The organism is Flavobacterium limnosediminis JC2902 (genome assembly GCF_000498535.1).
Lineage (GTDB): Bacteria > Bacteroidota > Bacteroidia > Flavobacteriales > Flavobacteriaceae > Flavobacterium > Flavobacterium limnosediminis.
Genome location: NZ_AVGG01000001.1, coordinates 288,099 through 345,769, shown reverse-complemented (window position 1 = coordinate 345,769; position 57,671 = coordinate 288,099). Strand labels below are relative to the sequence as shown.

Genomic DNA, 57,671 nt, shown 5'->3' with positions numbered 1-57,671 from the left:
CGAATTTGACGGCGGTTCAAAGTTTAGCGCTACCGTTTTGAATGACACGCAAAAAAGGAATCTGTTTGTGCTGGGGAAAGTATGGGGTTTTGTAAAATACCACCATCCGGCGATAGCCAAAGGAACCATCAGCTGGGATTATGAACTGTTCCGAATATTACCGAAAATAAACGAAGAAAATTTCGATAATGAAGTAGTACAATGGATCAATAAATTAGGAACGTTCAAAACCCGTGAACAGAAACTTCCCGATACGGCCGATACGAAACTACTGCCCAACAATCAATGGCTGACAGACACTAATTTATTGTCCGCCGAATTGACAACGTTGCTGCAAAAAATAAACAAAGCCGACCGAAGCAGTACCAATTACTATTTGGCTTTTCACAATGGGGTGAACAATCCCGATTTTAAGAACGAAAAAACGTATGCTTCCATGAGCTATGATGACAGTGGTGTAAAACTACTGGCGTTATTCCGATACTGGAATATGATTGAATACTTTTTTCCAAACCGACATTTAATGGACGAAAACTGGGATGCGGTTTTAAAAGATTTTATTCCGAGAATGACCACTTCAAAGGATCAGAAAGAATATACGTTAGCGTTGTTGGAGTTAATCGGAAAAGTACAGGATACACATGCCAACATTTGGCGCCAGAATACTGTGCTGACTGCATTTTTTGGTGAAAATGTTGTTCCGATCAGCCTGAATTTTGTGGAAAATAAGGCGGTTGTCGTGAAATTGCAGTCGGAGTTTAAAGACAATTCCGTTAAGGTGGGTGACATCGTAACTGAAATCAACGGCGTGAAAGTCGACGACTGGATTAAGGAAAACATAAAGTATTTCCCGGCCTCCAATTATTCGACACAGTTACGCGATATTGCAGGAAAACTGTTGCGAACCAATCAGAAAAATTTAGAAATTACGATAGATACCGGAGCAGAAATCAAAAAAGTAACGCTTGCCACGATTCCGAATAAATATTTTAGAGAAGATCCTGCTTCGCACAAAGTGCTTAATGATAATATCGGTTATATTTATCCGGGTAGTTTGAAAGAAGGCGAAATCGATGAGATTATGCCGAAATTTATGGACAAGAAAGGATTAATTATCGATTTGCGATGCTATCCGTCAGATTTTATAGTTTTCAGTTTGTCTAAATATCTTTTGAATGAGAAAAAAGAGTTTGTGAAATTTACGGAAGGCAGCAGTAAAACACCTGGATTGTTTACGTACAGAAGCGGCAGTTCTATAGGTGGCAGTAACAGTGATGCTTTTAAGGGGAAAGTGGTGATTTTAGTTAATGAAGTAACACAAAGTAACGCCGAATATACCGCAATGGCGTTACGAACCGCGCCCAATTCCGTTGTTTTGGGAAGCACTACGGCCGGTGCTGACGGAAATGTTTCGGCGATCTATTTACCGGGAAGTATTTTTACCTTTATCTCAGGAATCGGGGTTTTAACACCGAATGGTTCCGAAACACAACGCGTTGGGATTCTTCCGGATGTTAAAGCCTTGCCGACTGTCAAAGGCATCCGCGAAGGTAAAGACGAAGTGCTGGACAGAGCTATTACAGTGATTAACAACTAACTTTTTTAAATCGTCCGCTATCAGAAAATTAAACAACCTTATCGCTTTTTACCGGAGCACTTTACCGGTGAATTTGGCTATCTCACTACTTCCTATACTGTTTTTACGGTTTTATGAAGTAATTTTTCTATTCATTAGTTTCGGATTTGGAATTAGTCTTCTGTTTAAGGAATTAAAAAATAAAGAAGAATATTTGTTCTATCATAATAACGGACTGTCCAAAAAACAGTTGTTGTTTTATACTGTTATACTGAATCTTGTTTTTGGGGTGATACTATTTATACTTTGCTCTTTTTTGATATGAGGCATATTCTGGAAATTGACAGTGTTCAGAAATACTATCAGCATAAATTAGTAGTTTCCGATGTGTATCTCAAATGCGAAACCGGTGACATAATAGGATTGCTGGGACGAAACGGTTCCGGGAAATCGACCTTGCTAAAAATCATTTTCGGAATTGTTCCTGCGGATTACAAGTTCGTCCGCATTGACGGAAAACTGAAGCTAAAAACCTCCGAATTATTAAAAGAAATCGGTTATCTGTCTCAGGATAATTTTATTCCGAAGCATTTTTCGGTTTCCAAAGCCATCCGTTTGTCGATTCATAAAGAGAAAATGGATTCGTTTTGTAACGACGAAATGATTCGGTCAATTTTGGATAAGAAAATCAGTCACTTGTCGGGAGGCGAATTAAGGTATCTGGAAATCAAACTGATCTTGTTCAATGCGTCAAAATTCGTTTTACTCGATGAACCTTATAATGGATTAGCGCCGGTAATGGTGGAAAAAGTGAATCGGCTAATCAGAGAAAATGCTGAACACAAAGGTATTATCATTACCGATCATAATTACCGGAACGTCATCGAGGTGTCATCAAACTTAATCCTGATGACGGCCGGAAAAACTCATCATCTCAAAGATAAAAACGAGTTGATCGACAGGGGTTATTTGAAAGTAGGGATGATTTAAGGCTATTAAACAGAGAAGCACAAAGAAACCGCCGAGAAGCGCAAAGTTTTGAAATCCGTAAAAATCTGCGTTGCCAGTACCCGTGTTATCCGCGTTTCCTTTTTGTCACAAAGTTAAATCCCTTTAAAAAAATCCAACAGCACTTTTCCCAATTTGTTTCTGTTTTCGATGTGACTCATGTGTCCATCGGGAAAGGAAGTGAATTTGACATCAGTTCCTTCAAGTTGCTCCAGATTTTCATCATAGTTGAGTACCGGATCTTTTTTGCCTAAAATCAGCATAATCGGATACGGAGCGAAATGCAGTAACACCTCGCGGTCGTTGCGTATTTTCATCCCTTCCAAAGCGGCAACAATGCCCTGAAGCGGCGTTTTTAAAGCTTCAAGTTTTACGCTTTCAATTTCGTTCACCAATCTTTCGCGGTTGTCTTCACTGAACAAATTAGCAATCGACATTCGGATGAAAGCGGAATAGTTTTGTTTTACGGCAATGATGGCACGGTCGCGATTTAATTTACGTTCGTCGCTGTCGGCACGGGAAGTCGAGTTTAAAAGCACCAGGCCTTTTACGTTGTCCGGATACAATTCGGCGAAAGCCAAAGAAACGTAACCACCCATCGAATGTCCGACAAAAATCGCTTTCCGGATGCGCAATTCGTGCAAAACGGCGTGAACAGCATCGGCCATATCCTCCATCGTGTGTACGTAACCCATGCATTCGGTTTGACCGTGACCTAACAAATCAATGGTGATGACGCGGTATTTCTTAGCAAAATCCGCCACATAAAAATCCCACATGGTTGCATTTTCCAGAAAACCGTGCAGTAGCACAATAGCGGTTCCTTTTCCGGTTTCGGAATAGGCGATTTTGGTGTTTTTATGGAGGAGTGTTTTCAAAAGGAATTATTCTAAAGTTAGGGCGTAAATTGCAAACGAAGCAAGCCAGTGTCCGCCACCATAGCCGCTTTCGAATAAAACAGGTAATGATTTGGTTATAAACGCATCGGCGGTTTGTTTGAAATGTTTACTTGTTGCATTGTTTTTGGGAAGTTGTTTCGCGATATTTTTCATGTTCCACGCTCTGCTGAACGATAAACCATCTAAATGTACGATATGGTAATCACTACGGTCGCTTACCGTCGGTAGGGTACAGATTCGTTTCAATCCGTCTTTGGTGAAGTAGTGCTTAAACCATTTAAGGAACTCGTCTCTTGGAAGAAGGCGTGTCATCAAATCGGCGACTTGCAGGCTTGGAGAAAAAAAATCACTGCCGTCAGGTTCCAAATAAGCGGGAATTTTTGAATTTGAAAAATAAAAACCTTTTCCTTTTTGGGTGATTTGTTCAAGGAAAATTTTGTCGTTAGTGGCTTTGGCCCAATCGTAAGCGAAACAAAGACCGAAAGCGGTATTTGGGTGTACACCAGTTCGATTTGGATAAGTTTCCTTAGGTAGGTAGGCTTTCCAAAACTGTACAATTTTAGCGGTTAAAGGTTGCAGGGCTTCGTGCCATTTCTTTCCTTGTGGAGTATTCCAGGTGTACAATTCTTCATCTAATTTTAATAACCAAGCCCAGCCGTAGGTTCGTTCAAAAATGGAGGAAGCGGTATACTTTCCGAAGTAATTGGCCTCCAAAATCATTTTTTCTTTTTGAAATGAGTTGTCCAATACGGCTATGATGGAATCTTTGTTTTTCAGGTTGGGAAATGTTTTCAGAAGTTTTACCAGCATCCAGTGGCCGTGAACGCTGCTGTGCCAGTCAAGACATCCGTAAAAGACTGGATGTAGTTCGTGCGGAAGCAATACTGCGTCTTTTTCAGAATCAGATAAATGAGAGGTTTTATTTGGGAATTCAGTGTTAATGCAATGTAACGGTAATTGGCTTAATTTTAAAGCAGTCTCTTCTGTAAGCTGTTGTTGTGCAAAAAAATTCGTGACTGAAAAAAGAAAAAAGAATAAATACCTCATGGCTTTTTTGTTAGGACTACAAATCTATTCAACATTTTGGTGAAACAAAAATTAAGATAAAAAACGGCTCACAAAATCTGTGAGCCGTTTCCATATCTGTAAACTGAGACTGAGAACTGACTAAACGTTCATTAAACTCTCAATTTCCTCCGTTTCAATCGGAATGTTGCGCATTAAGTTGAAAGGCTCTCCTTTTTCCTGAATCACCACATCGTCTTCCAAACGGATGCCGAAACCTTCTGCAGGGATATAAATTCCGGGTTCCACCGTGAATACCATATTGGCTTCCATCGGTTGGTGTAATAAGCCGTAATCGTGCGTGTCCAATCCCATGTGGTGGGAAGTTCCGTGCATGAAATATTTTTTATAGGCCGGCCAATCCGGATTTTCGTTTTGTACATCGGCTTTGTCGATCAATCCTAAACTTAACAATTCCGAAGTCATGATTTTACCCACTTCCACGTGATATTGCTTCCAGTAATTTCCGGGAACCAACATTTTGGTGGCTTCGTTCTTTACACGTAAAACTGCATTGTAAACCGCTTTCTGTCTGTCTGTGAAACGACCGGAAACCGGAATGGTACGTGATAAGTCACTGGAGTAATTCGCGTATTCCGCGCCAACATCCAAAAGTAATAAATCACCATCCTTACACTGTTGGTTGTTTTCGATATAGTGCAATACATTGGCATTCGCACCTGAAGCGATAATCGGGGTATAAGCGAAGCCTTTGGAACGGTTTCTTAAAAATTCATGTGCCAGTTCGGCTTCGATTTCATATTCCATCACGCCCGGTTTCACGAAAGGTAAAATTCTTCGGATTCCCTTTTCGGTAATGTTGCACGCGTGCTGGATCAAATCGATTTCTTCGCTTTCTTTTATCGAGCGTAAAACCTGTAAGATCGGATTGGATTTTTCCACTTTATGTGCCGGATAATTTTCCTTCCACCATTTTACAAAGCGGGCTTCACGGGTTTCGGTTTCAATCGTGGCGCGATAATGCTCGTTGGTGTTGATGTAAATCGTATCGGCGTATGCCATAACTTCCTTCAGTGTTTTATGGAAATCCTGAAGCCAAATTACTGTTTTTACTCCGGCTACTTCAAACGCACGTTCTTTGGTTAGTTTTTCGCCTTCCCAAACCGCAATGTGTTCGTTGGTTTCCTTCAAAAACAAAATTTCCTTCAGGTTTTCATAAGGGGCATCCGGAAAAAGCAATAAAATGCTCTCTTCCTGATCCACGCCGCTCAGGTAAAAAATGTCACGGTGTTGTGTAAAGGGCAAAGTACTGTCGGCTGAAACGGGGTAGATGTCGTTCGAGTTGAAAACAGCCACGCTGTTCGGTTTCATTTGTGCCGTGAATTTACTTCTGTTTTTTATGAATAAATCACGGTCTATCTGATGGTATTTCATGATGAAATAAAATTTAAAAGATGTACAAGATTTCAAATTTATAAACTTTAAAAGCAAAAAGAGGTATTCCTGAATTTTTTTTATAGTATTTTAATATATTGCAATAATATATTGTTAGTTATCGTTCGTTTATCGATTTGATATCTGTAATTTTTTTTCACACTAAAACATACTATCATGACAATTAAAAACCTGTTGTCTCTTACCGCATTGTCGTTTGCGCTGTTTTCATGTTCGGATAAGGATGATTCCGTAGTGATTACGCCTCAGGAGCCGCAATTAATAGTAAAGTTTAAATTTGATCCTACGCAGGTTCGTTTGAATAATCTTGGTCAGCCATCAACGGTTTCGGCTGGAAATGCGGCGCAATCACCGGTTTTTAATAAAATAAGCTCCCATTATCTTGAGTTGGCGCCGAATGCCGCTACGGCACTGGGGGGAGGGACGGTTTTATACCATGCACCTGAAACAACGGCCGGAGGGTTAAATGCGATTGATTTCAGTAAGGCGAAAATTGTAGGGGAAGGCGAGGCTTTTTTGTCGATTCCTCTGAAAAGTATAGCTGTCGGAAGTTATGAATGGGTCCGCTGTTCCTTATCATATCAGGATTACAATATCAATGTGCTGAGCGGAGGAACCGAATACGTTGGAACGTTAGCCAGTTTTGTCGGTTTCAGAAATTATATAACCACATTTAATTCGGGAGGGTATTCTTTTACGGTTAATGCCAATAAGAATCAGGGTTATTGGGCCTTTGGGCTGCAGGGAGTTCCGTATTCAACCTCCGGGCAGGCTCCTGCAGGGGCGACCACGGTTCCGAATCCCTTGTTTGCAACATCTCCGATTCCATCAGGCTCTTGTGTGGTAACAGGAAATTTCGCTTCCAATCTGGTGATTACCGGAAATGAAACGCAGGATATTATTGTCACGCTTTCGTTGTCGGTTAACAACAGCTTTGAATGGCAGGAAGTTAATGTTGACGGGAAGTATGAACCCGCTGCCGGAGAAAATGTCGTAGATATGGGATTGCGCGGTTTGATTCCGAGTTTTGAATAACAATTTAGAAAGCCATTCTTAGCGAGTGGCTTTTTTTATTGGAAACGCCGACATTTTAAATTCATTATAAATTAGCGGTAAACATTTGTGGTTAAAATCAAATAGCCTTATTTTTGTTTGATTTTTTAAAAACTATTACACTCAAACTAACACTATGGCAAAATCTGCACTTTTAAAGTCGTCCATTGCAAAAAAATACTGGATGGCTCTTACGGGTTTATTTTTATGCTTGTTTTTGGCAGGTCACCTGGCCGGAAATCTTCAATTGATTTTTGGCGATGCATTACAGTTTAATCAGTATGCATTATTCATGACTTCCAATCCGGCGGTAAAATTATTATCTTACGTTACCTACTTTTCAATTCTTTTCCACGCTATCGACGGGATTATGTTGACTATTCAAAACAAGAAGGCAAGACCGGTAGCTTATGCAATGAACAATCCGAGTAACAACAGTACTTTAGCATCCAGAAACATGGCGGTTTTGGGAACTTTGATTTTGGTTTTCATTGTTACGCACATGGTTAACTTCTGGGCGGTAATGCATTTTGATAAAAACATGCCTTTGATGAAGCAAACCGTTGAAGCTCAGGGAATGAAGCAAGAAGTGTATTTGGGAAGAGAAGTTGGGCAATTTTATCCGGCAGATCAGATTCAATTGGCGACAGAACCTGCGAATCCAATGATGCCAAAGCCAATGGTAATCAAAAACGGAACCGATATTTACAACGCTCAGGCTAATGTGAAAATTGGAGAGTTGTTTAAAGATTTGCACAAAATCACTTTTGCATTCTTCCAAAATCCAAAAACAGGTTTGCTTGCAACTATTCTGTACGTATTGGCAATGGGTGTTTTGGCATTCCATTTATTACACGGATTCCAAAGTGCATTCCAATCGTTGGGGGTAAACAACAAGTTCACTCCGGCTATTAAGACTTTCGGAAAATTATTTGCAATCATCGTTCCTTTATTGTTTGCGATCATTCCGGTTTACATTCACTTTGTTAAATAATCAACATCAAAATATATGAAGTTAGATTCTAAAATACCAGAAGGGGCACTCGCCCAAAAATGGACCAATCATAAAAATCACCTGAAATTAGTTGCTCCTAACAATAGACCAAAAATCGATATTATTGTAGTAGGAACTGGTTTGGCCGGAGCTTCGGCTGCTGCTGCTCTTGGGGAAATGGGATACAATGTAAAAGCATTCTGTTTTCAGGATTCTCCTCGTCGTGCGCACTCTATTGCGGCTCAAGGTGGAGTAAATGCTGCTAAAAATTACCAAAATGACGGGGACAGTGTTTACCGTCTTTTCTATGATACTATTAAAGGTGGTGACTACCGTGCGCGTGAAGCAAACGTTCACCGTTTAGCGGAAGTGTCAGGAAATATCATCGACCAATGTGTGGCGCAAGGTGTTCCTTTTGCCCGCGAATATGGCGGAATGTTAGACAACCGCTCGTTCGGTGGAACACAGGTACAACGTACATTCTATGCTGCCGGACAAACAGGACAACAATTATTATTAGGAGCGTATTCGGCTTTATCAAGACAAATCGGATTAGGACGTGTGCAAATGTACAACCGTCACGAAATGTTGGATATCGTTAAGGTAGATGGAAAAGCGCGTGGAATTATCGCTCGTGATTTAATCAGTGGTGAAATCCAGAGACATTCAGCTCATGCTGTTGTTATTGCAACCGGAGGATACGGAAATGTGTATTTCTTGTCTACCAATGCAATGGGAAGTAACGTAACTGCAGGATGGAAAATCCACAAACAAGGGGCGTTATTTGCTAATCCATGTTATGTGCAGATTCACCCAACTTGTATTCCGGTTCACGGAACGAATCAGTCAAAATTAACCTTGATGTCTGAATCGTTACGTAACTCGGGTCGTATTTGGGTTCCAAAGAAAAAAGAAGATGCAGAAGCTATTCGTGCCGGGAAATTAAAACCAACACAAATTGCGGAAGAAGACAGAGATTACTACTTAGAGAGAAGATATCCTGCGTTTGGTAACTTAGTACCTCGTGACGTAGCTTCCAGAGCTGCAAAAGAGCGTTGTGATGCCGGTTACGGAATCGAAGCTAATGATACCAATGAGGGGGTTTACTTAGATTTCTCTACCGAAATCCAAAATAAAGGGAAACAAGCGGCGTATGCCAAAGGAAACCACAACCCTTCTGCCGAAGAAATCACGGCTTTAGGAAAACAGTGGTTGGAAGAAAAATACGGAAACTTGTTTACCATGTACCAGAAAATTACTGACGAGAATCCATACGAGACTCCGATGAAAATTTATCCGGCGGTACATTACACTATGGGTGGTGTATGGGTGGATTATAACTTACAATCAACTATTCCGGGTTGTTTCGTAGCAGGTGAAGCCAACTTCTCTGACCACGGAGCGAACCGTCTTGGGGCATCGGCTTTAATGCAAGGTTTGGCGGATGGTTATTTCGTATTGCCTTACACGATCTCTAACTATTTAGCTGACGAAATCAGAACAGGAAAAATTTCAACAGATTCTCCGGAATTCTTAGAAGCAGAAGCAAGAGTTAAAGATTCTATCAACAAATTCCTAAACAATAACGGTACGAAATCGGTAGACTATTTCCATAAGAAATTAGGTTTGATTATGTGGAATAAAGTGGGAATGGGACGTAATGAAGCGCAATTAAAAGAGGCTATTACCGAAATCGCTCAGTTAAAAGAAGATTTCTACAAAGATGTTTATGTACCTGGTAGTGCAGACGAATTTAATACGGAATTGGAAAAAGTATTAAGAGTGGCTGACTTTATCGAATTAGGTCAATTAATGGCAATGGATGCTTTACAACGTAAAGAATCTTGTGGAGGTCACTTCCGTGAAGAATACCAGGATGCTGAAGGAGAAACGTTACGTGATGACGAAAACTTCAAATTTGTTGGTGCTTGGGAATACAAAGGCGATGATATCAGCAAAGAAGAACTTCACAAAGAAGAATTGAAATACGAAGAAATTAAAATTGCAGCTAGAAATTACAAATAGAAAAATTATGAGTGCAGCAAAAAATATAAATATAAACCTTAAAATTTGGCGTCAGAAAAACGTTAAATCAAAAGGTAGCATGGAATCTTATAAGTTAGATAATGTTTCTACTGCAAGTTCGTTTTTGGAAATGTTAGACCAATTAAACGAGCAATTAATTAACGAAAGAAAAGAGCCGGTTGCCTTTGATCACGATTGTCGTGAAGGTATTTGCGGAATGTGTTCTTTATACATCAACGGACGTGCGCACGGACCGGATACTGGAATTACAACCTGTCAGTTACACATGAGAATGTTTAACGATGGTGATACGATTTATATCGAGCCATGGAGAAGTAAAGCGTTTCCGGTAATTAAAGATTTAGTGGTAGACAGAACTGCTTTCGACAGAATCCAGCAGGCTGGTGGTTTCGTTTCGGTAAATACATCCGGAAATACTATTGATGCCAATGCGATTCCGGTTCCGAAACACGATGCGGACAGATCTTTCGAGGCTGCTGCATGTATCGGTTGTGGTGCTTGTGTGGCTACGTGTAAAAACGGATCTGCGATGTTATTCGTGGGAGCTAAAGTATCGCAGTATGCCTTATTGCCACAAGGTAAAGTGGAAGCAACACAACGAGTAATGAATATGGTACGTCAGATGGACGAAGAAGGATTCGGTAACTGTACCAATACAGGTGCTTGTGAAATCGAATGTCCGAAAGGAATTTCTTTGGAAAACATCGCCCGTATGAACAGAGAGTACTTAAAAGCGAGTTTAAAATAAAAATCTGATTATGAAAAAGTTTACGGCATTACTGTTTGCGGCTGTGTTTGCAGTTTCCTGCAGTTCCGATGATGATTCTCCTGCTGGGGGGAATCCTACAACATCTCCAATGGTTGCTACAGTTGATGGACAGACTTTTTCAATGCAGCCTGAAGTTGGAGGAAATCTGAGCGATCCGTCCGGAGGGATGTTTGGCTCAGATTTTCATCTGTTGGAAGGGTATAAGGTGGTAAATGTGGTTGGTACAATAACTTCCAGAGAACCAATTGTAGCACATGATTATTATATCCGATTGGCAATTCCGAAAATCGGTATTGCTGCCGGAACCTATAATTTTACCGGCAACCAATTGCCTGACGGATATTTTGCCGATTTGGAAATCACTTCAGAATCAGCCGGTGAGGGTGAAGATGAAGAGACTGCCGGCGGTACAATTATCGTCGAGAGTTGGGATGTCACTACTAACAGATTGAAAGGGACTTTTGAGTTTACAACCAATGACGGAGTATCATCTGATCAAACACACTTTGTTTCAGGGTCTTTTAATTATATCCTCCTTGCTGAATAGCAATGGGATTTAAAGAATAAAAATCAAAACGCATCTAAATTTGGATGCGTTTTTTGTTTTTCCTATATTTAATAAAAAGTTTCGTTATGCAAATTTCTATCATTCAGGCACCTCTTTTTTGGGAAAACCCGGAGGTCAACCGTAATTATTTCTCCGCCAAGATTCAAGTCATTCCCGAAGAAACGTTATTGGTTGTTCTGCCGGAAATGTTTACGTCCGGATTTACAATGAATCCGCACGAGGTTGCGGAAGACATGGACGGTGAAACGATCCGCTGGATGAAGGCTACAGCCATGAACAGGAATATTGCAATTACCGGGAGCATCATTATCCGTGAAGACGATAACTACTATAACCGATTGTTATTTGTATTTCCAACTGGTGAAATCGAGTATTACGATAAACGTCATCTGTTTTCATTGGCCGGAGAAGATAAGACCTATACTAAAGGAAATGATAAAAAGATTATCAATTATCTTGGATGGCGCATTTGTCCGTTAATTTGTTATGATTTGCGCTTTCCTGTTTTTTCACGATTTGACGACGATTACGATTTACTGATTTATGTGGCTAACTGGCCGCAACCCAGAATCATTGCCTGGGATACCCTGTTAAAAGCCCGTGCAATCGAAAATATGACGTATGTGGTGGGGGTTAATCGCGTAGGGGAAGATGAAAATGACAACAATTATCCCGGTCATTCCCAAATTTTGGATTATTTCGGGGCTTTTATGGTGGAACCTTCGGAAAAAGAAATGGTTTTTTCAGTTCGATTAGATAAAGAACTGATGCTGGCCAACCGGAATAAATTCGGATTCCTTCGCGATCGTGACAGGTTTACTTTGTCAGAGTAAAAGTTTCATCGACATCCCAATTGGCATTCACACCCAATACCACAGGAAAATGAACGACTTCTTCAGCCTGTCGTTTTTCAAGAAAGCTGCCCGTAGTCCATTCTCTGTCCTTGTTATCGTCGTAGATGATGCGAAGCGTGTATTTGTTCGGTTCCAAAGATTCAAAATTCAACACGGTTTCCTTTTCGGAATAAGCTGAAGCGAGAACATTTTCCTTGCTGTCCAACAATTCCACGATAATGGGAAACCGATTCACATTCTGTAAATTAAGTCTGAAATTACCATAATCGGTTAAATTTTTAGTGCTTATGGAAAATTGTAATGAGTCATTTTCCTTGTCGTAAAAATCTTTTAAGGCGCCAGGGAATAATCGGATGTCGTATTTCTGGTTTTCTTCCTTCTTGAAATCAATTGTGATTTCCTGGTCCATTTCCTTATATTCCGTGGTAAAGTCAACTTTGGTCGAATCCTTTTTGGTTATTGCAATTTTGGAAGGGTCTATTTTGGATATGGGTAACGTTGTGGTTAGGGCAAAAGTTTCCCTGAAGTGTAAAATACCTTTTTGTTTGGTGTTGATGGCTAAAGTATCACGGGTTTTCATTTCCTTGATTCTGGAAGTGAAGGTTTTGCTGTAATTGTCGTTGGTAACACTTATCTGAAGGGAATCCGCTTTCAGTTTCGGAATCCAGATATTAAGTGAGTCTTTCCCGGGAAATCGGGTGAGTCTCGAATCAATAATTTGGTTTCCGTTGCGCACGGTTACCTTAGTGTTTTTCGGATTTCCTTCGTATCCCATGACTAATTTGTCGGCGCTGGCCTGCGAAGGTTTGTAGGCTTTAAAAACTGGCTTTTCTTTAAATAATTCAACCTGATACAAAGTGTCGGTGGGAAGGGTGATTTCCTGTTTCAGAAAACCTATTTTGTCGTCTTTTGGGTCAAATTTGTAGTTGTTGTTTTCGTCTTTTAGCGCTATCAGACGGTATTTTCCAGGTTTCATGTTTTCCAGTACGTAGGCTTTTAAACTGTCAAGCGTATTGGTAACATAAAGAGGTTGTTTTTTATAAACGGTGGAATCGGTATACGTTACTGCATCGTAAAGCATTACACTTACGAAATGATCCGGCTTTTTTGAATAGGCATCTTTGATGGTTCCGCCCAATTTCAATGAATCGATATAACTGCCCGTTGAAAAAACATATTTGAATTGTGAATACGGATTCCCCTCGTTATTGTCAGTAATGCTCTGTCCGAAATTAAAACTGTAAGTGGTGTTGGACTGTAAAGTGTCCAATATTTTTATGGTGATGAATTTGCTCGCATTCCCCATCGGGACAATTACCGGAGCATTTTTCATGGGTGGCGAAATAATCAGTTGTTTGTTGATATCTTTTATCTTGATGTATTCGTTAAAGTTGATCTTGATAAAATCACCTTTGAAGTCCGTGCTGAAATTTTTCGGCGAACTGCTTACAATCACAGGTGGAATGGTGTCTTTTCCGCCACCGGTAACCGTGCCTCTTTTTGCGCATCCTGTCGCCAAAGCGGAAAGAATGACACTGATGGAAAAAAAGATAAAAAATAGTATGTACTTTGATTTCAACATTCTGAATTGCATTTAACAGCACAAAATAACAATTATATTTAGAGGAAACGAAATGTTTTCTGTAAAATTATGAATGGGCAAAGGCAATGGTGATGATGCTTACTTTTGCATTCGGGATTTTTAAAAGTGCTTTTCCGCAGGCTTCCAATGTGGCGCCGCTTGTAATGACGTCGTCAACCAGTAAAAAATGTTTTCCGCAATCGTTTTCAGAGAAATTGGCTTCAAACAGAGTAGTGTCTATTTCGGTTCGCCCCAAAAGATTTTTTTTGGTTTGTGTCTTGGAATAGTGTTTTCGGATCAGCAGCGTGTCGTTAAAAGGGATGTTAAGTCCTTTGGCTAAAGTGGTTCCGAATGGTGTTGCCTGATTATATCCTCTTTCCCGAAGTCTTTTTTTGTGTAACGGTACCGGAATCACCGCATCAAACTTTTCCGCCAAATGAATTTCATTTAATTCCGTGTAATACAGATTTCCGAAAAGCGTTCCTATTTCCTCGGCACCTTTATATTTTAAGTTGTGGATGAGTTGTTGTACGATTCCTTTTTTATGAAAATAGACAATGGAAGAAGCGTGTTCGACAGGAAGTCTTCCGTAAAATTTTTTAAAGGTCTCGTTGTTCTTAACAGAATGGTGATTTGTAAAGGGTAAATCGTGACGACATGCGGAGCAAATCACTTCTTCGTTGGTTAACAAAGGGGTGTTGCAACCATGACAAATTGAGGGAAAGAGTAAGTTGACCAGGTTTTTTATCATTTCGTCGATTTTTTTGGTTAGTTAATGGGAATAATGGTAGCTTCGACATTATTTTTTGATAAAATGCCGCAAAATAAATTACTATACTTAACCGCTTCGGGGGTTGGGATGCTCACCATAGGATTGATTATAGTTTCTTTCAAACTGTATGATTTTTCTGTAAAAAATAATGAACTCAAAGATAAAATAACTTTGGAGAAATCAATACATCAGAATCAGATTTCTGAGATATTGAAAAGATATGATTCCGTTAACAGAAATTATAGCGATGGGGTTTCACTTGTAAAGAAATCTGCTACAGTTCGTAAAGTTGCTCCTTCAGGTCAACTAAACTTCAGAAAAGGTAAAAATACAACAGCAAAGGAGGTCGAGAAAAAACTTTCTGCCTGTAATATCAACGCACGTGGTGTGCGGTTAATTTCACGAGATGTTGTTGAGACCTGCGTATCCTCAAAAATTGATCAGGTACGTATCCGTTTCACTTTGGAAGAAAACAGGGATCTTGAATCGGGAAACAAGGAAATCGCTATACAGATAATCAATCCTAAAAAACGTCTGCTCGCCTTAAAAGGTAAATCAGAGACCCAATTGGTCAAAGAAGTCTACTATGACCGACTCAATACTGATGCTTGTGTATTTATTGATCTGTACCAGCACCAACTGATTGTTGGGGATTATAAAATCAATCTTGTTCACAATGGGGAAGTTATCGGTTCCACCAATTTCAGAGTCAATTAAAAATCTTCCAAAAAGATAGTTTTCAGACTATTTTTTCCCGACCTATTTTTATATTTTTGCGTCACTATGGCAAAACAAGAAGACTTATTTAAGAATGTGGTTTCGCACGCAAAAGAATATGGATTTATTTTCCAGTCGAGCGAAATTTACGATGGGTTGAGTGCAGTGTACGACTATGCTCAGAACGGAGTGGAACTAAAGAAAAACATCAGGGACTATTGGTGGAAATCTATGGTGCAGATGCACGAAAATATCGTTGGGATTGATTCGGCGATTTTCATGCACCCGACTACCTGGAAAGCTTCCGGACACGTGGATGCGTTCAATGACCCGTTGATTGACAACAAAGATTCCAAAAAAAGATACCGCGCCGACGTTTTAATTGAGGATTATGCCGAAAAATTAAACCAGAAGGCCCAAAAAGAAATCGAGAAAGCAAGAACCCGTTTTGGTGAGGCTTTCAACGAACAGGAATTCATTACCACCAACGCGCGTGTGATGGAATATCTTGGTAAGAAAAAAGAAATTCTGGAGCGTATGGCCCGTTCGCTGGAAACGGAAAATCTGGCCGACGTGAAAGCGTTAATTGAAGAATTGGAAATCGCCGATCCGGAAACCGGTTCAAGAAACTGGACCGAAGTACGTCAGTTCAATTTGATGTTCGGGACCAAATTAGGCGCTTCCGCAGATTCGGCAATGGATTTGTATTTGCGTCCGGAAACGGCTCAGGGAATTTTTGTGAACTTCCTGAACGTACAAAAGACTGGTCGTATGAAGATCCCGTTCGGAATCGCACAAACCGGAAAAGCTTTCCGTAACGAAATTGTTGCGCGTCAGTTTATCTTCCGTATGCGTGAATTCGAACAAATGGAAATGCAGTTTTTCGTGCGTCCGGGCGAGGAAATGAAATATTACGAGTATTGGAAAGCAACGCGATTGAACTGGCATTTGTCGCTTGGTTTAGGAAAGGAAAATTACCGTTTCCACGATCATGAGAAGTTAGCACATTATGCCAACGCTGCTGCCGATATCGAATTCAACTTCCCGTTCGGATTTAAAGAACTGGAAGGAATCCATTCGCGTACCGATTTCGATCTGAAAGCACACGAACAGTTCTCTGGTAAAAAAATGCAGTATTTCGATACCGAATTGAACCAGAATTACACCCCGTATGTGGTGGAAACTTCGGTAGGTTTGGATCGTATGTTCCTTGCGGTTTTCTCCAACTCTTTGAAAGAAGAAACGCTGGAAGACGGTTCTGTAAGAACGGTATTGCGATTGCCTTCGGTATTGGCGCCAACCAAAGCCGCCGTTTTACCATTGGTGAAAAAAGACGGTTTACCGGAAATCGCCAGACAAATCATCGAAGATTTGAAATGGGATTTCAATGTAGCTTATGACGAAAAAGATGCGGTAGGGCGTCGTTACAGAAGACAGGATGCACTTGGTACCCCTTTCTGTATTACGGTGGATCACCAAACGTTGGAAGACCAAACGGTTACCATCCGTCACAGAGACTCCATGCAACAAGACCGAGTTAAAATTGAAGCATTAAGAGGTATTATCAACAATGAGGTTTCCATGAGAAACTGGTTGATGAAGATGTAAGTATCTTTAAAATATCAAATATAAAAATCCCAAATTCCAATATAGGAGTTTGGGATTTTTTATTGTTTTTTGAATTTGATCCTGAAAGTTTTTGGATTGGAATTTTACTCCGTCATGGCATCCCAGCCCCTCGCTTTCAGTTCGATTTTCGTATTAGCCCTGGTTACCAGGTGAATGCCTTCGCTTTCTTGCGTCATGTGACCAATGATCGAGAAATTCGGATTTCCTTTAATTTTGTCGAAGTCTTCCATTTTTATGGTAAACAACAATTCATAGTCTTCACCGCCGTTAATGGCTACCGTTGTGCTGTCGATATTGAACTCCTCACATACATTGATAAACTGTGGATCCAGCGGCAATTTATCTTCATATAAATTACAGCCTACTTCCGACTGTTTGCACAAATGCATAATCTCCGAAGACAAGCCGTCGGAAATGTCAATCATTGAGGTCGGTTTTATTTCCAGTTTTTCCAGAAGTTCACGTACATCTACGCGGGCTTCCGGTTTTAACTGGCGCTCTATCAGATAAGTGTAATTATCCAGATCGGGTTGATTGTTCGGATTTACCAAGAATACTTGTTTCTCGCGTTCCAAAACCTGTAATCCCATATAAGCTGCTCCGATATCACCGGAAACCACCAATAAGTCAGTTTCTCCGGCACCGCTTCGGTACACGATTTCGTCTTCATTGGCTTCACCAAGAGCGGTAATGGAAAGAATCAATCCTTTCTGGGAAGAAGTGGTGTCGCCACCAACAACATCCACACCGTAAGTTTTAGAGGCTATGGCAATTCCAGCAAAAAGTTCTTCTAAAGCTTCCAACGGAAAACGATTGGATACGGCAATAGAAACCGTAATCTGCGTTGCTTTTGCATTCATTGCGCAGATATCGGAAACATTCGCCGCAACCGCTTTATATCCCAAATGTTTTAAGGGCATGTACGACAGATCAAAATGCACTCCTTCAATTAATAAATCGGTGGAAACAATGGTTTTCTTGTCCTTGAAATCCAAAACGGCCGCGTCATCACCAATTCCTTTGATGGTGGTTGGCTGTGCAATTTCAAACTGTTTGGTTAAATGGTCTATCAAACCGAATTCGCCTAATTGTGCGATACTGGTTCGGGGTTGGTTTTTATCTTCAATCATTTTTCTAAAGTTGCTGAGTTGCAAAGGTACAAAGTTGCTGAGTTGTAAAAGCACAAAGTTGCAAAGGATTATTCCAAACAAAAAACCCGACTACTTTCGCAATCGGGTTTTAGTTTATCGTTTCATGCTGAAGTGGGCCTTAAATTCCCGACTGTCATTGTTTAGTCTGTAAAACACCTGAAACCAGTAATCGGTGGAAGGAAGCGGATGACTATTAAAGGTTCCATCCCATCCCGGATCAGTCGGACTCATTTGCTTCAATAATTTGCCATAACGGTCATAAATGTTGATTATGGCATCGGGCTGGTCCTTTAAATCGGTAATGTTCCAGTAGTCATTGATTCCGTCTCCGTTGGGAGTAAAGAAATTCGGGTAGCGTAAAACAGTAGTTGTTAAGACAACATTGGAGCACCCTGCTTTTGTGTCCCGAATAGTTATCGTATGGTCACCGGAAGCAACATTGTGAAAGGTGTTGCTCATCTGAAACGGTCCGTTGTCCAGTTGGAATTCGTATTCGCCATAACCGCCATTTATATTGACCGTTATGTCGATGTCATCTTCGAAAGCACCACTCAAAGTAATTGTCGCCAGCGCGGCACTGGATTTGGTAATCACGACCTGGGTGTCTTTGTAGTTACAGTTAGCTCCAACATCGGGAGTGAGTTTTGTAAACCGGACATCATAGGTTCCTTCCTGAGTAGCCATATAATTCGGACCTGTTCCCATAAGTGTTGCTCCCAAATACCAATCTACCCTGTAAATGGCCGGATTGAGTCCGGTTCTTATGAGGTAAGGTCGAAGAGTTGCATTTGTTGTCGGGTCCACGCAGATAATTCCGTCGGGGAAATCAATATTCAATAACGGATGAACTGTAAAGGTAAATTGCGTTTCATCATTACAATTTGCGTTATTGACAGCTGTTGCATATACATAAACGGTGTACGTGCCCGGAGTTGCGTATGTGTAATCGGCCGGCGAGATAAGTCCGACACCCCCTTGTTGTGAATAATAATTAATAGTGTAATTCACTACAGGTAATGCAGGTAAAGTGTAGCTGCCACATTCTGCGGTGTCAAATACCATTGGAGGCAGTACGGGAGTGTCTGAAACGGTTATGGTAAAGGTTTTTTCTTCAATACAAGTGATGCCGAAACGTCCGGAGTTGACCGCATAAACATACACTGTGGCTGGGGTATTGGCAGAAGTGAAGGTTGTTCCGTTGGGAATAGGATTCACGCCGTTCGGGTTTGAAAAATAACCGATCGTATAATTGTTGGATGGCTCCGGCGGAAGGTGTGTCAATACCGGCAGGCTATAGCTGTCGCATTCGTTCACATTGTTATAATCGGGTAAATCGATACCGTTGAAGTACACTTCAAAAGGTTTGTCATACACGCAGCCGGTAGCGGAATCCACGTTATACATGTAAAAAGTGTTGTCCGTACTGAATACATCCGATGGGTTTACAAGGGTTCCGGTTCCATTCGGTCCGCCCGGGGCAGTATACACGGCTCCGTTGACAGGGGTTGGAATGGAATACGGCGAACACTGAATCGTATTTATCGGATCATCGGTTACCGGGTATGGATTTAGGTTGATTGTAAAACTGGATTCATTCGCACAGCGATTCCCATCGGGTCCGTTGTAGATGTAATAGGTTCCCGGACTTAAATTCACTCCTGATAAATCTATAATAGCACCTGCCGAAAGGGGTATTTGTCCCGGTGTTGTAGGTCCTCCTGGTAATGTGTAGTAAGAACCGTTTGTCAGGTTCGGAAAAATAAATTCACCACAATGTGTTCCGCTGGCAACTGTGTCTACAAGAGGCAGCGGATGGATGGTAATGTTGTAATTTAAATTGTTTGTACAATTTGGCAGTGTCGTTGTATTGGCATAGTAATATACAACTTGTGAAGTGGTTATCGGAATATTCGGGTTCACGATGGAACCTCCTCCCATCGGGGCGGTATAATAATTTCCAAATGGTATCGGGGGCAGCGTATAGCTACCGCAGATGGAAACGGGTACAAAAAGTGATGAGTCAACAATGTTTACGACAAACTGGTTTTCCAGCGAGCAATAACCGATGTTACTATTTGTATCGGTATGGGCCAGCTGATTGTACACGTATACGGTTTGCGAACTGGTTATCGCATCCCCTGGATTAAGGGTGATTTGTCCTAAAGTAGAAGGTCCTCCAGACAAGGTGTAATAAGAGCCATTAGTAATAGCCGGGAGTGTGTATGAGTTGCAGGTTGTCACATCGGCAGGGTCATCCAGAAGTGGCAACGGGTGGATGTTTATCGTAAACAAACGGTCCACACAAGGGAGGTTGTTAACTTCGGCATGATAATAAATATTCTGAGTTATCGTGGCCTGGGTTGTATTTGAATAAACAGTGCCTGCCGGTATAAGTGTTCCCGTGCCTGTAGGCCCTCCGGGAGCCGTGTAAAATGCTCCGATATTATAAGCGGGTACCGGAACTGTAAAACTTCCGCAGTTGTCTAAAATAGGTTCGTATTCATCCACCAAATGAAGATTGAAAGTGCTTTCATTGGTACATCCATTGGCGTCCGGTCCGACAAAAATGTAGTAGGTTCCAGATTCGTCTATGATATCTCCGGCATTCATCTGATTCCCTGTTGCGTTAGGGCCTTCATAATACGTTCCGTTTGTGAGTACAGGTAATGTGTAACTGCTGCATTCTATCGGATTGGGTGTAATGGTATCAACAACAGGAAGCAGATTGATAGTAATAACGGCGCTGGTTACATCAAAACAATTCAAATTCGAGTTGTCCTGCAATAGCGCCCAAACCGTTACGGATGTTGTGCCTGCCGGAATATTGATGGAAGTTCCGATACTGTTTATTCCCTGTTGCGCATCGGCTTGTGAGTTATAATAGGTTATGGTGTAGTCGGGAAAAGGCAAGCCGTCAAGCACTTCCGGATTAATGTTTGGTAGATTGTAATTTTGTCCTGTTGTGCTGTCACAGATGCTGATATTAATACCGGTACCGGCAACTACCGGATTGGTTACAATCAGATTGAAAGGATATACCGCATCACAGAAGTTACCACTAACCGTGTTGAAAACTTTAATGTAGATGGTTTGTCCTCCAATGCTGTTGTACGAAGCTAAATTTCCATTCGGGATAGGGGAATTCGAGGCAATATCCGCTAAAGATTCATAATAGAAAACATCATAGATGTTCGTGTCAATCCCCAATTGCGATTCACTATTGGTGGTTAAATCAAAAGTATAGGTAGCGCTTCCCGTATCACAGGTTTGAAGATTTACCGGAGCGGTAACAGATAACGGATTGAAAATAATTGTGTCTGTTAAAAAACAAGATCCTTTTCGGATTTCAACGGTATAAGTGCCGGGTTGCGTAACCGTGTATGCAGGATTCGTTTCCCCAGCGATTGGAGATCCGTTTAAAAGCCATACATAAGTATAAGAGTTGTCCAAATTGGTGTCCACGACGTAAGAATCTCCGGTGCAGATGGAACGGTCAGCGCCCAAGTCGAACGTGTTTTCGAAACTTCCGGCAGCGATAAATACAGCCGAATCATACTCATAATCACCATAATCACCAATGATAAGTTTTAAACGGTACGGATTGTTGGGTAGAACGGCAGAAGCAGCATTCAGAGCCACGGTATGACCTCTCATATTCAGTGTGGATGCAGCGGGATTATTCACATTATATACCCCGAAAAGATTCGGGTTGGTGGAGCTGCAGGTATTGTTGTATAAGGAGTTTTTGATGTTTTTCACCGTTACCGGATTGGAAGTCCCCGGAACTACCGCCAGATTGGTGGTGATGTTTGTGGTGAGGTCGGTTAATTCAAAAGCGAAAATATCATTGGAAAGGCATTGAAACTGACCGTATTCGTTAGAAGCAAAAAGAAAATTGAAACTGAACGAACTGGATACGGGAACAAAATCAAACTGTAAAAAGGCCAAATCTACCAGCGCGGTATTTTGACCACTACTGACATTACTCAGATTTTGCAGAAAAGCATCGTTTCCTCCACCGACGGCATTGGTACTCATGTTTAATCCGGTGTATGATCCCTGAGTGTTCGTAGCAATCCCGTTTCGGATAATTATCCCTTCGCTGATTGGAAAAGACGAGCCGTTCTGATTAAAATAGGCAACAGATTGCGCCGATGAAGACGAGATATTCGAAACGGTAACGCACGAATTTCCCAGTAATAAATTAACTAAATCTGTAGGGGTATTTGAGGTGTCGTCAACTGTTATCGTTTGCGAATAAGAACTGGCGCAAAGCAAAATAAATGCTATTGATAGGAATTTTTTCATCTATACAATTTAGGGTATTTGGGGGTATTAAAATTACAAATATTTTCGAGATGTGTACGGTTAACCGGTGTACATATCGTACCGCAGACAAGGTAATAGTAAATCGGAATAAAAACAAAAAACCCGACAACTTTTATCATCGGGTTTTTCAGTTATTCTATTTTTAAACTTCTTAATCATTCAATTTAAGAACCGCCATAAATGCCTCTTGCGGAATCTCTACATTCCCTACCTGACGCATACGTTTTTTACCTTTTTTCTGTTTTTCCAATAATTTACGTTTACGGGAAATATCCCCTCCGTAACATTTAGCGGTAACGTCTTTACGCAATGCCTTGATAGTTTCACGAGCGATGATTTTAGCACCAATCGCTGCCTGAATCGGAATGTCAAACTGTTGTCTCGGAATCAGTTCGCGCAATTTCTCACACATTTTTTTACCGATGTTGTATGCATTGTCCTCGTGAATCAACGCCGAAAGCGCATCCACCGACTGTGCGTTCAATAACACATCCAGTTTCACCAATTTCGAAGTACGCATACCAATAGGTGTATAGTCAAACGAAGCATACCCTTTGGAAACCGTTTTCAATCGGTCGTAGAAGTCGAATACGATTTCCGCCAACGGCATGTCGAAATTCAATTCCACACGTTCCGTAGTCAGATAGGTTTGGTTGGTAATCAGTCCGCGCTTTTCAATACACAAACTCATTACGTTCCCCACGAAATCCGCTTTGGTGATAATCGTAGCTTTGATATAAGGCTCTTCAACACGGTCTAATTTGGAAGGTTCCGGTAAGTCGGACGGGTTGTTAACCACAAGCGCCGTTTCCGGATCTTTTTTGGTATACGCCAAATACGATACGTTGGGAACCGTGGTGATTACCGTCATGTCGAATTCACGCTCCAAACGCTCCTGGATAATTTCCATGTGTAGCATCCCTAAGAATCCGCATCGGAAACCAAAGCCTAACGCTGCCGAACTCTCCGCGGTAAATACCAACGAAGCGTCATTCAGTTGCAGTTTTTCCATCGACGCACGCAAGTCTTCATAATCTTCGGTGTCTACCGGATAAATTCCGGCGAATACCATCGGTTTCACATCTTCGAAACCGGTAATCATATTGGTAGTAGGGGTTTTAGCGTCGGTTAACGTATCACCCACTTTTACTTCTTTCGCTTCTTTAATTCCGGAAATTAAGTATCCCACATCTCCTGCAGAAATCACGTTTTTCGGAACCTGATTCAGTTTCAGCGTACCGATTTCGTCTGCAAAATATTCGTTACCCGTTGCCATGAATTTAATCTTCTGACCTTTACGGATTTCCCCGTTTTTCACTCGGAAAATAACTTCAATTCCTCGGAACGGATTGTACACCGAGTCAAAAATCAACGCCTGTAACGGTTCGTTCGGGTCGCCTTTCGGAGCCGGAATACGTTCGATAATCGCCGCTAAAATATTCTCCACACCATAACCGGTTTTCCCCGAAGCGTGAATAATATCCTCTAATTTACAACCTAACAAGTCAATAATATCGTCGCTCACTTCCTCCGGATTCGCACTCGGTAAGTCCACTTTATTCAATACCGGAATAATTTCCAGGTCATTTTCCAAAGCCAGGTATAAATTCGAAATCGTTTGTGCCTGAATACTCTGTGCCGCGTCCACAATCAAAAGCGCGCCTTCGCAAGCGGCAATCGAACGGGAAACCTCATACGAGAAATCCACGTGTCCGGGTGTGTCAATCAAATTCAGAATATATTGTTCGCCCTTATAGGTGTATTCCATCTGGATGGCGTGACTCTTAATCGTAATCCCACGTTCACGCTCCAAGTCCATGTTGTCCAACAATTGTGCTTTTTCCTCACGCGCCGTAACGGTTTGTGTGGCGCCAAGCAAACGGTCGGCCAGCGTACTTTTTCCGTGGTCAATGTGTGCAATAATGCAGAAATTTCTAATATGCTTCATCTTCGTTCTTTGTCAAAATTTTTTGGGCGTTCCCACAAGGGTCGGGCTTTCCGTTCCAATCTTTTATTTTTTAAAGAAAAAAATAAAAGGATTTCCACTGCAATCCCTAACGCAAGCACCACTTATAAAGGTAGTGAATTAATCGGCAAATATAGTTAAAGTTTTGATTGCAGAATGCAGATTAATCACCGGAAACGTTAAACCTTAATTAAAACTCATAAAAATTCGTAATTTTGCGCCAAAATGAAGAAGATGGTTAAGATTGGCAACATAGAATTACCCGATTTCCCTTTGTTACTCGCGCCTATGGAAGACGTGAGTGATCCGCCGTTTCGTCGTTTGTGCAAGCAGCACGGCGCCGATTTGATGTACTCGGAATTTATTTCCAGTGAAGGACTGATCCGTGATGCCATGAAAAGCCGAATGAAGCTGGATATTTTCGATTACGAACGTCCTGTCGGCATCCAGATTTTTGGTGGCGATGAGGAAGCGATGGAAATGTCTGCGAAAATTGTAGACACCGTTCAGCCTGATTTGGTGGATATTAATTTTGGATGCCCTGTAAAAAAAGTTGTGTGCAAAGGTGCCGGTGCCGGTGTGTTGAAAGATGTAGACTTGATGGTACGCCTAACCAAAGCGGTAATCAAAGGAACAAACCTTCCGGTAACAGTAAAAACCCGTTTGGGTTGGGACGAAAGTTCCATCAATATTGATGAGGTGGCCGAACGTTTGCAGGATATAGGCGTGCAGGCGCTGACGGTTCATGCAAGAACGCGTGCCCAAATGTATAAAGGGCATTCCGATTGGACCCACATCGAGCGGGTGAAAAACAATCCAAGAATCACCATGCCGATTTTCGGAAACGGTGACATCGATTCGCCTCAAAAGGCATTGGAATATAAAAATAAATTCGGTCTGGACGGCATGATGATTGGTCGCGCGGCCATAGGTTATCCATGGATTTTCGACGAAATCAAGCATTATTTCAAAACCGGCGAATTGTTACCGCCACCCGATATGGAAGCTCGTATCCAAGCCGCACAAAATCACCTGACCTGGTCAATGGAATGGAAAGGAGAACGCGTGGGTATAGTGGAAATGCGTCGTCATTACACCAACTATTTTAAAGGGATCCACAGTTTTAAGGAACACCGACAAAAGTTAGTCACTAACGACAGCCCAGAAGAATTAATGAAAATTTTTGATGAAATCCGCGATGCTTATTCGGATTATCAGATGGTTTAATCAGTAAACACTAAATGAATAATAATAAAACCTGGTATTTTTTATTAGTCGCATCCATCTTATCTGTCATTGTTTTTGTATTTATGTTTTTAGGGTTTCTTTTAGATATTAAATATACAATTGAATCAGTAGAAGGGATTGGTAATGAAATAATTGAGTTGTCCTATAATCATGTTTATTCATTGAGTTGGATAGTGTGTTTTCAGTTTTTGATAATTATGTATTTGTTGGTAATAGCAAAGAAGAATTAAAATTGATTTAAAATAAAAAAAGGCTCAACAATTGTTGAGCCTTTTTTTTAAACCTGTATTTTCTTCCACTTCCCTTTTTTGTAAAGCACAATACTCGCAAGTGTTATTGCGGTTTCAGCAATCGGTACCGCCATAAAAACTCCGGTCGGACCCATTTTAAACTGTTTTGCCAAAACATAAGCCAAAGGAATCTGAAACAGCCAGAATCCGAAAAAATTCACCCATGTAGGTGTCCAGGTATCTCCGGCACCGTTAAACGTATTAATCAACACCATTCCAATTCCGTAGAAAACATAACCCAGACTCATGGTCTGCAAGGCTTCCACTGCAATGTTCTGCACATTCACATCATTCGAGAAAAATGAAATGATATACCGTGCAAACAGTAGGGTGATCACCATAATAGTAGCCATGAAAACCGTATTGTATTTTGCGGTGGTAAATACGGATTTTTCGGCGCGTTCAATCTGTTTGGCACCCAAATTTTGTCCGACCAAAGTCGCTGCGGCATTACTCAGTCCCCAGGCCGGAAGAATGAAAAACATCATGATTCGCAATGCCGTCTGATAGCCGGCCGAACCGTGATCTCCTCCGGTTGTGGCAACCAATTGCGCTAAGAAAATCCAGCTGCACGACGCGATTACAAATTGCAAGACACCCGGAGCGGCAATTTTGGCTATGTTTTTAATCTGCTCGAAATCGGGAATAAAATAGGACGGGATGATTTTCAGAATTCCTCGTCCGTTAAATAAATGATATAACTGGTACAGTACGCCAATGCTTCTTCCGGTGGTGGTTGCCATCGCGGCGCCAATCAATCCGAAAGCAGGAATCGGTCCGAATCCGTTAATTAAAATCGGACATAAAATAATATTACAGATGTTGGCCAACCACAAACTGCGCATTGCAATCGCTGCATTTCCGGCTCCGCGAAAAATTCCGTTAATCAGGAATAAAAGCATAATGCACAGACTTCCGCCCATCATGATTTGGGTAAAATTCACACCGTAATCAGCAGCTTCCTGTGAGGCGCCCATAATCAGCAGGATGTCTTTGGCATAAATAAATCCGAATACACTAATTATTGAGTTGATTACAAAAGCAATAATAATCGCCTGCATTCCGGCTTTGGCGGCTGCTACCGGATTTTTTTCGCCAATGCGTCGTGCCACTACCGCTGTGGCCGCCATACTGATTCCAATAGCCAATGAATAGATAATGGTAATCACCGATTCGGTTAAACCTACTGTTTGAATGGCAAAGCTGCTGTGTTCCAAATGCCCCACGAAGTATAAATCGACTAAAGCGAAAACGGATTCCATCATCATTTCCAAAACCATCGGAATAGCTAAGAGGATGACGGCTTTTTTAATGCTTCCTTTTGTGTAATCGAAGGAGTCGTCGCCTTTAATGGCGCTCTTCAGGGTCTGATAAATTCGTGAAAGGGTAGTATGTCTTGATGTGTCTGTCATGATAAATTAGGATAAAAATGAATAAAGCCGAATTGAAAAATCCGGAAGAGGTTAAATGTCCTAACTATCTATCGAAAAGTAAAAGGACTAGACAAATACAATCATGGGCGTTCTGTTATTGAGCAGCAAATATAGAAATTAATTTTAAAGCGGCGTTATTCAAGCAGGTTTTTGCTTACACGGCTGGAGGCAATCCAGGATGCTGTTAATCCCAGGACGGCGATAGTTCCCAGGACAATGATCACGTTGATGACTCTAAACTGAATAGGGTAGGCCATGGAAGGGGTAATCATAATCATGGCGAATTTTTTTTGCAGTATGACAAATACTACGCCTAATGCTAATCCTATAATTCCGCCAATGCACGTCAGCAGGCTTCCCTGTAATAAGAAAATGCTTCTGAGATGTCCGATTTCGGCACCAAGGTTGAAAAGGGTTTTCAGGTTGGCTTTTTTATCCAATATCATCATGATTAAAGCGCCGACCAGGTTGAATAAGGCGACAATAATTACTAAAGTGAATATAAGGTACACGGCAATGTTTTCGGTATTGAGCATTTTGTACAAGCTGTCGTTCAGTTGCGCCCGTGTTTTTACCGATACTTTGTTATTGAAAATAGTCTGCAATTCTGCAATGGCATCCTCTTCGGAAGCGGAAGGTTTCAGTTTCAGTTCAACCGAAGTAACCTGATTGGGTTGGTACTGCAGTAATTCCTGTGCTAAACCTAAATCGGCAAAAACATATTTTCTGTCCAGATCATCGTTAATGGCATAAATACCGATTGGTGTCAATGGAGATTCGTTAAAGGCTTCATTCGGATTTTCAATGGTTCCTTTTCCCGGTTTCGGTACAAAAACTTCAAAAACATTATTGAAATCAAACAGTCCCATGGAAAGTTTATTGGCGATGCTGTAACCGATAACCACCTGTGAGGTATTGGGTTTGAGCCACTCCCCGGCATAAATTTTCTTTTCGAACGGAGTTGTTTTCTTGAAAACACTGTCAACACCTTTCAAAAAAGCCACTTCCTGTTTTCCGTTGAAAGAAAACAATACGCGTTCTTCAATGGTTTTGCTGTAAAGCGCAATGTTTTTCGATTGCTTTAATTGGTTTTCCTGTTGCGGGGTAATTACGAGTGATTTGCCGACGATGTTGGACAGTTTTAAATCGGGATCGGTATCATTAGCAAACGAAAGGCTGAATTCCCGCAATCCGCTGAATACCGACAACACCACAAAGAGCGCCATGGCACTGACGATAATCCCAACCATGGCAATGCCGGTAATGATATTGATGGCAGTGCTCTTGCTGAAACTGATTGTGTACCGGCGCGCTATGTAAAACGGGAAATTCAAATTACGATTTCTTTCTCTTGGCTAAAAGGTCGCGGTTTTCAATCGGGTTTTCTTCGCCTTTTAAAGCGGTGTCAATTTTTTCGATATAGTCTAAACTGTCATCGATGTAAAAAGTCAGATTCGGCACACGGCGTAATTGTTGTTTCACGCGTTGTGCTAAATCATGTTTAATCAGTGGGGTATTCGTACGAATCGCCGCCAAAAGTTCCGGACCTTTATCTACCGGAAAAATACTCAAATATACTTTCGCAACCGATAAATCGGTGGTTACATTTACTTTCGATACAGAAATAATCAGATTGCTGATTCCGTTTTTACGCACTTCTCCCTGCAAAATATCCACTAAATCTTTTTGCAAAACCGTTCCTATCTTTTTTTGTCTGTTTGTTTCCATGCTGCAAAAATACGATTTTTTAAGTTAATTATATAGGAGTGAACGTGCAGGAGCGAATGGGTAGTGGTTTTTTGTGATCCATTTTCCTGCTTTTGCTCATAGTCCCATCTCGTTAAAAGAAACGAGACGGGAGCTAATCCGCTCTATCAGGGCTAGGGGAAAAACCATTTTAATTTTTGGAAACATTGTAAAAACTTTGCGAACTTTGCGGTTCAATAAAAAAAAACATGAGAAAAATAGAACATATAGGTATAGCGGTAAAAGATTTGGAAGCGTCCAACCTGATTTTTGAGAAATTATTCGGAGCACCGGCCTACAAACAGGAAGAAGTGGAAAGCGAAGGCGTAAAAACGTCCTTTTTCATGAACGGTCCCAATAAAATCGAACTATTGGAAGCCACCAATCCGGAAAGTCCGATTGCGAAGTTTATTGAGAGAAAAGGAGAAGGGATTCATCATATCGCCTTCGATGTGGAAGATATCGTTGCGGAAATCGCTCGTTTACAACAGGAAGGGTTCGTGGTGTTGAACGAAGTGCCTAAAAAAGGGGCCGACAATAAACTGGTTACTTTTCTGCATCCCAAAGGCACAAATGGTGTTTTAGTGGAATTATGCCAAGAAAACCCGAATTAATTTTTGTCGGAACAAAAAATAATAGTAATATTGCAACCTCTTAACCGGTCCTATAGCTCAGTTGGTTAGAGCACCTGACTCATAATCAGGTGGTCCCTGGTTCGAGCCCAGGTGGGACCACAATTATAATTACGAAAAAGCCTTCTGCAAAGAGGGCTTTTTCTGTTAAAATAACAAAAATTAAGATTTTTGATAAAAAAATATTGTTTAACAGAAAAATATTTTTATTTTCGTCTAAACGATGATGGGGTGCATGTCTGGATTGTGTATGAGATTGAAATTAATCCGATAACGTTTTAATTAAATATTAAATTTTGATAAAACATTAGATTTCCTTTTGTGGGGAAGTTAATTTTTATATTTTTACAACCATGAAGAATAACCTACGTAAAATACTAATGAGTGCGGTAGTCTTGTTGAATGCTTCAGCAGTTTTTGCTGAGAGCGTGCCATCGCCCCCACCACCGCCAACGACACCGCCGGGAATTCCGATTGATGCTGGAGTGGGAGTTCTTATAGTAGGTGCTCTTGGATTAGCCTTTTATTTTATAAAAAATAGCAGTATAAAAAAAGCTTCAAAATAATTTGAAGCTTTTTTATTGTCTCAGTTCTTGTAATCGGGCGACATATTTCCCGATAACGTCAAATTCCAGATTTATTTTTGTACCTATTTTAAAGTTTTTAAAATTAGTGTGCTCCAAAGTGTAGGGGATTATTGCTACACTGAATTCGTTTTTCTTTGAATTCACAACGGTCAAACTTACGCCGTTTATGGTGATGGATCCCTTTTCGATGGTAATGTTGTTTAGATTACTATCATATTCAAAGGTAAAGTAAATACTTCCACTGACGTCTTCAATGTTTTTGCAGGTGCCTGTTTGGTCTACATGGCCCTGAACAATGTGTCCGTCCAGACGATCGCCTAATTTCATGGCGCGTTCTATGTTTACCACATCGCCAATGCGCCAATCGCCTAAATTTGTTTTTTCGATAGTTTCTTTAATCGCAGTAACGGTATAGGTGTCATTTTTGATGGCCACGACTGTTAAACAGATGCCGTTATGTGCTACGCTTTGGTCGATTTTTAATTCACTGGTAATGGAAGAGTTTACCGTAACGTGAATATTGCTGTCTTCTTTTCGAATATCTTGAATAGTTCCAAGAGTTTCGATAATTCCTGTAAACATAAGTATTTATTTTGCTAAATTTGCATATCCAAAATTAGGAATAAATAACTAGTCAGCATGGTTAAAAAAGCAGAAAATATTATTGTAGGGATTTCCATCGGTGATTTGAACGGTATCGGTAGCGAAGTGATTTTAAAAACTTTCGAAGATATCCGTATGCTTGAGCTTTGCACGCCGGTTATTTTCGGGAATGTCAAAATTCTTTCGTTTCTTAAGAAAACGCTGAATTTAGAGTCTAATTTGCACGGCATCGACAGGCTGGATCAGTTGGTATTCGGTAAAATCAATGTGCTGAATATTTGGCGTGAAGGTGTGAACCTGCAATTCGGTGTGAATGATGAAGCTGTTGGGAAATATGCAATTAAGTCATTTACCGCTGCAACTCAGGCGTTGAAAGACGGATTGATTGATGTTTTGGTAACGGCCCCTATTAATAAATACAATATACAATCGGAAGAATTTCACTTTCCCGGTCATACGGATTATCTGAATCAGGAACTTGAAGGTGATGCCTTGATGTTAATGGTTCAGGATACTCTGCGTGTCGGACTGTTAACCGATCATGTTCCGGTGAATGAAGTTTCGGGACATTTAACAGAAGCGTTGATTCGAACCAAGTTGGAAACTATAAATAAGACGCTTATTCAGGATTTTGGAATTACAAAGCCAAAAATTGCGGTGTTGGGATTGAATCCGCACTGTGGTGATCATGGCGTGATTGGGAAGGAAGATGATGAAGTAATCAAGCCGGCGCTGAAAAAACTTTTTGATGAGGGAATCATGGTTTTCGGACCGTATTCTGCCGACAGTTTCTTCGGATCGGGGCAGTATGAGAAATACGATGCGGTTATCGCGGCTTACCACGATCAGGGGTTGATCCCGTTTAAGACGCTGTCTTTTGGAAAAGGAGTGAATTACACGGCGGGACTGAATAAGATAAGAACGTCGCCAGATCATGGAACTGCCTACGAAATAGCAGGGAAAGGAGAAGCGGATTTCAATTCGTTTAAAGAAGCGGTTTATTTGGCTTTGGATGTGTTTCATAACCGAAACGAATACAAAGAGTTGGTGAAAAACCCCTTAAAAACAAAGCAAAAACAGTTATAAACAAAAAAATGTTTACAACTCGTTTGAATTTACAATAATTTTATATCTTTGCACGCTCAAAACTGTTGGTATGAATATTCAGAAAGATTTTTTAATTCCGTTTGTGGGATTAAAGTTGGGGAAACATCAGTTTGATTATCAAATAGATAAAAAGTTCTTTGAGGGCTTTGAATTTGACGAATATAACGACGTCAATGTCAAAGTGGAGTTGGTTTTCGATAAGAAGAGCACGATGCTTGAACTTGCTTTTAAACACAAAGGAACAATCAATGTGCCTTGTGATTTGACCGGTGAGGAATTCGATTTACCAATAAAAGGAAAGCTGAATTTATTCGTAAAATTCGGGGATGCTTTTAATAATGAGAATGATGAATTACTGATTTTGCCTCACGGAGAATTCCAGGTTGATGTGGCTCAGTATATCTATGAAATGATTGTATTGTCTGTACCGACCAAAAGGATTCATCCGGGCGTTAAAGACGGTACTTTGGATTCGGAAGCGATTCAGAAATTAGATGAATTGGCTCCAAAAGAACAATTTAAGGAAAAAGAAGAAGAAAATATTGATCCCCGTTGGGATAAATTAAAACAACTATTAACGGATAAATAATATAGTAAGATGGCACATCCTAAGAGAAAAACCTCGAAAACAAGAAGAGATAAGAGAAGAACGCATTATAAAGCGACAACTCCTCAAATTGCAACATGTCCTATAACAGGAGAAGCGCATTTATACCACAGAGCTTACTGGCATGAAGGTAAAATGTACTACAGAGGTCAAGTTGTTATTGACAAACAAGTAGCGGAGGCATAATCCGAAAAAAAGAATAGAGAAAACTCTCACTGTGTGGGGGTTTTTTTTTTAAAACCTATTGGAAATAAATTAAGTAGGGATAAAAGAATATTGGTTTGGGATTTTTTTTGTAATTTCAACCACTTTTTGAAGTCACATTTTCAGGAAGAAAAATACAACTTTTATGAATAAAATATCAGCCGCTATTACAGCAGTGGGAGCCTATGTTCCGGACTTTGTTTTATCAAACCAAGTGCTGGAAACTATGGTGGATACGAATGATGAATGGATTACCTCTCGTACCGGAATTAAAGAAAGAAGAATGCTTAAGGAAGAAGGACAAGGAACTTCTTTCATGGCTATAAAAGCAGCACAAAACCTTATCGAAAAAGCAGGAATCGATCCTAAAGATATCGATTTGGTAATCATGGCTACCGCAACGCCGGATATGCCGGTTGCTTCTACAGGAGTGTATGTTGCCACTCAAATTGGAGCCGTAAATGCTTTTGCTTACGATCTTCACGCAGCATGTTCAAGTTTCCTATACGGAATCTCAACCGCATCCGCCTATATTGAATCAGGACGTTACAAAAAAGTCCTTTTAATTGGCGCCGACAAAATGTCTTCCATCATCGATTATACCGACAGAGCGACCTGCATCATCTTTGGAGATGGCGCCGGAGCTGTATTGTTTGAACCTAACACAGAAGGATTAGGGTTTCAGGATGAGTTTTTGAGAAGCGACGGTATAGGAAGAGAATTTCTTAAAATCGATGCAGGTGGTTCTATTTTACCGGCTTCGGAAGAAACGGTTAAAAACAAACAACATTATGTGTTCCAAGACGGAAAAACAGTATTCAAATATGCAGTTTCAGGAATGGCTGATGTAAGTGAGAAAATCATGGAACGTAATAATTTGTCTAAAGACGATGTAAACTGGTTAGTGGCACATCAGGCTAATAAGCGAATTATTGATGCAACGGCTAACCGAATGGGTCTTGATGAGGAAAAAGTCTTAATCAACATTCAGAAATACGGGAATACCACTTCGGCAACTTTACCATTGTTGTTGAGTGATTTTGAAAGTCAGTTGAAAAAAGGAGATAATATTATTTTTGCAGCCTTCGGAGGCGGTTTCACATGGGGAGCTGTCTATCTGAAATGGGCCTATAACAAACAATAAACAAACAAAACCAAATTTAGAATAGTATGGATATCAGAGAAATTCAAAACCTAATCAAATTTGTAGCAAAATCAGGTGCTACAGAAGTAAAATTAGAAATGGATGATTTTAAAATCACCATCAAAACCACTGAAGCCGGAGCAGCTGAAACAACATATATTCAGCAAATGCCTATGCAGGCGATGCCTCATGTTGCAGCACCAGTTGCGGCAGCGGCAGCACCGGTTGCACCAGCAGCAGCTACTCCTGCAGCAGACGAAAATTCAAAATACATCACGATCAAGTCACCAATGATTGGTACTTTCTACAGAAAACCATCTCCGGATAAACCGATGTTTGTTGAAGTGGGAAGTACAATTTCTAAAGGAGATGTAGTTTGCGTAATTGAAGCAATGAAATTATTCAACGAAATCGAAGCGGAAATTTCTGGAAAAATCGTTAAAATTTTAGTGGATGACGCTTCTCCGGTAGAATTCGATCAGCCATTATTCTTAGTAGATCCATCATAAGAAGTTAGAAGTTAGAAGTTAGAAGTTAGAAGTTTTTCTTCCTTCATCTTAATTGTCTAATGGACACATTGTCTAATTATCTAATTGAATATTATGTTTAAAAAAATATTAATCGCAAACAGGGGAGAGATTGCACTTCGTATTATCAGAACCTGTAGAGAAATGGGAATCAAAACGGTAGCGGTTTATTCCACTGTTGATGCAGAAAGCTTGCACGTTAAGTTTGCTGACGAAGCAGTTTGTATCGGACCGGCACCAAGTAACCTTTCCTATTTAAAGATGTCAAATATCATTGCCGCTGCAGAAATTACCAATGCAGATGCAATTCACCCAGGTTACGGTTTCCTTTCCGAGAATGCTAAATTCTCTAAAATCTGTCAGGAGCACAATATTAAATTTATTGGCGCTTCTCCTGAAATGATTGACAGAATGGGAGACAAAGCTTCTGCAAAAGCTACAATGAAAGCAGCAGGAGTTCCATGTGTACCGGGTTCTGACGGATTGTTGGCAGATTACGCGCAAACGCAGAAATTAGCTGTAGAGATGGGGTATCCCGTGATGCTGAAAGCAACTGCCGGAGGTGGTGGTAAAGGAATGCGTGCCGTATGGAAAGCCGAAGAATTACTGAAAGCTTGGGAAAGTGCTCGTCAGGAAGCAGCAGCTGCTTTCGGAAATGACGGTATGTACATGGAGAAATTAATCGAAGAACCGCGCCACATCGAAATTCAGATTGTGGGTGATGCTTACGGTAAAGCCTGTCACCTTTCGGAGAGAGATTGCTCGGTACAACGTCGTCACCAAAAACTAACTGAAGAAACGCCTTCTCCGTTCATGACGGACGAATTGCGTGAGAAAATGGGTGAAGCTGCTGTAAAAGCTGCCGAATTCATTAAATACGAAGGAGCAGGTACTGTTGAGTTCTTAGTGGACAAACACAGAAACTTCTACTTCATGGAAATGAACACGCGTATTCAGGTAGAGCACCCGATTACTGAGCAGGTTATTGATTATGACTTGATCCGTGAGCAAATTATGGTAGCTGCCGGAATTCCGATTTCAGGTAAAAACTATTTGCCGCAATTACATTCTATAGAATGTCGTATCAATGCGGAAGATCCTTACAATGATTTCCGTCCGTCTCCGGGTAAAATCACGGTTTTACATGCGCCGGGAGGACACGGAGTTCGTTTGGATACCCATGTTTATGCAGGGTACACGATTCCGTCGAATTACGATTCCATGATTGCAAAGTTGATTACGACTGCGCAAACCAGAGAAGAGGCAATCAATAAAATGAAACGTGCTTTGGATGAATTCGTAATCGAAGGTATCAAAACTACGATTCCGTTCCACAGACAGTTGATGGACGAACCGGATTATGTTGCCGGTAATTACACCACGAAGTTCATGGAAACTTTCAAAATGAAAGATCCTCAATAAATAGAAAATCCCAATCGCAAGGTTGGGATTTTTTTATTGATCAGTTTTGGTTTTTACTCAAACCGGGTATTGCGATTTTTAATTCAACTGTTGATAAATGCATGCCCTTTTTTAGAACACAAATTATTTAAATTTAGACGGATGAATTTGTGAGAATTTGCGTGATTAGTGATTGAAATACATGCAAATTGAGTTAAAAATATAGTAATTCATGCCATTTTAAACTAAATTTGAAATAAGTGAAAGTTATCAATTATGTTCGACAAAGAATTTAAAACCGCGATTCAAAATTTATCCGATGCAGAAAAAGATAAATTAATTTTAAGGCTGTTGAAAAGAGATTTGGATTTAGCCAACAGATTGTATTTTGAATTAGTCGATACGGAAACCGTGGAGCAGAAACGGGAAAAAGCTTCGGCTTTGGTTTCGGATAAAGTCAAATCGGCAAACGAACATTTTCATTCCATTGGTGTACTTCTGATGCGGGTGAGGGCAATCAGCGGGGATATTAACGAGCATGTCAAAATCACCAAAGACAAACACGGCGAAATAGCGTTAAATCTTCAGATGCTGATTGAAGTGCTGATGATAAACCGCATGGCCATCAATGCTTCGAAACCCGCGGATTCATACAAGTTCCTGATTTATGTAATCACCAGGATTTATAAGATTCTGATACTGATAAAAGCATTGGATGAAGATTATCTGTTGGAATTCAGGGACGATTTGGAACGATTGGGCAATCTGCTCGGCGATTATGATCTTCTCATGAGACTTTGTGTTCATAACGGTTTGGATGTGAACTGGCTTATTCATTGCGAAATCCCCGATGACATCATGGCATATCATAAAGAATTGAAGGCGAATGGATTTTTAAAGTAAGTAAGCAGCTGTCGTTATTCACGGTTTGCAGAATGAAGAAGGGAGCGTTTAATGACTTATTTATATTTTAAAAATAGTTAAATCGGAATATAAAATCCCGTCCCTTTTTTAAACGGGACGGGATTTTTTTATTTCTCAGGTTGGTCGCTCATCGTAATTTTTAATGTGCCGCCTTTCATGATATCCTCATAGGTAATAAAATATTTCGACAATGGTTTATCGTTTAAAGTCATGTTACTGACATAGATGTTTTTATCGGATTGATTGAGAACTTTTATTTCAAATGATTTACCGTTTTCTAAATTCAATTTAGCATAGTCCACACTCGGACTTCCAATGGCATAATCATTTGAGCCCGGAGCGACAGGATAAAAGCCTAAAGATGAAAAGATGAACCAGGCACTCATCTGACCACAGTCGTCATTGCCTCCAAGACCATCTGGTGTCGGCTTGTATTGCATTTTCAAAATGGTTCTGATTTTCTCCTGCGTTTTCCATGGCTGATTGGTCCAGTTGTACAAATAAGCTACATGATGCGCTGGCTCATTTCCGTGTACATAGCCGCCAATTATACCGTCTCTTGTTATGTCTTCGGTTTCGGCAAAAAAAGTATCCGGTAAATTCATGGAGAATAGCTTGTCTAATTTTTGGGTAAAACTTTTTTGGCCACCCATTATCGCAATTAGACCCATCGGATCGTGAGGGACAAAAAAACTGTAATTCCAGCTGTTCCCTTCAATAAAGCCTTGTCCGTGCGTACTTAAAATATCAAATTCCTTTTTAAAGGTTCCGTCAGCCAACTTAGGACGCATAAAACCGGAGCTTTTGTCAAAATTATTTTTCCAGTTTCCGGAACGTCTCATAAATTCTTCGTAGACATCTTGCCGGTTTACTTTTTTAGCCAGTTGGGCAATTGCCCAGTCGTCATAAGCATATTCTAAGGTATTTGAAACCGAGATGCCGCTTTTTTCGGCCGGAATAAATCCTTTATCAATATAATCACCAATTCCTTCATAGTTAAGCTTTTTTGCGGTAGCCACACAAGCTTCTAATGCTTTTATAGGGTCGCCGGTGTATACGTTTTTAAGAATCGCATCGGCGACTACAGAAACACTGTGATACCCACTCATGCACCAATTGTCGTTGGCATGGTGACTCCATATAGGCAGCATTTTTTGAGCGCTCTGTTCGTAATGTTTCATCATGGAATGTGCCATGTCGTTGTTCCTCTTAGGTTGTAGAATATTAAAAAGAGGGTGTAATGCTCTGTAGGTATCCCAAAGAGAAAAAGTTGTATAATTTGTGAAACCCTTGGCCTGATGGATTTCCTGATCGAGGCCTTTGTATTTTCCGTCTATATCCATGTAGGTTGTTGGGGCCAGAAAGGAATGGTACATAGCGGTATAAAAATTCTCTTTTAGTTCATTGCTGCCTTCAATTTCAATTTTGCTTAACTCTTTTTCCCATAAATCTTGGGTTTGTTTTACTACAGAATCAAAATTCCAATGTTGAATTTCTGCAGTAAGGTTTTGCAATGCGCCGCTCATACTAACCGAGGAAAGCGCCAGTTTAATCTTGATTTTTTCCTGATTCTCGGTTTTAAAATCAAAATGCATGCGGAGTTGTTTTCCTGAGATTTCAGGGAAGTTCTTAGTCTGGTTGAATTTCCCCCAAAAACCTCTGTATACTTGCTTATCTTCAAAATTTTTACTGCCGTAACTCAAGAAAGGTTTTGAAAAGGAAAGGGCAAAATATTGTATCCTGTTTTTAGCCCAACCGTTAGTTTGCCTGTAGCCCGTAATAAGTGTGTCATTGACTACGCGTACATAAGTCCAAACATTTTTTTCAGGATAGTTGTAAATACCGCTCATCAAATCTAAGATAATATGTGCTTCATCCGATTTTGGAAAAGTATACTGATGAAAACCGACCCTGTTGGATGCCGTTAATTCGGCTAATATGTTGTCATCGTCTAATTTTACTTTGTAATAACCAGCTTCTGCAGTTTCGTTGGTATGGGTGAATGAGGAACGAAATCCTGATAAAGGTTTATCTGCGGTTCCGGGATTTAATTGCAATTTTCCAACAGTTGGCATTACTAAAAAATCACCTAAATCGGAATGCCCTGTGCCGCTGAAATGCGTGTGGCTGAAACCTACTATGGTTTTGTCGTCGTATTGATAACCTGCACAATATTTATATACTTCCGGATTGTATTTTCCGCTTACTGAATAGGGAATCGTGTCAGTGTCCGGGCTGAGTTGCACCATGCCAAAAGGAGCCGAAGCACCGGGATAGACATGCCCCATACGTTGTGTCCCGATAATGGGTTTTACATATTTTACATAGTTGTGCTGGCTGTAAATAGGTAATGTGAGTACTATGAATAATAATGAAAGAATGTTTTTTTTCATTTTAATTGTCTTTTTGAGTTGATAATGAAAACGGAAACGATTTTTGGGTAGTTCCTCTTTTTAAGTTCGGAGCACTACTCATTTTGAAGTAGAAAGTTCCTCCATTAAGTATTGTATTATGACTTATCCAATTATAGTCATAAGTTTTTCCATTCAGTTCAGATTGTTCGATGTATTTATTTGTATCGCTGTTATTTGGAGCTTTTATGATAAAATTTTTGCCATTATCTAAGTGTAAAGTTACTTTTTTGAAAAGAGGTGTTCCTAACACATATTGGTCGGTGGCAGGACAAACGGGATAAAACCCTAACGCTGAAAATACATACCAAGCGGAGGTTTGACCATTGTCTTCATCACCACAATATCCATCGGGAGTGGGTTTGTAAAGTTTGTTCATTGTTTCTCTTATCCAGAATTGCGTTTTCCAAGGCTGACCGGCATAATTATACAAATAGATCATATGTTGAATAGGCTGGTTTCCGTGAGCATATTGACCCATGTTGGCTAGTTGCATCTCCCTTATCTCATGGATGGTTTCGCCGTAATAAGAATTATCAAAAACAGGAGGCATGGTAAATACACTGTCTATTTTTTTTGCAAATTCATTATAACCACCCATCAGTTGTGCCAATCCATCAATGTCGTGAAATACACTCCACGTGTAATGCCAGCTGTTGCCTTCCGTAAATTCGTCTCCCCATTTAAAAGGGTTGAATGGGGAGTGGAAAGAACCGTCTTTGTTTTTTCCGCGCATCAACTTGGTTTCCGGGTCAAAAAGATGTTTGTAATTTAAACATCGGGTTTTGTATAGATCGATTTCTGCTTGTGGTTTGTGTAAAGCTTTAGCGAGTTGATATATTGTAAAATCGTCGTAAGCATATTCTAAAGTTCGTGCAGCACTTTCGTTAATGTTTACATCATAAGGCACATAACCTAATTTGTTGTAGTACTCAACGCCTTTTCTTCCCGTGGCTTGCGGGCCTTCATTATTGGCTCCGTGTAGTAAAGCTTCATACAACTTTTCGATATCATAACCTCTTAGCCCTTTAATATAAGCATCAGACACTACCGACGCTGAATTATTTCCAATCATTATGTCGCTGTATGAAGGACTGCTCCATTCAGGCAGCCAACCACCTTCTTTATAATCGTTTATTAACCCTTCTTGCATTTCTTTGTTGATAGAAGGATACATCAGATTCAAAAAAGGGTATAAGGCCCTGAAAGTATCCCAAAATCCGGTTCCGCCAAATCGATAACCCGGTAAAACCGTGCCTGTGTGCGGACTGTAATGTACTATTTCCCCTGAGGCATTTTTCTCATATAATTTCATCGGGAAAAATAAAGTGCGGTATAATGTTGAATAAAAAGTGCGCAAGTGGTCTATGTTGTCGCTTTCCACTTCTATCTTACTTAAAGTTTTGTTCCAGGTTTCTTTGGCTTTTTGTTTTACAGTGTCAAAGTTGTCCGAACCAATTTCTCGTAAATTAATTTCGGCTTGTTCAAAACTTATAAAGGATGAAGCAACTTTAGCGTGTACTTTTTCATTAGCTGAAAGCGACTTAAATTTAATGATTGCTCCAACATGACTTCCTGATAACTCTAAAACATCCATTTTTGTTTTATCGCTCCAAATGTTGGATTGTTCAAAAGGCTTGTCAAAAACAATAACAAAGTAGTTTTTGAAGTTGTTGAGTTTTCCTCTGGTGTAACGTGAACTGTATCCTATGATTTTATTTTCTGAAGGGATTATTTTGATGTAAGAACCTCTGTCAAAAGCATCAATAACCATATAGCCTTCATTCGTTTTAGGGAAAGTGAATCGAAAAGAAGCCGCTCTTTCGGTTGGGGTTAATTCAGTGGTGACATCATAATCGGCTAAGTAAACACTGTAGTAGTATGGCTTAGCAATTTCTGTTTTGTGACTGAACCAGCTGGCTCTTTCACCTTCTTCAAAAACAGGTTTTCCTACTACGGGCATTAAAGAAAATTGGCCGTAATCATTCATCCACGGTGAAGGCTGGTGGGTTTGCTTAAATCCTCTGATTTTTTGAGCGCTGTAGGTGTATTGCCATCCATCACCATTTTTTCCGGTTTGTGGTGTCCAGGCGTGCATACCCCAAGGTAATGCAATGGAAGGGTAGGTGTTTCCGTTGCTTAACTCATAACTGCTGTCTGTTCCCATTAGCGGATTAATCCATTCTACAGGGTCGGTCACTTTGATGGTGTTCTGAGACGAGGCAAAATTCAGTGATAGTAAAAACAGGAATGGTACTGTTTTTTTAAAAATACTGTAAGTCATAGGATTAAACAGTTTGGTTTACTTACAAATATAAGTTTTTTAAAAAAGTGAATCCTATTATTGATTTGGTATAAAAAAATCCCGAAGTCTAAACTTCGGGATTTTAATTTTTGATTGATGATTGTATTTATTCTTAAACGCCTAATTTCTTAGCGATTGTGGCAGGAACTGCTTTTTTGTGCAGCATGATAGCCGTTGCTTTGTATTTGGCGAATTCTTTACTCATGTACAAATACCCTTTGTAGTCGTTTGAGCTACCCCAAGAGTTTTTAACGATGTAGTATTCCTTGCCGTTTTGGTCTTTAGAAATTCCAACGATGTGCATACCGTGGTCATCTGTAGTAGTATAATTGTCGAAGGCTTTCTGACGCATTTCTTCAGTAACAGTCATTTCTTTTTTAGGACCATTAAACATATCCGCTTTTTCTTCGGCAGTCATGTCTTCTACTTTTTTCTCCGGAACAAAAGCTACTCCGTTTTTCCAGCTGAAGCTTTTCTCGCTTACATCACCAGCCCAAGCCACACTGTAACCATTTTTCAATGCGTTGTCGATGGTTTCGGTTAATTCATTCATTTTTACATTGTAAACCTGATCAAATGACCAGTTGTCCGGCACCATTAAAGTGAATTTTGTATAGTAAGGATATTCCTGTAACGATGAAATTTCAACATAATCATCGGCATTAATACCTACAACCTCTTTTGCAAAAGTTTCCGGAGTATAGGTTTTTCCATTGTATTGGAATGATTTTGGCGCCTGACCCAAATAAGAATCAATTACCGCAGTATAGGCTTTTTCCCAGTTCGGAGTCAATTCTCCGTTCGGATTGCTCACTACAGCTTTCAATAAGCCTTCTGTTAAAGCTGCCATTTCACCAAATTTATTTTTATCGGTACCATAGTTCAAACCGGTATATACCGATTGTGGAACCGCACCGTATTTTTTATACATGTTGATTACATCGTGAAAAGCACCACCGTCACCTAAAGCAACCGCACCGTGCATACGAACATAATTTCTTCCTTTTTCAATATAAGCGTTTCTTGCAGAGAAAATCTGAGACAATTCTACCGGTTTTTTACCCATACGGATCATTTCGGATTCCAGGAAAGAGTTGGCAGAATAACTCCAGCAAGTCCCTGATGAGCCTTGATTTTTAACCGAAGTGTTCTCGATGTTGATCACATCGGTAAATTTGAAAGATTCTTTACTTTTTTCGCTGGCATTGATTTTCAGTGAATTCACTAAATTGTCTTGTGCAAAGGCTGACGACATGCTCACGATCATTGAAGATGCTACAAGAAAAGGTTTAATAGGAATTGAAAACATAATTTTATTTTTTTGATTTATGCAATAAGTTGGTAAAATTAAAAATTGTTACAATTAAAAACTGATTTTAACAGCATTTTAGGTTTTAATTATGATATAAAATCCCTTCCTGAAATTCAAATCGGGAAGGGATATTTAAATCTGTTATAGCGTCTCTTTCAGCCACTTAAAGAATTCACGTTGCCAAACCAAAGCATTTTGCGGTTTCAATACCCAATGGTTTTCTTCCGGGAAAAGCATAAATCGGCTTTTGATTCCTTTAAGTTGTGCTGCCTGGAATGCCTCTTGTCCTTGTCCGATAGGCACTCGGTAATCTTTTCCGCCGTGAATAATTAAAATTGGCGTGTTCCAGTTGTTGACCATATTGATTGGGTTGAACTGAGAATAGGCTTTTTGTGCATCGGCATTGTCTTTTTCCCAATAGGCGCCTCCGTGGTCGAAGTTGTTAAAGAATACTTCTTCGGTTGTTCCATACATACTTTGCAGGTTGAAAACACCACAATGCGAGATGAAGGTTTTGAAACGGTTTTTATGGATTCCGGCCAGATAGAAAACGGAATACCCTCCGTAACTTGCTCCCACAGCGCCTAAACGTGTTTTGTCGACATACGATTCTTTGGCAACATCATCAATAGCTGAAAGGTAATCGTCCATTACCTGTCCGCCCCAATCCTTACTGATGTCTTCGTTCCATTTAACTCCGTGCCCTGGCATACCACGACGGTTTGGCGCTACTACGATATATCCCTGAGCCGCCATTGTCTGAAAATTCCAACGGAACGAATAGTATTGTGTTAAAGCACTTTGCGGTCCTCCCTGACAATATAATAAGGCAGGGTATTTTTTGTTTTTGTCGAAGTTCGGAGGAAGGATTACCCAAACCACCATTTTTTTACCGTCAGTAGTGGTAACGTATCTTTTTTCGGTTCTGCTTAAAGACAATTTGCTGTAAATTTCCGTATTTACGTTGGTGATTTGTGTCCAGGCTTTTTTCTTAAATTCATACGAATAGATTTCAGAAGCATGATTCATGTCGTTTCGTGCTACAATCACTTTTCCTTCGGTGAAACCAACAATTTCAGTTACGTCAAAATCACCGTTTGTAATCTGTTTTACGGTAATGGCAATTTTCGTCAGACCAGGAAAATTCACTTCGAAAAGTTGTTTGGTTCCGTCAACAGCCGCAACGAAATACACTTTCTTACCGTCTTCACTCCATTTGAAACTTTCAACAGTCCCGTCCCAAGCGGCAGTCAGGTTGATGTCCATTCCTTTGAAACGAACGATGATGTCATTTTTGTCCGCTTCATAACCGTCGCGTTTCATTTGTAACCATGTAAGATTTCCTGTAGGCGAGAATAAGGGGTGAGTATCGTAACCTAAATTGGATTCGGTTAAGTTTTTAGTGGTTTTGGTTTCGATGTTGTATTCATACAAATCGGTATTGGTACTGATGGCATACGCCGTTCCCGATTTCTTTTTGCAAACATAGACGATGCTTTTCCCGTCAGGCGACCATATATAATCTTCGTCACCACCATGAGGTTTTTGCGGTGTATCGAAAGCTTCTCCTTTCATGATATCCATCGGAATAGTCTTCTCATTATTCTCCGAAAAGAAAACATGGTTGTAGGTTCCGTCGTTCCAGGTGTCCCAATGACGGTAATTTAATCCGTCATATACCTGAGCATCCGCTTTTTTAAGTTCCGGATACAAATCTTTGCCCAGCACTTTTTCGACTTTTACTTCTTTGTGTGAAAGGGTGTGCTTTCCGTCAGGCGAAAGATTTTTATTTTTAACCAGTTCTTTGGTGTCTTCAATCTCGGTTGCTTTTCCTCCGTTAACCGGAATGGTGTAGAATTTCGAATTCGATTTGTTTTCCTCTACAGAAGGTGTGGAAACTTTGTAAACGATATTTTTTCCGTCTTTGGAAAGTCCGATAGGCGTCACACGGCCTAATTTCCATAATAGTTCAGGTGTCATTACATCCTGAGCCGAAGCTGATAATCCCATCATTCCAAGCGTTAAAATAAGGAGTTTTTTCATTGTTGTTGTTTTTGAAAGAAAGGCTAAAATTAATGATTTTATCGGTATTTCGGATTGATTTGATTTCAATTTACAAAAAAGCCCCGCAGATGCGAGGCCTTTCCATTTTTAAATAAGAAATTATTTTTTGATGAAACGTTTTGTTGTAACGTTGTCGTTGTTGGAAATTTCCAAAATATAGTTTCCGGATCCGATAGTTGAAATGTTAATCGAGCCTTGGTTGAACTTTCCGTTTAGCACCGTTTGCCCCATTAGATTGTATACTCTGAATGTTGCATTTTCAGAAACTTCTGTAGCATTTAGTACGTCAGTTGCAGGATTCGGATATAATTTAACAGCAGAAAGCGTGTTGATTGCTTCGGTTTCTCTCGCTGAAGAAGTTATATTTACCGTGTAATCTTCCACCTGGCCGTATGAGAAAGGCTCGCAGGAAGTCGGAACTCCGTTGTATTTCATCGAAACCCTCATCCTTGTTGCTCCTAAGGTTGCCGTGGTGGGAATGGTAAATGTTCCGCTCACCGGAGTGGTTTTGGAAGCGGTTTTACTCCACACTAATTCGCCGGCATCGGTGAAAACCCCATTTTGGTTGTAATCAATCCAAACTGCATATCCTTCTGAATAAATGGTGGATGTCCAGGTTGGGGTAATAGTAATTGTGTTTGAAGTTCCGCGTACTGCGTTTGTTGATAAAGAAGTGAAGTTCTCATATCCAGCAGTACCGGTAGAAGTATTGTTAATGGTTCCAAATACAACTTTACCAATTCTTTCATCAGAAGTATTGTTTCCTTGTGACGTACAGTAAGTGATGGATGTTGGTAGTGTGGTAACGTTCACGGCATTACTTGCCGCAGAAATGTTTCCGGCCGCATCTTTCGCTCTAACCGTGAAAGTATAGGCAGTTGCAGCGGTTAAACCAGTAACATTATAGGTTGTTGTTGCAACTGTGCCTAATAATGTTGTGCCCCTGTAAACATCGTATCCGGTTACGCCTACATTGTCCATAGAAGCGGTCCAGGATAAGTTGGTGGCGGTTTGTGTAGTTCCCGAAGCGGTCAGGTTCGTTGGCGCAGATGGAGCTGTTGTGTCAGATGATGATAACGTAGTTACATTCACCGTGTTGCTTGTAGCAGAGATGTTTCCGGCCGCGTCTTTTGCTCTAACGGAGAAAGTGTATGCTGTCGCAGCTGTTAAACCAGTAACATTATAAGTAGTTGTTGCAGCCGTACCTAATAATGTAGTTCCTTGGTAAACATCGTATCCAGTTACTCCTACATTATCGGTAGCAGTTGTCCAAGACAAGTTGGTTGTTGTTTGTGTAGTTCCGGAAGCAGCCAAGTTTGTTGGTGCCGAAGGAGCTGTTGTATCTGCCGTTCCTGATGTGATGGTGAAGTTGGTATTGGATACATCAAAGAAGATGTGGTTAGCTCCTTTAACCATGATTCGGTTTTGAGTTCCAGCCGTATTCGGTACAGTGATTGCCTGTGTACCGTCATTCGGCGTAGCTGCCAATAAAGTTGACCAGGTTGTTCCTCCATTGGTTGAAATCAAAATATCTACATTGGCGCAGTTCACGCCGTTTGCAGTTGTTCCTGCCACATTCCAGGTAACAGTCTGTGTTGAGCCTCCAACCCAGGAAACGGCTGTGTTAGGTGCGCTCACAGAAAAAGGTCCTGCAGTTCCGTTTACAGTAATAATCGCATCGTCACTGTTGTTTGCAGGGCCTCCTGCTCTGTTATCCCTTACGGTGAATCTGAAATTCAAGGTTCTGGCCACAGATGATAATGCTTCCACTGTGATTTCCGATCCGGAAGTTGTGGTTGCGCCCGCTAAAACTCTTGACATATTTGGGAAATATCTCGTTGTCGACGTGCTCGGAGCGTAAGATCTGAATGTAGGTCCGGAAGCTTTTGTAGCACTTGCTGCTGAACTAGCTCCTGTTTGTGAAGAAGTGGCATTGTCCATTTGTTCCCAAACATAGGTCAGTGCATCTCCGTTAGCATCCGTTCCCGTTCCTGTCAACATAAAGGGAGTGCTTTTTGGGATAGTATAGTCTGCACCGGCACCGGCAGTTGGAACAGTATTTCCCGTTGCGGTATTCGTTTGACAGGTCTTATTCTTAATATTATTGGTAATCTGTTGTATGCTTATCGCATGGAAGTAGGCATCGGAATGTGGCTGGACGTCCTGGCTGGTAATTCCGGCATAACTCATTATGGTCGAACCGCTTCCTGGCTCCATATTTGCGCCTGTTCCTTCATTACTCATCGAGAACGTGTGGTTGGCGCCAAACTGGTGTCCTAACTCATGTGCCACATAATCAATGTCGAAGTTATCTCCTGATGGAATTCCGTCTGCTGGAGAAGTATAACCGCTTCCTTTCTGACCGTTAACGCATACGCATCCGATGCAGCCTGCGTTTCCACCGCCTCCGGTAGCACCGAAAAGATGTCCGACATCATAATTCGCTTCACCAATAACCGAAGTTAAAGTCGATTGCAATTGCGAATTCCAATTGGACATGGAAGCTGCCGCCGAATAAGGATCTGTGGAAGCATTGGTGTAAATTACAGCATCATTATTAGCAATCAAATTCATGTGGACCCCGAAATCTTTTTCAAAAACACCGTTTACGCGTGTCATTGTGTTGTTGATTGCTGCCAAAGCCAGTGCCTTTGTACCACCAAAGTAAGTTGTATATTCGCCTGTAACCGACATCGCTAAACGGAAAGTTCGTAACATACTGTCATCAGCATTTGGTCTTAGTGTTTCACCCGAATTTGCGACAGCCGTTGTTGCCTCGTCTATCACAGTGCATTCAAAATGGGAAAGCGACCGGATTTTATCTGCCTTTTTAAAGACAGTGTAGGTTTTCAGATCCTGTGAATAAGGCTCGATGAAAACGGCGGATTGATCGGCTTTAATCTGCATGGTCTGTAAGCCCAACGGGGAAATACTAAAGTGAATGGTTGATGCGGGATTGTCGATTCCCTGACCCATATAGGATTTTATTTCCGGGAAACGCTGCGCTAAGCCTTGTTCCATGTTGGAAGATTCCAGGATACGGAAGCGCTCCATTTGGCCTTCAGCATTTGGGAAGGAAACAATTACAGTCGATTTTCCAGCGTCAATTCCTCTTTTGGGTGAATTAAGTAAAATGTTTTTTAATCCGTCGATATCCAAATCGAACAGATTTTTAGTAGGTAGTGTAGCTCCCCTTTCTGTGGTAATAATGTTACCTTTTTTTGAAGAAGCCTTCCAGAACGATCCCCCGCTTTGAGCGAAAGAAAAACTGGTAAATGCCAATAGGGCAATAGATAGTAGTCTGTACTTCATAGTTTTTTTGGGTGTTAATTGATAATAGATTTTCAATTTTTCTACGTAAATATATTTAACATTTTTATTAAATAAGCGAAATAATTTAACACATTTTAAATTTTAATCAAAAATTATACTTAATATATAAGAAAATAGCATCAATTTTAGAAGGCAAAATAATGCGAAAAGATTTTTTTGTTGCGAAATATGCATTCAGAGTAACTTTTTTGTAGTAAAAATTGCATAATTCGTAATTCTTTGTGTCTTAAATATTTAGCCGGCTTTCCTGCTTTTATTAAATAAAGAAAAGGCAGTTTCAAAAAATATGACTATTTTCACGGGCTAAAACTGATTTCAAAGTGAAAAGCAATAACAAACTCTTTATAGCGATTATTGTCGCGTTACTGTTTGGTGTGATCTTGGGAGGCATTGTTCATTACCAGTTTGCCGAATCCAAAGAGGTTTTCTCAAAAAATATAAAATTGTTTGGGACCATATTTATCCGAATGGTTCAAATGATTATTGCCCCATTGGTATTTACGACATTGGTGGTTGGGATTGCCAAAATGGGCGATATGAAAATGGTGGGCCGTGTCGGAGCAAAAGCAATGGGATGGTTTATATCCGCTTCTTTGGTTTCACTTCTATTGGGAATGGTGTTGGTGAATACCCTTGCGCCAGGAAAAGGAACCAATATTAAAATGGACGACGCGTCTTCGGCATCCGAATTGTTGGAGAAAACACAGTCCTTTTCATTGGATGAATTTGTAAAGCACGTGGTGCCCAAGAGTATTTTTGAATCGTTCGCCACCAATGAGATACTTCAGATTGTAATATTCTCCATTTTCTTCGGTATAGCATTGTCCTCTTTCAGTAAAAAAGAAGCAAAACCGATTTTAAAATTATTCGACCGTATTTCACATGTGGTTCTGAAAATGGTGACCTACATCATGTGGTTGGCCCCACTTGGGGTTTTTGGTGCTGTTGCAGCCGCTGTAGCCAGTTACGGATTTGAGATTTTCAGCCTGTATGCCAATTACCTTTTAGCGTTCGCTATCGGAATTATTGTGCTTTGGATAATCTTGCTTTTTGTGGGTTACCTGGTATTGGGTAATCGATTATGGACGTTGTTGAAACGAATCAAGAGTCCGTTACTGATAGCGTTTTCCACTACCAGTAGCGAGGCGGTATTCCCTAAAATGGTGGAAGAGTTGGAGCGTTTCGGTTGTCAGCCAAGAATTGTTTCGTTTACCTTGCCGCTTGGCTATTCGTTTAACCTTGACGGAAGTATGATGTATATGACCTTTGCCAGTATCTTTATAGCACAGGTATACGGAATCGATATGCCGTTGGACAAACAGTTGACCATGTTATTGGTGTTGATGCTGACCAGTAAAGGGGTTGCCGGTGTACCAAGGGCTTCCTTAATTGTAGTAGTGGCCACGTGTGCGATGTTCGGTATCCCGCCGGAAGGAATCGCACTTATTCTGCCGATTGATCATTTTTGTGATATGGCAAGAAGTATGACTAACGTACTTGGAAATGCGTTGGCAACCAGTGCGGTTGACAAATGGGAGACTAAATCAGAAAATTAATTATTAAAAAATATACTAATGAAAGAAGAGTTTCACTGGACCCAGTTGTTAAACCCTGAATTTTACATAAACCTTGAAATTGCCGGTCACCATATCGGAATTTATATTGTATTGTTTATAGTTTTTGCCGAAACAGGCTTGTTTGCCGGTTTCTTTTTGCCGGGAGACAGTTTGTTGTTTCTGTCGGGAATATACAGTGAAGTGCTGATGAAGGAATTGGTGGTCATTGAAAATGAGTTCACGAATGTGACTGTTTTGGCCACTTTGGTCGCTATTTCAGGAATCATCGGAAATATTGTAGGGTATTGGTTTGGCGCCAAGAGTGGTCATTTTTTATATTCTAAAGAAGATAATTTCTGGTTTAAAAAGAAATACCTTATTCAGTCGCGTTTGTTTTTTGAAAAACACGGAGGAAGAGCTATTATTTTTGCCCGTTTTTTACCCATCTTAAGGACATTTGCGCCTATTGTGGCCGGAATCGTTCAGATGCCAAAGAAAAAATTCATGTTTTATAATGTCATAAGTTCCTTCCTGTGGTCTTTTGTGCTGATTTTTGCCGGACATTACCTGTATACCTATTTATTGGAGCGAAATATCATCGACCTGAAGAAAAATATCGAATTGATTGTAGTCGGAATTATCGTTCTTTCAACGGCTCCGTTAGTAATCAATTCGATTAAAAATAAAATGAAAGCAAGAAAGTAGAAATCATGAATGTTAGCTATTGGGAACTGAAAAATTGGTTTACCAACGTTGATTATACGGTCGTTGGCAGCGGCATCGTGGGCCTTCATACGGCATTACGTCTTCGCGAACGTTTCCCTGACAGCAAAATTCTGATACTCGAAAAAGGTATTTTACCCGATGGTGCCAGTACTAAAAATGCCGGTTTTGCCTGTTTTGGGAGTTTGTCCGAAATCATAGAGGATTTACGAAATTACAGCGAGGAGGAAGTGATTCAGCTCATACAGAAACGTTGGAACGGATTGCAACTCTTGCGCAAACGCCTGGGTGATGCAACCCTCGATTTCAAACCTTACGGAGGCTACGAAATTTTTCTGAAGGAAGACGAAAGGACCTATGCCGAATGTCTTCAGAAAATGCCTTTCATCAACGAAATTCTGAAACCGCTTTTCAGAACCGATGTTTTCACCAAAGAAGTCGACCGATTCGATTTTAAGGGCATTCATGAGTATCTTATTTTTAATCCTTTTGAAGGGCAGCTCGATACGGGAAATATGATGCAGGCATTACTGAAAGAGACGATAGCGAATAATATCCTGATTTTAAACCAGCAAACTGTTAAGGAGTTTCACGATTCCGATAAGGGCGTTGAGGTTCATACCACCGATTTTACATTCACTTCCAAAAAAGTATTGTTTGCCACCAATGGTTTCGCAGATACACTAACCAATGGAGCGGTTCGTCCTGCACGGGCTCAGGTACTGATTACGGAACCGATTCCGAATCTCGATATCAAAGGTGCTTTTCATATCGACGGAGGGTATTATTATTTTAGAAATATAGGCGACCGGATCCTGTTTGGTGGCGGAAGAAATCTTGATTTTGAAGGAGAAGCCACATCCGAATTCGGCCTGACTGAAAAAATCCAAAACCGTTTGGAGCAATTACTTTCCGAAGTGATTTTACCAAATACACCCTATAAAATTGCTCACCGCTGGAGCGGAATCATGGGCTTGGGATCGCATAAAAAACCTATAGTTGAACAATTGTCCCCGAATGTGTATTGCGGCGTTCGCCTAGGTGGAATGGGCGTGGCCATCGGCAGTCTGGTGGGACAGGAATTAGCAGATTTAGTATAGATGGCAGCAAAGAAACCTGTAAGAAAAGAACCGGCTAAAGCAAAACAAAAAACTGAAAAACGCAGTGTGAGAAGAAGGATAGTTGTGTTTTTCTTCAAACTGTTTTTATGGCTTTTCGGGCTGTCGATCCTATCAGTAATCATCTTCAAATTCGTCCCGGTACCATTCACACCTTTAATGATTTCTCGTGCTTTGGAACAAAAGGAAGCCGGAAAAGAAATGACGTGCAGTCACGACTGGGTGCCGTTGGAAGATATTTCCATGAACCTCCAGAAAGCGGTTATCGCCAGTGAAGACGGAAATTTCCTTAGACACAACGGTTTCGATTTCAAAGCCCTGGCCAATGCTTATGAAAGTAATCAGAAAGGGAGAAAACTGAAAGGCGGAAGTACCATCTCGCAGCAGACGGCTAAAAATGTCTTTTTGTGGCAGGGCAGAAGTTACCTTCGCAAAGGATTGGAAGCCTATTTTACCGTTTTGATCGAATTGATCTGGGGCAAAGAACGGATCATGGAAGTCTATCTGAACAGTATCGAAATGGGAGACGGTGTTTACGGTGCTCAGGCGGCTTGCCAACATTGGTACCGAAAAGACGCCAAAAGTCTGACCAAATATGAAGCAGCCGGAATTGCGGCAATCTTGCCTAATCCGAGAAAATTTAAAGCTTCTAATTCTTCTTCCTATACCAACAGAAGAAAAGATAAAATTGTCCGCGTCATGCGCCATATCGGGAAAATTGATTACAATAAAAAGGAGTAGTGGGTTATTAGCAGAGGCATGAAATAATATTTTGTGACTATATTCGGAACATCAACTATCTAATGCTGGAATCTTAAAAGCAGTTTTCAAATAATTGTTCCCTTAAGTATATTTTTTACAAAGTGCTTCTTTTTAGGGAGCACTTTTTTTATCTTTAGGTAACATTTTTTAAGACAGTACGTCTAATTACCATAATCAAAAAACAAAACAATCATGCAGGCACACGAAATCGACTACCATATTTATGGTGAAGAAATGCAATATGTGGAAATAGAACTGGATCCGCAAGAAGTGGTAATTGCCGAAGCCGGCAGTTTCATGATGATGGACAACGGAATCAAAATGGAAACGATTTTCGGAGACGGTTCCGGAGAACAACAAGGGTTTTTAGGGAAATTAATGACGGCCGGAAAAAGGGTTTTAACAGGTGAAAGTCTGTTCATGACGGCGTATATCAATCAGGATGGCGGAAAACGAAAAGTGTCGTTCGCATCACCTTATCCGGGGAAAATTGTTCCGATTGACTTAACCAAATACCAAGGAAAATTCATCTGTCAGAAAGATTCGTTCCTGTGTGCCGCTAAAGGCGTTTCCGTGGGAATTGAATTCTCTCAGAAATTAGGCCGTGGATTATTCGGAGGAGAAGGGTTCATCATGCAGAAAATAGAAGGCGACGGAATGGCGTTCGTGCACTCGGGCGGAACTTTGGCACGCAAAGAACTGCAGGCAGGCGAAGTGTTAAAAGTAGACACCGGTTGTATCGTCGGGTTCACCAAAGATGTAGATTACGATATCGAATTCATCGGCGGAATCAAAAACTCTGTATTTGGTGGTGAAGGATTGTTTTATGCGACATTACGCGGACCCGGAATTGTGTACATACAGTCGTTACCTTTCAGTAGATTGGCAGACAGAATCATCGCATCGGCACCGAAAGCAGGCGGAAGCGGAAGAGAAGAAGGCAGTTTGCTTGGCGGATTGGGCAGAATGTTAGACGGAGACAATCGTTTTTAAGAATTTATAAATAACAAAAAAGCGTTCGCCTAGGCGAACGCTTTTTTGTTTAAAGCTGTTTTTCAGAATTACATTTTACCAGTTGGCAACGTCATAATCCCCATGTTATATAACGTAAACGCCTGCATGTCCACATTCTCCTGAATCGTGGCGGCTACCGATTTCCCGGCACCGTGACCCGCATTGATGTCGATACGAATTAACGTTGGATTCTCCCCGCTTTGCTTGTCCTGCAATTCGGCTGCAAACTTGAAACTGTGCGCCGGAACTACGCGGTCATCATGATCACCCGTAGTAACCATTGTCGCCGGATAATGAGTCCCCTTTTTAACATTGTGAACCGGAGAATACCCTTTGATGTAGTTAAACATCGCTGCCGATTCTTCAGAAGTTCCGTAATCATACGCCCAACCTGCTCCTGCGGTAAACGTATGGTAACGTAACATGTCCAAAACGCCCACAGCCGGTAAAGCTACTTTCATTAAATCGGGACGCTGTGTCATTGTTGCGCCAACCAACAATCCGCCATTCGATCCGCCTTTTATCGCTAAATAATCGGAAGAAGTGTATTTCTCTTTAATCAGATATTCCGCTGCGGCGATGAAATCGTCAAACACGTTTTGTTTCTGCATTTTTGTACCTGCATCATGCCATTTTTTACCGTATTCACCACCACCGCGTAAATTCGGAACCGCTAAAATACCGCCGTTTTCCATCCAAACCACGTTGGCAATGCTGAAAGACGGAGTCAGACTTACGTTAAAACCTCCGTAACCGTATAATGTGGTCGGGTTTTTACCATCAAGTTTCAGCCCTTTTTTATGAGTGATAATCATCGGGATTTTTGTTCCGTCTTTCGAAGTATAGAAAATCTGTTTGGAAACATAATTTTCACCGTTGAAATCCACTTTCGGTTTTTCGTAAACGGATGAACTTCCTGCCTTCGGTTCAAACGAATAGATAGTTCCCGGTGTGATATAATTGGTAAACGAATAATACAGTGTTTTTTCGTCTTTTTTTCCGCCAAAACCACCTGCCGTTCCAAGTCCTGGTAACGTGATTTCACGAACCAGTTTTCCTTTGTAATCGTATTGTTTTACCAATGAAACGGCATCTTTCATATAATTGGCAAAGAAATAACCGCTTCCTGTAGAAGGTGATAATACATTTTCAGTTTCGGGAATAAACGGTTTCCAGTTTTCCGGTTTCGGATTTGAAAAGTCTGTTGTTACGATTTTTTTATTCGGAGCTTTGTAATCCGTTACGATGAATAATTTTTTGCCTTCGTTTTCAATAATGTAACTCGAGGTGTTGAAGTTGTCCAGAATGGTGATAATCGGGCTGTTTTCTTTGGTCAGGTCTTTAATGTACAATTCGTTTCCGTAAGTGGAATTTGCAGCGGTAATTATCAGATAATTGTCATCTTCGGTAACACTTCCGCCTACGTATCTTCTTTTCTGATCTAATCCAAAAATTACCTTATCGTCTTTCTGAGCCGTTCCCAATTTGTGGAAATACAATTTATGCTGATCGGTTTTTGCCGAAAGCTCGCTTCCTTTAGGTTTGTCATAACTCGAATAATAGAAGCCTTCGTTGCCTTTCCAGGAAACCCCGCTGAATTTCACATCCACAATAGTGTCTTCCAGTATTTTCATCGAAAGGGCGTCCATGATAATCACTTTACGCCAGTCGCTTCCGCCTTCGGAAATCGCATAAGCCACTTTCGAACCGTCTTTGGAGAAATCCAATCCGCCCAATGAAGTGGTGCCGTCTTTGGAAAAGGTATTCGGGTCCAAGAAGATTTCTTCTTTTCCGGAAGCGTCTTTTCGGTACAAAACCGATTGATTCTGCAGTCCGTTATTTTTATAGTAATACGTAAATTTTCCTTCTTTGAAAGGCGCCGAAATTTTCTCGTAATTCCACAGTTTTTCCATGCGCGTTTTTATGGCATCACGATACGGAATCTGTTTCAGATACCCGTAAGTAACTTCGTTTTGCGCTTTGACCCACGCGCCGGTTTCCGCAGAACGGTCGTCTTCAAGCCAACGGTAAGGATCGTTTATTTTTGTACCGAAATAGGTGTCGGTATGTTCGATTTTCTTAGTCTCTGGATATTTTATTTCTCCCTTGCTTTTAGGTGCTTGTGCATTCATAGTAAAACTGCAAATTACTGCAGCAGCGGTTATTGTGTTTTTCATATGTTGTTTTTTAGTTTTCCAAATATAAGTATTCTGAAACTTCAAATTGTTAAAAAATACAAAATGCTTCCAATCTTCAAAATGCTGGAAGCTTCATTCGGAAATAATTAAAAATTAAAATTCAGCCCTAAAACGACATTTCTTCCGATATTCGGGATGCCGTCTGTTTTTAATCGGGACAGATGTGCAATGTAAGTTTTGTTCAGCAGATTGTTGGCATTAAGCGAAAGATCGAATTTGTTTTTTCCGATGTTTACGTTTCCGCCAAAGCCTAAATTCAGCAAAGTATAATCGTTTGATTTGGTTTCGAACGAACCGACGTTATTCTGATTCAAAATGTAATCCACGTTAAGCAAGGCATATCCATTTTTAAACCACTGCTGAATATCGAATTCGGTTCTAATGGTGTTTGAAAATTTATTTGCCGGAATCAGTGGAAGATAGTCACCGTTACTTTTTTTACCTGTTACGCTTTCAAAACTGGATACGAAATGCAGCCAATCCAACGGATGCGGGTGATAGTGAATGCCAATTTCTCCTCCGTAAAGCGCCGCGTCGTCTTGAACGTAGTCATACACGTCGTTACCGTCGATGGTATTTCCCGTGGGGGAAAGAAAAATATAGTCGTTGATATGATTGTAAAAGCCATTGGCGAAAAACTCAAAATGTGCGTTACCGTATTCCAGATTTATATCGGTTTGGAGGTTCTGTTCGTTTTTTAAATCTGCGTTTCCGATTTCATAACGGTTGCTGCCTTCATGTACGCCGTTGGAAGTCAGCTCTGCTAAATTCGGAGCGCGGAATCCGGTGGCAATGTTCGCGCGAAGCGTCAGATTTTGAAGCAATTTTGTTTTGTATCCCAACGAAGTATTGAAACTTTCGAACGTTTTGTCAAGGGCTTCAAAATAACCTTCTTCGTCGATAACTCCGTGTGTTTCCGAGTTTATCTTTCTTGCATCGTAACGGATTCCGGCCTGAAAAGTATGCGATTTCCATTCGTAATTAGAAGTCAGTAAAACCCCTATATCGTTGGTGGTAGCATCGGGAATCAACAATTCCTCTCCATTGTTTTCATTGGTCTGATGCAATCCCTGAACGCCTAATATGGTTTCCAGATTTCCGGATTTAGGCAGATAGTACTTTACGTTGTAACTCGCCGTTTTCAGTTTCATGTGCAGCGCCACTTCATCTGCTGCTTCCAGTTCTTTTCGGTTGTTGTAAGTGTAACCCAAATCGGCTTCCAGTTTTGAATTTCTAAGGAAAAATTTCTGATGTAAACTCAGCATATGATTGTCGATGTCCTGTTTCGGATATAAGGGTGTTCGGAAATGTTCCGGCGTGATGTCTTCTTCGGGTAAACCGATGTTCAGATTGTTGTAATTGTATCGGAATTCCGAATTGTAATAGGTGTTGGCATAACCGAGGCCGATTTTATAATCCTTTTCGATAAAACGCGTGTTGATGACTTTTTCTCCGGACGGAATTTCATAATCGGCATGCGTGGAATAACTTCCTCTGGTCAGGAATTTCCAATTATCGGAAGACGATTTGATACCTAAAGTAGTATTGCTTCCTCTTGTATTGGAAAATAACTTCTGATTGAAATTTCCGGAAAATGTATTGGTTTTGGCGAATTTCTCGGGATTAAAATACAACACACCACCCAACGCATCGGAACCGTAAAGCAAGGAGGCAGGACCTTTGATGACTTCAACGCTTTCTACGCCTGCATCGCTCATACCCAGACCGTGTTCTTCGCCAAATTGTTGGTTTTCCATACGGATGCCTTGCGAATACACCAAAACACGATTCCCGCTTAAACCACGAATCACCGGTTTTCCGATGGAAGTCCCCGTAGAAATCTGGGAAACACCGGGAATGGTGGACAGACCTTCGACTAATGTCGTCGCGCCTTTTTGTTGCAGTTGTTTAACCGATTGGTGTTCGACTTTCATTACGTTTTGCGACTGTACTTTGTTAAAAACGGTGGAAACAATCATCTCGTCCATGTGGGTTGCCGTTTCTTCCAAGGTAATATTTAAGGTAGCT

The 57,671-nt window shown here is 40.7% G+C and carries 44 protein-coding genes and 1 tRNA gene (2 of these 45 cut by a window edge); 26 read left to right on the top strand and 19 right to left on the bottom strand.

All coding sequences use genetic code 11. The features are described from left to right. Together FLJC2902T_RS01545 and FLJC2902T_RS01535 are read left to right on the top strand one after the other, a co-directional pair. On the top strand, positions 1-1,597 hold the 3' portion of the coding sequence (locus FLJC2902T_RS01545; protein WP_023578025.1) for a S41 family peptidase. It extends 581 nt beyond the left edge of the window; 1,597 of the gene's 2,178 nt are visible here — the last part of the coding sequence; its start codon lies off the left edge, out of view; its stop codon occupies positions 1,595-1,597. 300 nt (positions 1,598-1,897) lie between these two features. Further along, on the top strand, positions 1,898-2,566 hold the full coding sequence (locus FLJC2902T_RS01535; RefSeq protein WP_023578024.1) for an ATP-binding cassette domain-containing protein: 669 nt from the start codon (positions 1,898-1,900) through the stop codon (positions 2,564-2,566). Positions 2,567-2,679: 113 nt separating this feature from the next. Here the strand turns inward: FLJC2902T_RS01535 and FLJC2902T_RS01530 are convergent, their stop codons facing one another. The 3 genes from FLJC2902T_RS01530 to FLJC2902T_RS01520 all read right to left on the bottom strand — a co-directional run bounded on the left by FLJC2902T_RS01530 (position 2,680) and on the right by FLJC2902T_RS01520 (position 5,943). Next, positions 2,680-3,462: an alpha/beta fold hydrolase gene (locus FLJC2902T_RS01530; protein WP_023578023.1), complete on the bottom strand. Its 783-nt coding sequence runs from the start codon at positions 3,460-3,462 to the stop codon at positions 2,680-2,682. A gap of 6 nt (positions 3,463-3,468) precedes the next feature. Next, a complete protein-coding gene (locus FLJC2902T_RS01525; RefSeq protein ID WP_023578022.1) occupies positions 3,469-4,530 on the bottom strand; it encodes a DUF2891 domain-containing protein in 1,062 nt (353 codons plus the stop codon). A gap of 120 nt (positions 4,531-4,650) precedes the next feature. After that, positions 4,651-5,943 carry an aminopeptidase P family protein gene (locus FLJC2902T_RS01520; RefSeq protein WP_023578021.1) on the bottom strand — a complete coding sequence of 431 codons (1,293 nt, stop codon included), beginning with the start codon at positions 5,941-5,943 and terminating at the stop codon, positions 4,651-4,653. A 177-nt stretch (positions 5,944-6,120) separates the two neighbouring features. Between FLJC2902T_RS01520 and FLJC2902T_RS16635 the strand changes: the two genes are divergently transcribed. The 6 genes from FLJC2902T_RS16635 (at position 6,121) to FLJC2902T_RS01490 (ending at position 12,227) form a co-directional block, all read left to right on the top strand. Next, complete coding sequence (locus FLJC2902T_RS16635; RefSeq protein ID WP_023578020.1) at positions 6,121-6,999, top strand: hypothetical protein; 879 nt, start codon at positions 6,121-6,123, stop codon at positions 6,997-6,999. Between the two features lie 154 nt (positions 7,000-7,153). Next, positions 7,154-8,011, top strand: coding sequence for a succinate dehydrogenase cytochrome b subunit (locus tag FLJC2902T_RS01510; protein WP_023578019.1), 858 nt, complete (start codon positions 7,154-7,156; stop codon positions 8,009-8,011). A 15-nt stretch (positions 8,012-8,026) separates the two neighbouring features. Further along, positions 8,027-10,036, top strand: a complete 2,010-nt coding sequence (locus FLJC2902T_RS01505; protein WP_023578018.1) for a fumarate reductase/succinate dehydrogenase flavoprotein subunit — start codon at positions 8,027-8,029, stop codon at positions 10,034-10,036. A gap of 7 nt (positions 10,037-10,043) precedes the next feature. Further along, complete coding sequence (locus FLJC2902T_RS01500) at positions 10,044-10,805, top strand: succinate dehydrogenase/fumarate reductase iron-sulfur subunit (RefSeq protein WP_035676647.1); 762 nt, start codon at positions 10,044-10,046, stop codon at positions 10,803-10,805. A gap of 10 nt (positions 10,806-10,815) precedes the next feature. Then, positions 10,816-11,373: a hypothetical protein gene (locus FLJC2902T_RS01495; protein ID WP_023578016.1), complete on the top strand. Its 558-nt coding sequence runs from the start codon at positions 10,816-10,818 to the stop codon at positions 11,371-11,373. Positions 11,374-11,459: 86 nt separating this feature from the next. Then, on the top strand, positions 11,460-12,227 hold the full coding sequence (locus tag FLJC2902T_RS01490) for an amidohydrolase (RefSeq protein ID WP_035676644.1): 768 nt from the start codon (positions 11,460-11,462) through the stop codon (positions 12,225-12,227). Here FLJC2902T_RS01490 and FLJC2902T_RS01485 read toward each other — a convergent pair. Both FLJC2902T_RS01485 and FLJC2902T_RS01480 read right to left on the bottom strand, forming a co-directional pair. Continuing rightward, positions 12,211-13,830, bottom strand: a complete 1,620-nt coding sequence (locus FLJC2902T_RS01485) for an Ig-like domain-containing protein (protein WP_023578014.1) — start codon at positions 13,828-13,830, stop codon at positions 12,211-12,213. The two genes, FLJC2902T_RS01490 and FLJC2902T_RS01485, sit on opposite strands and share 17 nt — an antisense overlap. A 67-nt stretch (positions 13,831-13,897) precedes the next feature. After that, the gene (locus FLJC2902T_RS01480; protein WP_035676638.1) at positions 13,898-14,581 is read right to left on the bottom strand and encodes a ComF family protein; all 684 of its coding nucleotides are present in this window, start codon (positions 14,579-14,581) and stop codon (positions 13,898-13,900) included. 63 nt (positions 14,582-14,644) lie between these two features. On the opposite strand from FLJC2902T_RS01480, the gene FLJC2902T_RS01475 reads away from it, so the two are divergent. Together FLJC2902T_RS01475 and FLJC2902T_RS01470 are read left to right on the top strand one after the other, a co-directional pair. Next, complete coding sequence (locus FLJC2902T_RS01475) at positions 14,645-15,319, top strand: hypothetical protein (RefSeq protein WP_155958838.1); 675 nt, start codon at positions 14,645-14,647, stop codon at positions 15,317-15,319. 66 nt (positions 15,320-15,385) lie between these two features. Then, a complete protein-coding gene (locus FLJC2902T_RS01470) occupies positions 15,386-16,927 on the top strand; it encodes a glycine--tRNA ligase (protein WP_023578011.1) in 1,542 nt (513 codons plus the stop codon). A 104-nt stretch (positions 16,928-17,031) separates the two neighbouring features. Here the strand turns inward: FLJC2902T_RS01470 and thiL are convergent, their stop codons facing one another. The 3 genes from thiL to lepA all read right to left on the bottom strand — a co-directional run bounded on the left by thiL (position 17,032) and on the right by lepA (position 24,376). Continuing rightward, the gene (gene thiL / locus FLJC2902T_RS01465) at positions 17,032-18,078 is read right to left on the bottom strand and encodes a thiamine-phosphate kinase (protein ID WP_023578010.1); all 1,047 of its coding nucleotides are present in this window, start codon (positions 18,076-18,078) and stop codon (positions 17,032-17,034) included. Positions 18,079-18,192: 114 nt separating this feature from the next. Then, entirely contained in the window at positions 18,193-22,407 is a 4,215-nt protein-coding gene (locus FLJC2902T_RS01460) for a T9SS type B sorting domain-containing protein (protein ID WP_023578009.1), read from the bottom strand. 172 nt (positions 22,408-22,579) lie between these two features. Next, the gene (gene lepA / locus FLJC2902T_RS01455; RefSeq protein WP_023578008.1) at positions 22,580-24,376 is read right to left on the bottom strand and encodes a translation elongation factor 4; all 1,797 of its coding nucleotides are present in this window, start codon (positions 24,374-24,376) and stop codon (positions 22,580-22,582) included. 252 nt (positions 24,377-24,628) lie between these two features. Here lepA and dusB point away from each other — a divergent pair, with 252 nt between their 5' ends. After that, positions 24,629-25,621 carry a tRNA dihydrouridine synthase DusB gene (gene dusB, locus FLJC2902T_RS01450; protein ID WP_023578006.1) on the top strand — a complete coding sequence of 331 codons (993 nt, stop codon included), beginning with the start codon at positions 24,629-24,631 and terminating at the stop codon, positions 25,619-25,621. Between the two features lie 298 nt (positions 25,622-25,919). On the opposite strand, the gene FLJC2902T_RS01445 is transcribed toward dusB, so the two are convergent. From FLJC2902T_RS01445 to rbfA, 3 genes are all read right to left on the bottom strand, one after another. Beyond that, positions 25,920-27,344, bottom strand: coding sequence for an MATE family efflux transporter (locus FLJC2902T_RS01445; protein ID WP_023578005.1), 1,425 nt, complete (start codon positions 27,342-27,344; stop codon positions 25,920-25,922). Positions 27,345-27,499: 155 nt separating this feature from the next. Then, positions 27,500-28,699 carry an ABC transporter permease gene (locus tag FLJC2902T_RS01440; RefSeq protein ID WP_023578004.1) on the bottom strand — a complete coding sequence of 400 codons (1,200 nt, stop codon included), beginning with the start codon at positions 28,697-28,699 and terminating at the stop codon, positions 27,500-27,502. Position 28,700: 1 nt separating this feature from the next. Continuing rightward, positions 28,701-29,093, bottom strand: a complete 393-nt coding sequence (gene rbfA / locus FLJC2902T_RS01435; RefSeq protein ID WP_023577480.1) for a 30S ribosome-binding factor RbfA — start codon at positions 29,091-29,093, stop codon at positions 28,701-28,703. Positions 29,094-29,320: 227 nt separating this feature from the next. On the opposite strand from rbfA, the gene mce reads away from it, so the two are divergent. From mce to FLJC2902T_RS01420, 3 genes are all read left to right on the top strand, one after another. Beyond that, the gene (gene mce / locus FLJC2902T_RS01430; RefSeq protein WP_023578003.1) at positions 29,321-29,725 is read left to right on the top strand and encodes a methylmalonyl-CoA epimerase; all 405 of its coding nucleotides are present in this window, start codon (positions 29,321-29,323) and stop codon (positions 29,723-29,725) included. Positions 29,726-29,771: 46 nt separating this feature from the next. Then, a tRNA-Ile gene (locus FLJC2902T_RS01425) sits at positions 29,772-29,845 on the top strand. A gap of 251 nt (positions 29,846-30,096) precedes the next feature. After that, the gene (locus tag FLJC2902T_RS01420; protein WP_035676632.1) at positions 30,097-30,309 is read left to right on the top strand and encodes a hypothetical protein; all 213 of its coding nucleotides are present in this window, start codon (positions 30,097-30,099) and stop codon (positions 30,307-30,309) included. Positions 30,310-30,321: 12 nt separating this feature from the next. On the opposite strand, the gene FLJC2902T_RS01415 is transcribed toward FLJC2902T_RS01420, so the two are convergent. Further along, positions 30,322-30,912 carry a riboflavin synthase gene (locus tag FLJC2902T_RS01415; RefSeq protein WP_023578001.1) on the bottom strand — a complete coding sequence of 197 codons (591 nt, stop codon included), beginning with the start codon at positions 30,910-30,912 and terminating at the stop codon, positions 30,322-30,324. 57 nt (positions 30,913-30,969) lie between these two features. On the opposite strand from FLJC2902T_RS01415, the gene pdxA reads away from it, so the two are divergent. The 7 genes from pdxA (at position 30,970) to FLJC2902T_RS01385 (ending at position 36,826) form a co-directional block, all read left to right on the top strand. Next, the gene (pdxA, locus tag FLJC2902T_RS01410) at positions 30,970-32,019 is read left to right on the top strand and encodes a 4-hydroxythreonine-4-phosphate dehydrogenase PdxA (RefSeq protein ID WP_023578000.1); all 1,050 of its coding nucleotides are present in this window, start codon (positions 30,970-30,972) and stop codon (positions 32,017-32,019) included. A 70-nt stretch (positions 32,020-32,089) separates the two neighbouring features. Next, positions 32,090-32,629, top strand: a complete 540-nt coding sequence (locus FLJC2902T_RS01405) for a YceD family protein (RefSeq protein WP_023577999.1) — start codon at positions 32,090-32,092, stop codon at positions 32,627-32,629. A gap of 9 nt (positions 32,630-32,638) precedes the next feature. Next, positions 32,639-32,833 carry a 50S ribosomal protein L32 gene (rpmF, locus tag FLJC2902T_RS15995; RefSeq protein ID WP_023577486.1) on the top strand — a complete coding sequence of 65 codons (195 nt, stop codon included), beginning with the start codon at positions 32,639-32,641 and terminating at the stop codon, positions 32,831-32,833. A gap of 163 nt (positions 32,834-32,996) precedes the next feature. Then, positions 32,997-33,995 carry a beta-ketoacyl-ACP synthase III gene (locus FLJC2902T_RS01400; RefSeq protein WP_023577998.1) on the top strand — a complete coding sequence of 333 codons (999 nt, stop codon included), beginning with the start codon at positions 32,997-32,999 and terminating at the stop codon, positions 33,993-33,995. 26 nt (positions 33,996-34,021) lie between these two features. Continuing rightward, a complete protein-coding gene (gene accB, locus FLJC2902T_RS01395; RefSeq protein WP_023577997.1) occupies positions 34,022-34,504 on the top strand; it encodes an acetyl-CoA carboxylase biotin carboxyl carrier protein in 483 nt (160 codons plus the stop codon). Positions 34,505-34,597: 93 nt separating this feature from the next. Further along, positions 34,598-35,944: an acetyl-CoA carboxylase biotin carboxylase subunit gene (gene accC, locus FLJC2902T_RS01390; RefSeq protein ID WP_023577996.1), complete on the top strand. Its 1,347-nt coding sequence runs from the start codon at positions 34,598-34,600 to the stop codon at positions 35,942-35,944. A gap of 255 nt (positions 35,945-36,199) precedes the next feature. Continuing rightward, positions 36,200-36,826, top strand: a complete 627-nt coding sequence (locus FLJC2902T_RS01385) for a hypothetical protein (protein ID WP_023577995.1) — start codon at positions 36,200-36,202, stop codon at positions 36,824-36,826. Positions 36,827-36,954: 128 nt separating this feature from the next. Here the strand turns inward: FLJC2902T_RS01385 and FLJC2902T_RS01380 are convergent, their stop codons facing one another. The 5 genes from FLJC2902T_RS01380 to FLJC2902T_RS01360 all read right to left on the bottom strand — a co-directional run bounded on the left by FLJC2902T_RS01380 (position 36,955) and on the right by FLJC2902T_RS01360 (position 48,251). Beyond that, positions 36,955-39,240: a GH92 family glycosyl hydrolase gene (locus FLJC2902T_RS01380; RefSeq protein ID WP_023577994.1), complete on the bottom strand. Its 2,286-nt coding sequence runs from the start codon at positions 39,238-39,240 to the stop codon at positions 36,955-36,957. Position 39,241: 1 nt separating this feature from the next. Next, positions 39,242-41,542, bottom strand: coding sequence for a GH92 family glycosyl hydrolase (locus FLJC2902T_RS01375; RefSeq protein ID WP_023577993.1), 2,301 nt, complete (start codon positions 41,540-41,542; stop codon positions 39,242-39,244). Positions 41,543-41,675: 133 nt separating this feature from the next. Continuing rightward, the gene (locus FLJC2902T_RS01370) at positions 41,676-42,830 is read right to left on the bottom strand and encodes a C1 family peptidase (RefSeq protein ID WP_394331682.1); all 1,155 of its coding nucleotides are present in this window, start codon (positions 42,828-42,830) and stop codon (positions 41,676-41,678) included. Positions 42,831-43,016: 186 nt separating this feature from the next. After that, complete coding sequence (locus FLJC2902T_RS01365; RefSeq protein ID WP_023577991.1) at positions 43,017-44,918, bottom strand: S9 family peptidase; 1,902 nt, start codon at positions 44,916-44,918, stop codon at positions 43,017-43,019. Between the two features lie 120 nt (positions 44,919-45,038). Continuing rightward, a complete protein-coding gene (locus tag FLJC2902T_RS01360; RefSeq protein ID WP_023577990.1) occupies positions 45,039-48,251 on the bottom strand; it encodes a reprolysin-like metallopeptidase in 3,213 nt (1,070 codons plus the stop codon). A 341-nt stretch (positions 48,252-48,592) separates the two neighbouring features. Here FLJC2902T_RS01360 and FLJC2902T_RS01355 point away from each other — a divergent pair, with 341 nt between their 5' ends. The 5 genes from FLJC2902T_RS01355 (at position 48,593) to FLJC2902T_RS01335 (ending at position 53,424) form a co-directional block, all read left to right on the top strand. Continuing rightward, positions 48,593-49,828 carry a dicarboxylate/amino acid:cation symporter gene (locus FLJC2902T_RS01355; RefSeq protein WP_023577989.1) on the top strand — a complete coding sequence of 412 codons (1,236 nt, stop codon included), beginning with the start codon at positions 48,593-48,595 and terminating at the stop codon, positions 49,826-49,828. Between the two features lie 18 nt (positions 49,829-49,846). Then, complete coding sequence (locus FLJC2902T_RS01350) at positions 49,847-50,533, top strand: DedA family protein (RefSeq protein WP_023577988.1); 687 nt, start codon at positions 49,847-49,849, stop codon at positions 50,531-50,533. Positions 50,534-50,538: 5 nt separating this feature from the next. Next, a complete protein-coding gene (locus FLJC2902T_RS01345) occupies positions 50,539-51,651 on the top strand; it encodes an NAD(P)/FAD-dependent oxidoreductase (RefSeq protein ID WP_023577987.1) in 1,113 nt (370 codons plus the stop codon). Next, complete coding sequence (mtgA, locus tag FLJC2902T_RS01340; RefSeq protein ID WP_023577986.1) at positions 51,652-52,410, top strand: monofunctional biosynthetic peptidoglycan transglycosylase; 759 nt, start codon at positions 51,652-51,654, stop codon at positions 52,408-52,410. Positions 52,411-52,623: 213 nt separating this feature from the next. Then, positions 52,624-53,424 carry a TIGR00266 family protein gene (locus FLJC2902T_RS01335; RefSeq protein ID WP_023577985.1) on the top strand — a complete coding sequence of 267 codons (801 nt, stop codon included), beginning with the start codon at positions 52,624-52,626 and terminating at the stop codon, positions 53,422-53,424. Positions 53,425-53,492: 68 nt separating this feature from the next. Here FLJC2902T_RS01335 and FLJC2902T_RS01330 read toward each other — a convergent pair whose 3' ends face one another. Both FLJC2902T_RS01330 and FLJC2902T_RS01325 read right to left on the bottom strand, forming a co-directional pair. After that, entirely contained in the window at positions 53,493-55,577 is a 2,085-nt protein-coding gene (locus FLJC2902T_RS01330) for a prolyl oligopeptidase family serine peptidase (protein ID WP_051364226.1), read from the bottom strand. A 152-nt stretch (positions 55,578-55,729) separates the two neighbouring features. Further along, positions 55,730-57,671, bottom strand: the 3' portion of a protein-coding gene (locus FLJC2902T_RS01325) for a TonB-dependent receptor (protein WP_023577983.1). 263 nt of this gene lie beyond the right edge of the window; the window shows 1,942 of its 2,205 coding nt (coding positions 264-2,205); its start codon lies beyond the right edge, outside the window; it ends in the stop codon at positions 55,730-55,732.

Bases quoted from the DNA above. Each gene is read 5' to 3' on its own strand.
- FLJC2902T_RS01535 (WP_023578024.1), top strand. From the start codon at position 1,898: ATGAGGCATATTCTGGAAATTGACAGTGTTCAGAAATACTATCAGCAT.
- FLJC2902T_RS01525 (WP_023578022.1), bottom strand. From the start codon at position 4,530: ATGAGGTATTTATTCTTTTTTCTTTTTTCAGTCACGAATTTTTTTGCA.
- FLJC2902T_RS01520 (WP_023578021.1), bottom strand. From the start codon at position 5,943: ATGAAATACCATCAGATAGACCGTGATTTATTCATAAAAAACAGAAGT.
- FLJC2902T_RS16635 (WP_023578020.1), top strand. From the start codon at position 6,121: ATGACAATTAAAAACCTGTTGTCTCTTACCGCATTGTCGTTTGCGCTG.
- FLJC2902T_RS01510 (WP_023578019.1), top strand. From the start codon at position 7,154: ATGGCAAAATCTGCACTTTTAAAGTCGTCCATTGCAAAAAAATACTGG.
- FLJC2902T_RS01505 (WP_023578018.1), top strand. From the start codon at position 8,027: ATGAAGTTAGATTCTAAAATACCAGAAGGGGCACTCGCCCAAAAATGG.
- FLJC2902T_RS01500 (WP_035676647.1), top strand. From the start codon at position 10,044: ATGAGTGCAGCAAAAAATATAAATATAAACCTTAAAATTTGGCGTCAG.
- FLJC2902T_RS01495 (WP_023578016.1), top strand. From the start codon at position 10,816: ATGAAAAAGTTTACGGCATTACTGTTTGCGGCTGTGTTTGCAGTTTCC.
- FLJC2902T_RS01490 (WP_035676644.1), top strand. From the start codon at position 11,460: ATGCAAATTTCTATCATTCAGGCACCTCTTTTTTGGGAAAACCCGGAG.
- FLJC2902T_RS01485 (WP_023578014.1), bottom strand. From the start codon at position 13,830: ATGTTGAAATCAAAGTACATACTATTTTTTATCTTTTTTTCCATCAGT.
- FLJC2902T_RS01480 (WP_035676638.1), bottom strand. From the start codon at position 14,581: ATGATAAAAAACCTGGTCAACTTACTCTTTCCCTCAATTTGTCATGGT.
- FLJC2902T_RS01475 (WP_155958838.1), top strand. From the start codon at position 14,645: ATGCCGCAAAATAAATTACTATACTTAACCGCTTCGGGGGTTGGGATG.
- FLJC2902T_RS01470 (WP_023578011.1), top strand. From the start codon at position 15,386: ATGGCAAAACAAGAAGACTTATTTAAGAATGTGGTTTCGCACGCAAAA.
- thiL (WP_023578010.1), bottom strand. From the start codon at position 18,078: ATGATTGAAGATAAAAACCAACCCCGAACCAGTATCGCACAATTAGGC.
- FLJC2902T_RS01460 (WP_023578009.1), bottom strand. From the start codon at position 22,407: ATGAAAAAATTCCTATCAATAGCATTTATTTTGCTTTGCGCCAGTTCT.
- lepA (WP_023578008.1), bottom strand. From the start codon at position 24,376: ATGAAGCATATTAGAAATTTCTGCATTATTGCACACATTGACCACGGA.
- dusB (WP_023578006.1), top strand. From the start codon at position 24,629: ATGGTTAAGATTGGCAACATAGAATTACCCGATTTCCCTTTGTTACTC.
- FLJC2902T_RS01445 (WP_023578005.1), bottom strand. From the start codon at position 27,344: ATGACAGACACATCAAGACATACTACCCTTTCACGAATTTATCAGACC.
- rbfA (WP_023577480.1), bottom strand. From the start codon at position 29,093: ATGGAAACAAACAGACAAAAAAAGATAGGAACGGTTTTGCAAAAAGAT.
- mce (WP_023578003.1), top strand. From the start codon at position 29,321: ATGAGAAAAATAGAACATATAGGTATAGCGGTAAAAGATTTGGAAGCG.
- FLJC2902T_RS01420 (WP_035676632.1), top strand. From the start codon at position 30,097: ATGAAGAATAACCTACGTAAAATACTAATGAGTGCGGTAGTCTTGTTG.
- FLJC2902T_RS01415 (WP_023578001.1), bottom strand. From the start codon at position 30,912: ATGTTTACAGGAATTATCGAAACTCTTGGAACTATTCAAGATATTCGA.
- pdxA (WP_023578000.1), top strand. From the start codon at position 30,970: ATGGTTAAAAAAGCAGAAAATATTATTGTAGGGATTTCCATCGGTGAT.
- FLJC2902T_RS01405 (WP_023577999.1), top strand. From the start codon at position 32,090: ATGAATATTCAGAAAGATTTTTTAATTCCGTTTGTGGGATTAAAGTTG.
- rpmF (WP_023577486.1), top strand. From the start codon at position 32,639: ATGGCACATCCTAAGAGAAAAACCTCGAAAACAAGAAGAGATAAGAGA.
- FLJC2902T_RS01400 (WP_023577998.1), top strand. From the start codon at position 32,997: ATGAATAAAATATCAGCCGCTATTACAGCAGTGGGAGCCTATGTTCCG.
- accB (WP_023577997.1), top strand. From the start codon at position 34,022: ATGGATATCAGAGAAATTCAAAACCTAATCAAATTTGTAGCAAAATCA.
- accC (WP_023577996.1), top strand. From the start codon at position 34,598: ATGTTTAAAAAAATATTAATCGCAAACAGGGGAGAGATTGCACTTCGT.
- FLJC2902T_RS01385 (WP_023577995.1), top strand. From the start codon at position 36,200: ATGTTCGACAAAGAATTTAAAACCGCGATTCAAAATTTATCCGATGCA.
- FLJC2902T_RS01380 (WP_023577994.1), bottom strand. From the start codon at position 39,240: ATGAAAAAAAACATTCTTTCATTATTATTCATAGTACTCACATTACCT.
- FLJC2902T_RS01375 (WP_023577993.1), bottom strand. From the start codon at position 41,542: ATGACTTACAGTATTTTTAAAAAAACAGTACCATTCCTGTTTTTACTA.
- FLJC2902T_RS01370 (WP_394331682.1), bottom strand. From the start codon at position 42,830: ATGATCGTGAGCATGTCGTCAGCCTTTGCACAAGACAATTTAGTGAAT.
- FLJC2902T_RS01365 (WP_023577991.1), bottom strand. From the start codon at position 44,918: ATGAAAAAACTCCTTATTTTAACGCTTGGAATGATGGGATTATCAGCT.
- FLJC2902T_RS01360 (WP_023577990.1), bottom strand. From the start codon at position 48,251: ATGAAGTACAGACTACTATCTATTGCCCTATTGGCATTTACCAGTTTT.
- FLJC2902T_RS01350 (WP_023577988.1), top strand. From the start codon at position 49,847: ATGAAAGAAGAGTTTCACTGGACCCAGTTGTTAAACCCTGAATTTTAC.
- FLJC2902T_RS01345 (WP_023577987.1), top strand. From the start codon at position 50,539: ATGAATGTTAGCTATTGGGAACTGAAAAATTGGTTTACCAACGTTGAT.
- mtgA (WP_023577986.1), top strand. From the start codon at position 51,652: ATGGCAGCAAAGAAACCTGTAAGAAAAGAACCGGCTAAAGCAAAACAA.
- FLJC2902T_RS01335 (WP_023577985.1), top strand. From the start codon at position 52,624: ATGCAGGCACACGAAATCGACTACCATATTTATGGTGAAGAAATGCAA.
- FLJC2902T_RS01330 (WP_051364226.1), bottom strand. From the start codon at position 55,577: ATGAATGCACAAGCACCTAAAAGCAAGGGAGAAATAAAATATCCAGAG.